Annotated in this window: 54 protein-coding genes; 31 read left to right on the top strand and 23 right to left on the bottom strand. The window is 73.5% G+C overall.

The genetic code is table 11. The annotated features are described in order from the left end of the window. Nucleotides 1-20: 20 nt before the first annotated feature. Complete coding sequence (locus ACFVXH_RS27810; RefSeq protein ID WP_387828247.1) at nt 21-938, bottom strand: NAD(P)-dependent oxidoreductase; 918 nt, start codon at nt 936-938, stop codon at nt 21-23. A 105-nt stretch (nt 939-1043) separates the two neighbouring features. Here ACFVXH_RS27810 and ACFVXH_RS27805 point away from each other — a divergent pair, with 105 nt between their 5' ends. Further along, nucleotides 1044-1391 carry a winged helix-turn-helix transcriptional regulator gene (locus ACFVXH_RS27805; protein ID WP_375877712.1) on the top strand — a complete coding sequence of 116 codons (348 nt, stop codon included), beginning with the start codon at nt 1044-1046 and terminating at the stop codon, nt 1389-1391. A gap of 40 nt (nt 1392-1431) precedes the next feature. Here ACFVXH_RS27805 and ACFVXH_RS27800 read toward each other — a convergent pair whose 3' ends face one another. Further along, the gene (locus ACFVXH_RS27800; RefSeq protein WP_074002038.1) at nt 1432-1854 is read right to left on the bottom strand and encodes a DUF350 domain-containing protein; all 423 of its coding nucleotides are present in this window, start codon (nt 1852-1854) and stop codon (nt 1432-1434) included. Between the two features lie 136 nt (nt 1855-1990). Continuing rightward, entirely contained in the window at nt 1991-2479 is a 489-nt protein-coding gene (locus tag ACFVXH_RS27795; RefSeq protein ID WP_387828244.1) for an LURP-one-related/scramblase family protein, read from the bottom strand. 128 nt (nt 2480-2607) lie between these two features. Between ACFVXH_RS27795 and ACFVXH_RS27790 the strand changes: the two genes are divergently transcribed. From ACFVXH_RS27790 to ACFVXH_RS27780, 3 genes are all read left to right on the top strand, one after another. Further along, the gene (locus ACFVXH_RS27790) at nt 2608-3120 is read left to right on the top strand and encodes a GNAT family N-acetyltransferase (RefSeq protein ID WP_387828241.1); all 513 of its coding nucleotides are present in this window, start codon (nt 2608-2610) and stop codon (nt 3118-3120) included. A 110-nt stretch (nt 3121-3230) separates the two neighbouring features. Further along, nucleotides 3231-4262, top strand: coding sequence for a Fic family protein (locus ACFVXH_RS27785; protein WP_380744201.1), 1032 nt, complete (start codon nt 3231-3233; stop codon nt 4260-4262). Between the two features lie 47 nt (nt 4263-4309). After that, nucleotides 4310-6139, top strand: a complete 1830-nt coding sequence (locus ACFVXH_RS27780) for an NHL domain-containing thioredoxin family protein (RefSeq protein ID WP_387828238.1) — start codon at nt 4310-4312, stop codon at nt 6137-6139. Between the two features lie 74 nt (nt 6140-6213). Here the strand turns inward: ACFVXH_RS27780 and ACFVXH_RS27775 are convergent, their stop codons facing one another. After that, nucleotides 6214-7521 (bottom strand): M18 family aminopeptidase, encoded by a 1308-nt coding sequence (locus ACFVXH_RS27775; RefSeq protein ID WP_074002034.1) that lies wholly within the window; start codon nt 7519-7521, stop codon nt 6214-6216. Between the two features lie 326 nt (nt 7522-7847). After that, nucleotides 7848-9677: an acyl-CoA dehydrogenase gene (locus ACFVXH_RS27770; protein ID WP_074002033.1), complete on the bottom strand. Its 1830-nt coding sequence runs from the start codon at nt 9675-9677 to the stop codon at nt 7848-7850. Between the two features lie 213 nt (nt 9678-9890). Here ACFVXH_RS27770 and ACFVXH_RS27765 point away from each other — a divergent pair, with 213 nt between their 5' ends. Next, on the top strand, nt 9891-10394 hold the full coding sequence (locus tag ACFVXH_RS27765; protein WP_049651062.1) for an SseB family protein: 504 nt from the start codon (nt 9891-9893) through the stop codon (nt 10392-10394). Nucleotides 10395-10518: 124 nt separating this feature from the next. After that, complete coding sequence (locus tag ACFVXH_RS27760; RefSeq protein ID WP_049651061.1) at nt 10519-11478, top strand: pirin family protein; 960 nt, start codon at nt 10519-10521, stop codon at nt 11476-11478. 59 nt (nt 11479-11537) lie between these two features. Here ACFVXH_RS27760 and ACFVXH_RS27755 read toward each other — a convergent pair whose 3' ends face one another. Continuing rightward, nucleotides 11538-12359 (bottom strand): protein phosphatase 2C domain-containing protein, encoded by an 822-nt coding sequence (locus ACFVXH_RS27755; protein ID WP_063780134.1) that lies wholly within the window; start codon nt 12357-12359, stop codon nt 11538-11540. Between the two features lie 203 nt (nt 12360-12562). Between ACFVXH_RS27755 and ACFVXH_RS27750 the strand changes: the two genes are divergently transcribed. Next, entirely contained in the window at nt 12563-12706 is a 144-nt protein-coding gene (locus tag ACFVXH_RS27750; RefSeq protein WP_158077691.1) for a hypothetical protein, read from the top strand. Between the two features lie 90 nt (nt 12707-12796). On the opposite strand, the gene ACFVXH_RS27745 is transcribed toward ACFVXH_RS27750, so the two are convergent. Both ACFVXH_RS27745 and ACFVXH_RS27740 read right to left on the bottom strand, forming a co-directional pair. Next, nucleotides 12797-13405 carry a TIGR03086 family metal-binding protein gene (locus tag ACFVXH_RS27745; protein WP_387828232.1) on the bottom strand — a complete coding sequence of 203 codons (609 nt, stop codon included), beginning with the start codon at nt 13403-13405 and terminating at the stop codon, nt 12797-12799. Next, a complete protein-coding gene (locus ACFVXH_RS27740) occupies nt 13402-14268 on the bottom strand; it encodes an alpha/beta hydrolase (protein WP_387828229.1) in 867 nt (288 codons plus the stop codon). The genes ACFVXH_RS27745 and ACFVXH_RS27740 overlap by 4 nt, the downstream gene beginning before the upstream one ends. A gap of 166 nt (nt 14269-14434) precedes the next feature. Here ACFVXH_RS27740 and ACFVXH_RS27735 point away from each other — a divergent pair, with 166 nt between their 5' ends. Beyond that, nucleotides 14435-15076, top strand: coding sequence for a TetR/AcrR family transcriptional regulator (locus tag ACFVXH_RS27735; protein WP_074002030.1), 642 nt, complete (start codon nt 14435-14437; stop codon nt 15074-15076). Here ACFVXH_RS27735 and ACFVXH_RS27730 read toward each other — a convergent pair. Further along, nucleotides 15073-16413: an amidase gene (locus ACFVXH_RS27730; protein WP_387828226.1), complete on the bottom strand. Its 1341-nt coding sequence runs from the start codon at nt 16411-16413 to the stop codon at nt 15073-15075. The two genes, ACFVXH_RS27735 and ACFVXH_RS27730, sit on opposite strands and share 4 nt — an antisense overlap. 20 nt (nt 16414-16433) lie before the next feature. Next, a complete protein-coding gene (locus tag ACFVXH_RS27725) occupies nt 16434-16664 on the bottom strand; it encodes a hypothetical protein (protein WP_049657159.1) in 231 nt (76 codons plus the stop codon). A 238-nt stretch (nt 16665-16902) separates the two neighbouring features. On the opposite strand from ACFVXH_RS27725, the gene ACFVXH_RS27720 reads away from it, so the two are divergent. From ACFVXH_RS27720 to ACFVXH_RS27690, 7 genes are all read left to right on the top strand, one after another. Next, nucleotides 16903-17127, top strand: coding sequence for a response regulator transcription factor (locus tag ACFVXH_RS27720; RefSeq protein ID WP_049657156.1), 225 nt, complete (start codon nt 16903-16905; stop codon nt 17125-17127). Nucleotides 17128-17211: 84 nt separating this feature from the next. Continuing rightward, nucleotides 17212-17550 carry a hypothetical protein gene (locus ACFVXH_RS27715; protein ID WP_074002028.1) on the top strand — a complete coding sequence of 113 codons (339 nt, stop codon included), beginning with the start codon at nt 17212-17214 and terminating at the stop codon, nt 17548-17550. A gap of 99 nt (nt 17551-17649) precedes the next feature. Continuing rightward, nucleotides 17650-18573 carry a hypothetical protein gene (locus tag ACFVXH_RS27710; protein WP_387828221.1) on the top strand — a complete coding sequence of 308 codons (924 nt, stop codon included), beginning with the start codon at nt 17650-17652 and terminating at the stop codon, nt 18571-18573. Continuing rightward, entirely contained in the window at nt 18570-19145 is a 576-nt protein-coding gene (locus tag ACFVXH_RS27705; protein ID WP_387828218.1) for a hypothetical protein, read from the top strand. The genes ACFVXH_RS27710 and ACFVXH_RS27705 overlap by 4 nt, the downstream gene beginning before the upstream one ends. A 39-nt stretch (nt 19146-19184) precedes the next feature. Then, nucleotides 19185-20723: a peptidoglycan-binding protein gene (locus tag ACFVXH_RS27700; RefSeq protein ID WP_387828215.1), complete on the top strand. Its 1539-nt coding sequence runs from the start codon at nt 19185-19187 to the stop codon at nt 20721-20723. After that, nucleotides 20720-21448 carry an ABC transporter ATP-binding protein gene (locus tag ACFVXH_RS27695; protein ID WP_387828212.1) on the top strand — a complete coding sequence of 243 codons (729 nt, stop codon included), beginning with the start codon at nt 20720-20722 and terminating at the stop codon, nt 21446-21448. Before ACFVXH_RS27700 ends, ACFVXH_RS27695 begins: the two co-directional genes overlap by 4 nt. Next, nucleotides 21445-22704, top strand: coding sequence for an ABC transporter permease (locus tag ACFVXH_RS27690; protein WP_049657145.1), 1260 nt, complete (start codon nt 21445-21447; stop codon nt 22702-22704). Before ACFVXH_RS27695 ends, ACFVXH_RS27690 begins: the two co-directional genes overlap by 4 nt. Before the next feature lie 127 nt (nt 22705-22831). On the opposite strand, the gene ACFVXH_RS27685 is transcribed toward ACFVXH_RS27690, so the two are convergent. Next, nucleotides 22832-23479, bottom strand: a complete 648-nt coding sequence (locus ACFVXH_RS27685; RefSeq protein ID WP_387828209.1) for an ATP-binding protein — start codon at nt 23477-23479, stop codon at nt 22832-22834. Between the two features lie 229 nt (nt 23480-23708). Here ACFVXH_RS27685 and ACFVXH_RS27680 point away from each other — a divergent pair, with 229 nt between their 5' ends. From ACFVXH_RS27680 to ACFVXH_RS27630, 11 genes are all read left to right on the top strand, one after another. Continuing rightward, nucleotides 23709-24533 (top strand): hypothetical protein, encoded by an 825-nt coding sequence (locus ACFVXH_RS27680; RefSeq protein WP_079272020.1) that lies wholly within the window; start codon nt 23709-23711, stop codon nt 24531-24533. 185 nt (nt 24534-24718) lie between these two features. After that, nucleotides 24719-25468 carry a YcnI family protein gene (locus tag ACFVXH_RS27675; protein ID WP_387828206.1) on the top strand — a complete coding sequence of 250 codons (750 nt, stop codon included), beginning with the start codon at nt 24719-24721 and terminating at the stop codon, nt 25466-25468. Between the two features lie 78 nt (nt 25469-25546). Continuing rightward, complete coding sequence (locus tag ACFVXH_RS27670) at nt 25547-26206, top strand: SCO family protein (RefSeq protein WP_049660017.1); 660 nt, start codon at nt 25547-25549, stop codon at nt 26204-26206. Then, on the top strand, nt 26203-26718 hold the full coding sequence (locus ACFVXH_RS27665) for a copper chaperone PCu(A)C (RefSeq protein ID WP_053112532.1): 516 nt from the start codon (nt 26203-26205) through the stop codon (nt 26716-26718). The genes ACFVXH_RS27670 and ACFVXH_RS27665 overlap by 4 nt, the downstream gene beginning before the upstream one ends. 13 nt (nt 26719-26731) lie before the next feature. Continuing rightward, nucleotides 26732-28768, top strand: coding sequence for a FixH family protein (locus ACFVXH_RS27660; protein WP_387828202.1), 2037 nt, complete (start codon nt 26732-26734; stop codon nt 28766-28768). A 14-nt stretch (nt 28769-28782) separates the two neighbouring features. After that, nucleotides 28783-30099: an iron uptake transporter deferrochelatase/peroxidase subunit gene (efeB, locus tag ACFVXH_RS27655; protein ID WP_387828199.1), complete on the top strand. Its 1317-nt coding sequence runs from the start codon at nt 28783-28785 to the stop codon at nt 30097-30099. Between the two features lie 160 nt (nt 30100-30259). After that, nucleotides 30260-31195, top strand: coding sequence for a prephenate dehydratase (gene pheA / locus ACFVXH_RS27650; protein WP_049652857.1), 936 nt, complete (start codon nt 30260-30262; stop codon nt 31193-31195). Nucleotides 31196-31702: 507 nt separating this feature from the next. Beyond that, entirely contained in the window at nt 31703-32977 is a 1275-nt protein-coding gene (serS, locus tag ACFVXH_RS27645) for a serine--tRNA ligase (RefSeq protein ID WP_380782550.1), read from the top strand. Between the two features lie 49 nt (nt 32978-33026). Then, on the top strand, nt 33027-33872 hold the full coding sequence (locus tag ACFVXH_RS27640; protein ID WP_387828194.1) for an HAD family hydrolase: 846 nt from the start codon (nt 33027-33029) through the stop codon (nt 33870-33872). Nucleotides 33873-34179: 307 nt separating this feature from the next. Beyond that, nucleotides 34180-34902, top strand: coding sequence for a FadR/GntR family transcriptional regulator (locus tag ACFVXH_RS27635; RefSeq protein WP_049652863.1), 723 nt, complete (start codon nt 34180-34182; stop codon nt 34900-34902). Between the two features lie 64 nt (nt 34903-34966). Further along, nucleotides 34967-36208: a CynX/NimT family MFS transporter gene (locus ACFVXH_RS27630; RefSeq protein WP_387828191.1), complete on the top strand. Its 1242-nt coding sequence runs from the start codon at nt 34967-34969 to the stop codon at nt 36206-36208. Between the two features lie 89 nt (nt 36209-36297). On the opposite strand, the gene ACFVXH_RS27625 is transcribed toward ACFVXH_RS27630, so the two are convergent. The 4 genes from ACFVXH_RS27625 to ACFVXH_RS27610 all read right to left on the bottom strand — a co-directional run bounded on the left by ACFVXH_RS27625 (nt 36298) and on the right by ACFVXH_RS27610 (nt 39878). Continuing rightward, nucleotides 36298-37014 (bottom strand): ABC transporter permease, encoded by a 717-nt coding sequence (locus ACFVXH_RS27625; protein ID WP_049652868.1) that lies wholly within the window; start codon nt 37012-37014, stop codon nt 36298-36300. Between the two features lie 76 nt (nt 37015-37090). Further along, on the bottom strand, nt 37091-38008 hold the full coding sequence (locus tag ACFVXH_RS27620; protein ID WP_049652871.1) for an ABC transporter ATP-binding protein: 918 nt from the start codon (nt 38006-38008) through the stop codon (nt 37091-37093). Nucleotides 38009-38017: 9 nt separating this feature from the next. After that, entirely contained in the window at nt 38018-38917 is a 900-nt protein-coding gene (locus ACFVXH_RS27615; RefSeq protein WP_049652874.1) for an ABC transporter permease, read from the bottom strand. Next, nucleotides 38901-39878: an ABC transporter ATP-binding protein gene (locus ACFVXH_RS27610; RefSeq protein WP_049652877.1), complete on the bottom strand. Its 978-nt coding sequence runs from the start codon at nt 39876-39878 to the stop codon at nt 38901-38903. Before ACFVXH_RS27610 ends, ACFVXH_RS27615 begins: the two co-directional genes overlap by 17 nt. A gap of 214 nt (nt 39879-40092) precedes the next feature. Between ACFVXH_RS27610 and ACFVXH_RS27605 the strand changes: the two genes are divergently transcribed. From ACFVXH_RS27605 to ACFVXH_RS27590, 4 genes are read left to right on the top strand one after another with little or no spacing between them, the layout of a single operon-like run. Then, nucleotides 40093-40533: a hypothetical protein gene (locus ACFVXH_RS27605; RefSeq protein ID WP_387828186.1), complete on the top strand. Its 441-nt coding sequence runs from the start codon at nt 40093-40095 to the stop codon at nt 40531-40533. A gap of 13 nt (nt 40534-40546) precedes the next feature. Continuing rightward, the gene (locus ACFVXH_RS27600; RefSeq protein WP_387828183.1) at nt 40547-42829 is read left to right on the top strand and encodes a hypothetical protein; all 2283 of its coding nucleotides are present in this window, start codon (nt 40547-40549) and stop codon (nt 42827-42829) included. Then, nucleotides 42826-43437 (top strand): hypothetical protein, encoded by a 612-nt coding sequence (locus ACFVXH_RS27595; protein WP_387828180.1) that lies wholly within the window; start codon nt 42826-42828, stop codon nt 43435-43437. Before ACFVXH_RS27600 ends, ACFVXH_RS27595 begins: the two co-directional genes overlap by 4 nt. Next, the gene (locus tag ACFVXH_RS27590; RefSeq protein WP_117488865.1) at nt 43434-43961 is read left to right on the top strand and encodes a hypothetical protein; all 528 of its coding nucleotides are present in this window, start codon (nt 43434-43436) and stop codon (nt 43959-43961) included. Before ACFVXH_RS27595 ends, ACFVXH_RS27590 begins: the two co-directional genes overlap by 4 nt. 47 nt (nt 43962-44008) lie before the next feature. Here ACFVXH_RS27590 and ACFVXH_RS27585 read toward each other — a convergent pair whose 3' ends face one another. Together ACFVXH_RS27585 and ACFVXH_RS27580 are read right to left on the bottom strand one after the other, a co-directional pair. After that, complete coding sequence (locus ACFVXH_RS27585) at nt 44009-44896, bottom strand: LLM class flavin-dependent oxidoreductase (protein ID WP_074002014.1); 888 nt, start codon at nt 44894-44896, stop codon at nt 44009-44011. A gap of 29 nt (nt 44897-44925) precedes the next feature. Continuing rightward, on the bottom strand, nt 44926-45132 hold the full coding sequence (locus tag ACFVXH_RS27580; protein WP_380780131.1) for a hypothetical protein: 207 nt from the start codon (nt 45130-45132) through the stop codon (nt 44926-44928). Nucleotides 45133-45293: 161 nt separating this feature from the next. On the opposite strand from ACFVXH_RS27580, the gene ACFVXH_RS27575 reads away from it, so the two are divergent. Then, nucleotides 45294-46139: an HAD family hydrolase gene (locus tag ACFVXH_RS27575; RefSeq protein WP_074002012.1), complete on the top strand. Its 846-nt coding sequence runs from the start codon at nt 45294-45296 to the stop codon at nt 46137-46139. Nucleotides 46140-46167: 28 nt separating this feature from the next. Here ACFVXH_RS27575 and ACFVXH_RS27570 read toward each other — a convergent pair whose 3' ends face one another. The 6 genes from ACFVXH_RS27570 to ACFVXH_RS27545 all read right to left on the bottom strand — a co-directional run bounded on the left by ACFVXH_RS27570 (nt 46168) and on the right by ACFVXH_RS27545 (nt 54965). Further along, nucleotides 46168-47094: a phosphate ABC transporter ATP-binding protein gene (locus tag ACFVXH_RS27570; protein WP_079272019.1), complete on the bottom strand. Its 927-nt coding sequence runs from the start codon at nt 47092-47094 to the stop codon at nt 46168-46170. Nucleotides 47095-47117: 23 nt separating this feature from the next. Further along, nucleotides 47118-48041 (bottom strand): sortase, encoded by a 924-nt coding sequence (locus tag ACFVXH_RS27565; RefSeq protein WP_380744332.1) that lies wholly within the window; start codon nt 48039-48041, stop codon nt 47118-47120. After that, a complete protein-coding gene (locus ACFVXH_RS27560) occupies nt 48038-49843 on the bottom strand; it encodes a phosphate ABC transporter substrate-binding protein PstS (RefSeq protein WP_380744330.1) in 1806 nt (601 codons plus the stop codon). Before ACFVXH_RS27560 ends, ACFVXH_RS27565 begins: the two co-directional genes overlap by 4 nt. 38 nt (nt 49844-49881) lie before the next feature. Next, entirely contained in the window at nt 49882-51129 is a 1248-nt protein-coding gene (gene pstA, locus ACFVXH_RS27555; RefSeq protein ID WP_387828173.1) for a phosphate ABC transporter permease PstA, read from the bottom strand. A 64-nt stretch (nt 51130-51193) separates the two neighbouring features. After that, nucleotides 51194-52225, bottom strand: a complete 1032-nt coding sequence (gene pstC, locus ACFVXH_RS27550) for a phosphate ABC transporter permease subunit PstC (protein ID WP_049661130.1) — start codon at nt 52223-52225, stop codon at nt 51194-51196. A 115-nt stretch (nt 52226-52340) separates the two neighbouring features. Then, complete coding sequence (locus ACFVXH_RS27545) at nt 52341-54965, bottom strand: hypothetical protein (protein ID WP_387828170.1); 2625 nt, start codon at nt 54963-54965, stop codon at nt 52341-52343. Nucleotides 54966-55255 lie beyond the last annotated feature (290 nt).

Here is a 55255-nt window from a genome sequence, read left to right as displayed (position 1 = left end):
GGTACGTTACCGGCCGGGCCTCACCGTCGCAGCAGGTCGACGACCCCGGTCAGGTCCTCCTCGCCACCGCCGATCTCCAGCCTGCGCTCCATCAACCGGAAGTACGGCTCCAGCAGTTCGGCGCTCACCCCCTGCTCCTCGGCGGTGCTCAGCAGCGTCTGCCGGCCGGCCACCTGCATCGCCAGGTTGGACACCACGCCCTGGGTGTAGTCGCCGCTCTCCAGCTGCTCCGCGGTCCTGGCCACCGAGCCGGACATCGCGGCGAGCCAGCCGCCCAGCAGCGGCGCCAGCTCGCTCGGTGCCACGGCCTCGCCGCGGACCAGTGCGAAGGCGTGCGCGATCCCGGCGAGCATCCCGTACATCCCGCTGAGCAGCGCCACGTCGTGCAGCGCCGCGTACCCGGCGTCCGCGCCCACGTACCGGGTGCCGGCCGGGACGGCGAGGGTGGCCCCGTGCTCCTCGAACAGCTCGGACGAGCCGCTGTAGAACACGTACGCCCCGGTCGCCGGGACGCCGATCATCGGCGGGACGGCCATGATCCCGCCGTCCAGGTAGCGGGCGCCGCGCTCCTCGGCCCAGGCGGCGCGGACGCGGGCCTGCGCGGGGGTGCTGGTGACCAGGTTGACCAGGTCCTTGCCGGTCAGGTCGACGCCGTCCAGCGCCTCCGGCACGGAGGCGTCGTCGAGCAGGCAGACGACGACCAGCCGGTTCGCGGCGACCGCCTCCGCGGCGGTGGCGGCGACGGCGGCACCGCGGGCGGCGAGCCCCTCGGCGCGGGCGGCGGTGCGGTTCCAGACGGTCAGCGGGTGCCCGGCGGCGAGCCAGGCCCCGGCCAGCGCGGTACCCATCGCGCCGAGGCCGAGCAGGGTGAGCGGGGTGGACGGGGAGAGTGGAGTGGAGGGGGTCTCGGACGCGTTCTCAACGGGGTTGGTTGCCATGGCAGTCAGCCTCCGCGCTGCCCCCGGAAACGATCAAGTACGCACTTCGGAGTGGGTGGTTACCCTGGGGTCAGTATCCAGGTCGGAGGTTCGGAAGGGGTGGGCATGGCGACCGTGCCGAGGCCGGGGGCGTACATCTGCGGGACGGACGCCGCGATGGACGTGATCGGCGGCAAGTGGAAGGTGTCGATCCTCTGGGCCCTGGGCGAGCGCCCGCGCTGCCGCTTCGGCGAGCTGCGCCGGCTGCTGCCGGGGATCACCGAGAAGGTGCTGGCCGCGCACCTGCGCGAGATGGAGGCGCACGGCATCGTGCACCGGGAGGCGTACGAGGAGGTGCCGCCGCGGGTCGAGTACGCGCTGACCGAGGCGGGGCACCGCCTCAACACGGCGCTGGGGCCGCTGGGCGCCTGGGGCCGGGAGCACCTCCTGGGCGGGGCGCCGTACCCGGCGTAGCGCGGCCGCACGGGGCGCCGCACCCAACGTGGCGCGGGCCCTACGCGATCGCGGCCGACACCACCGCCGCCACCGCGATGTTGCAGGAGGCGGACACCCACACCGCCGGGTGCGGCTCCGGCTCGACCAGGATCGCGCCGAGCTTTCCCGGCGTCAGCAGGTCCACCAGCCAGAACGCGACGGCCATCAGCACCAGCCCGAGCAGGCCGTAACAGGCCGTCGACAGCAGGCCCTTGGCGAAGTCGGCGTAGGTGTACATGATCGCGGTGAAGACGATGCCGCCGATGCCGAGCAGCGCGGAGCTGAGCAGGACGGCGGCGTTGCGGTTGCGCTCGACCCAGATCTGGTGGCCGAGCCTGCCGGGCGTCAGCAGGTCGACCAGGCCGATGCCGAGGAGCAGCAGCACCACGCCGAGGGCGCCGTAGGCCGCCGCCGCACCGAGCCCGTGCAGGATGTCGTTCATCGTGGTTCCAGCCCCCGGTCCGCTCACGCCAGCCCCCGACCGGCTGGTCAGGGCCCCCGACCGCCTTGGTCAAGGGTTGGCAAAAGATACCCCACCCGGGTGAGGGGCGGACCGGGATCCGGAAACCGGGGACGGGTCAGTCGTCCTCGTGCACCAGGTGGTCGACGCAGGCCGCGACGGCCAGCAGCAGGCCGGTGTCCGCGCCGTCGGCGATCTCCACCCCGTAGGTGTCCCGGATCCTGAACCACTTGCGGCTGATCCGGGCCAGGTCGTCGCCGTGCTGGTTCTCGATCCGGTAGTCCTTGTCGATCAGGTTGCCGTGGATCTTCAGCTCGCCGCCGGAGGCCAGCTCCACCAGGTACTTGTCCCGGAACGGGGTGAACAGCTTGTCCCGGACGGTGGCGACCACCTCGCCGTCGGCGTCCTCGATCTTCATCGCGTCGCGGACGGTGAGCATCTTCTCCTTCACCACCGCGACCACCCGCCCGTGCGCGTCCTTCAGCTCGAAGGTGTCCCGCAGCCGCAGCACCTTGCCGTCCACCAGGTACGCCTTGCGGCCCCGGTCGTCCTCGATCCAGTAGTCGTCGCCGACCGCGAACAGCTTCTCCCTGACCAGGTACCGCACGTGCGACCTCCTCGTGTTGACGTCCGCCCCATTCGACCCCGGACCCCCGGCCGCGGGAAAGCACCGCCACGGAACGGCCGACCGGAAACCCCGTCGCACAACGGCCCCCGATCCCCTTCAATACGGCCATGCACCCTGACCTCACCACCGCCGAGCTGCGCAGCGAGCGCCTCGACCTGCTGCCGATCGCCCCCGGGCACGCCGAGGAGCTGGCGGCCGCGCTCGCCGACCCGGCCCTGCACGCCTTCACCGGCGGCCGCCCGGCCACCGTCGAGGAGCTGCGCGCCCGCTGCGCCCGGCTCGCCGCCGGCTCCCCCGACCCGGCCGAGGCCTGGGGCAACTGGGTGCTGCGGCTGCGCGCCGACGGCGCCCTCACCGGCTACGTGCAGACCACCGTCCGCCCCGACGGGGCCGAACTCGCCTGGGTGGTCGGCACCCCCTGGCAGCGCCGCGGCCTGGCCACCGAGGCCGCCCGCACCCTGCTCGCCCACCTCACCGCCGCCGGCGTCACCACCGCCCTCGCCCACATCCACCCCGACCACCACGCCTCCGCCAGGATCGCCACCGCCCTCGGCCTGCGCCGCACCGCCCACACCCAGGACGGCGAGACCCGCTGGCAGGCCGACCTCACCCGGCCGTAACCCCTCGTGGCCCGCGCGGTCACCATGCACTGGTCAGATCCTTGCGGCCCTCAGAGTTGATAAGTTCAATTAGCCACTGATGGCATGTATCAACTCTGGGGAGAGCGACGTTGGCAGGACGAGGCAGGCCCAGCCGCAGTACCGTCTACAACCGACTCGCCGGCGCGCTGACCGAGCTGAACGAGCGCTTCGGCGGACTCCCCAGTCCCCGAGAAGCCCAGGAGATCTGGGACGACATCTGGCACCAGGAAGCACACCACTCCACCGCGCTTGAGGGCAACACCCTGGTCCTTCGCGAGGTGCAAGCACTCCTGGACCAGGGTCGAGCCGTCGGAGCGAAGCCGCTCAGCGAGTACAACGAGGTCCAGGGCTACGCTGACGCCGCCCGCTGGGTCTACGGCCAGGCACTGGAACCGGACGCTTGGCATGACGGCCGCCTCGTTACCCTCAGCGAGATCCGCCATATCCACCACGCGGCGATGACCCCGGTCTGGAACGTGGCACCTCACCCGGACGCGAGCGACCGTGAAGGCCCCGGCAACTTCCGCGAGCACGACATCGCCCCCTTCACCGAAGGCATGACGCCGCCACGCTGGCCGCTGGTGCCGGCACAGGTCGAGCAGTGGGTTACCGAGGTCTGTGCTCTTGGACGGCTGATCGAGGAGAGCACGGATCTCGACCGGCCCCTCCCCGAGGAACTGGCCAGGATCCACAACCAGTTCGAACGAGTCCACCCGTTCCTCGACGGGAACGGCCGAACCGGTCGACTCGTCATGAACCTTGTCCTCGTCCGCCTCGGGTATCCACCGATCATCATCCTCAAGCGACAGCGGGACGCGTACCTGACCGCACTACGCAGGGCGGACGCGGGAGACTACGGCACCCTCGGCGAGCTGATCGCCCGGGCGATGGAGGACAATCTCAACCGCTTCATCGTCCCCAACGTGGCCGGCCCCGCGAGGATGGTCCCGCTCGCCGCACTCGTCGATGAAGAGCTGTCTCTCGCAGCGCTCCGGCAAGCAGCCCAGCGCGGTCGCCTGAACGCCGTGCAGGGCCCTGACGGAGTCTGGCGCTCGTCACGCAAGTCCGTCGCGGCGTACAAGGCCGCCAAACACCAGCGCAGGCCCCGCTCCACGGCATGACGCCCCGCCCTGGAATGCGGGCAGCGGGCGTGCGGTTTGATTGACGCATGGCATCTCGTGCACGTGTACGCGCCCCCGAACTGGTCGGGGCAGGCGGTTGGCTGAACACCGGCGGCAAGGAGCTCACGCTCGCCGACTTCCGGGGCAAGATCACCATCCTGGACTTCTGGACCTTCTGCTGCATCAACTGCCTGCACGTCCTGGACGAGCTGCGGGAGCTGGAGGAGGCGCACCGCGACACCGTGGTGATCGTCGGGGTGCACTCGCCGAAGTTCGTGCACGAGGCCGACCACCAGGCCGTGGTCGACGCCGTCGCCCGCTACGAGGTGCACCACCCGGTGCTGGACGACCCGGCGCTGGCCACCTGGAAGCAGTACGCCGTCCGGGCCTGGCCGACGCTGGTGGTGATCGACCCGGAGGGCTACGTGGTCGCCCAGCACGCCGGCGAGGGGCATGCCCACGCGCTGGCCCGGCTGGTCGAGGAGTTGGAGGCCGAGCACGCCGCGAAGGGCACGCTGCGCCGCGGCGACGGCCCGTACGTGGCGCCGGAGCCGACCGCGGGGAGCCTGAAGTTCCCCGGCAAGGCGGTCCGGCTGCCGAACGGCCACTTCCTGGTCGCCGACTCCGGCCACCACTCGCTGGTCGAGCTGGCCGAGGACGGCGAGACGGTGGTGCGCCGGATCGGCGACGGGCAGCGCGGACTGGTGGACGGCGACGGCACGGACGGCGCCGGCCCGCGGTTCAGCGAGCCGCAGGGCCTCGCGCTGCTGCCGGAGGGCTCGGCGTACGACGTGGTCGTCGCCGACACCGTCAACCACGCCCTGCGCGGCGTGCGCCTCGCCGACGGCCTGGTGACCACCCTGGCCGGCACCGGCCGCCAGTGGTGGCAGGGCTCGGCCACCGAGGGCCCGGCCCGCGAGGTGGACCTCTCCTCGCCGTGGGACGTCGCCTGGTTCGACGGCCGGGTGTGGATCGCGATGGCCGGCGTGCACCAGCTGTGGTCGTTCGACCCGGCCGCCGACACGGTCGCGGTCGCGGCCGGCACCACCAACGAGGGCCTGGTGGACGGGCCCGCCGCCGAGGCCTGGTTCGCCCAGCCGTCCGGCCTCGCGGTCTCCGCGGACGGCGAGCGGCTCTGGGTCGCCGACTCCGAGACCTCCGCGCTGCGCTGGGTTTCACGTGAAACAGGGGCGGTCCGGACCGCCGTCGGCACCGGCCTGTTCGACTTCGGCCACCGCGACGGCGCGGCCGACCAGGCGCTGTTCCAGCACCCGCTGGGCGTCACCGTGCTGCCGGACGGCTCGGTGGCCGTCGCCGACACCTACAACCACGCGCTGCGCCGCTACGACCCGGCCAGCGGTGAGGTCAGCACGCTGGCCACCGACCTGCGCGAGCCCTCCGGGGCGGTGCTGGTGGACGGCGACATCGTGGTGGTCGAGTCGGCCCGGCACCGGCTGACCAGGCTGCGGCTGCCGGAGGAGGCGGTACGGGTCGAGTCGGTGGCGCACCGCACCCGCCGCGCGGCCACCGAGGTCGCCCCGGGCGCCTTCCGGCTGGACGTGGTCTTCGAGGCGCCGAACGGCCAGAAGCTGGACGAGCGCTACGGCCCGTCCACCCGGCTGCTGGTCAGCTCGACCCCGCCCGAGCTGCTGGTCTCCGGCGCGGGCGCGGACACCGACCTCTCCCGTGAGCTGGTGCTCTCCGCCGAGGTCGCCGAGGGCGTGCTGCACGTCTCGGCGATGGCCGCCTCCTGCGACGACGACCCGGAGATCGAGTACCCGGCCTGCCACGTGCACCAGCAGGACTGGGGCGTGCCGGTGAAGCTGGTCGCCGACGGCGCCCGCCGCCTCCCGCTGGTCCTGGCCGGGATGGAGTAACCCGGAACGACCCGCATCCGAACAACGCGGAAGGGGCCCGGCGGACGACCGCCGGGCCCCTTCCGCGTCCGCCGTCAGCCCTCCAGGAAGGCCTTGAGCGCGCTCGCCAGCAGGTACGGGTCCTCCGCGCCGCACAGCTCGCGCGCCGAGTGCATGGAGAGCGCCGCGATGCCGCAGTCCACCGTCTTGATGCCCAGCCGCGCCGCCGTGATCGGGCCGATCGTCGTACCGCAGGGCATGGCGTTGTTGGAGACGAAGGTCTGCCACGGCACGCCCGCCTTCTCGCAGGCGGCCGCGAACACCGCCCGCCCGACGCCGTCGGTCGCGTAGCGGTTGTTGACGTTGACCTTGAGGATCGGCCCGCCGTTCGGCATCGGGTGGTGGCCCGGCTCGTGCCGCTCGCTGTAGTTCGGGTGGACGGCGTGGCCCATGTCCGAGGAGAGGCAGACGGTGCCGGCGAGGGCCCGGGCGCGGTCCTCGGTGGTGCCGCCGCGCGCGTGGACCGTCCGGTCCAGCACGGTGCCGAGCAGCGGGCTCTGCGCGCCGGTGTCGGACTCGCTGCCGGTCTCCTCGTGGTCGAAGGCGGCCAGCACCGGGATGTACGGCAGGCTGGCGGCGCCCTCGGCGGTGGCGACGGCGGCGAGCGCGGCGGTGGCCGCGTGCACCGAGAGCAGGTTGTCCAGGCGCGGGGCGGCCAGCAGTTCGCGGTCGCGGCCCAGGTAGGAGGCGGGCTGGACGTCGTGGGTCATGAGGTCCCAGCCGGCCACGTCGGCGGCGTCCAGACCGGCCCGCTGGGCGACGTAGGAGATCAGCGCGCCCTCGTCGACCGGGCCGAGGCCCCAGATCGGGGTGAGGTGGCGCTGCTTGTCGAGCTTCATGCCCTCGTTGACCTGGCGGTCCAGGTGGATGGCGAGCTGCGGCACGCGCAGCAGCGGCTCGTCCAGCTGGACCAGCCGGGCGGTGCCGTCCTTGAGCGCGAGCCGGCCGGAGAGGCCGAGGTCGCGGTCCAGCCAGGTGTTCAGCGGGACGCCGCCGTAGATCTCCACGGCGACCTGCCGCCAGCCCTCCGAGCCGGTGTCCGGCACGGGCTTGACCCGCAGGTTGGGCGAGTCGGTGTGGGTACCGACGATCCGGAACGGCGTCTCGGGGCCCGCTCCCTCCGGCAGGTACCAGGCGATCAGCGCGCCCCCGCGGATCAGGTAGCGCCCGCCGGCCGCGTCGTCCCACGCGTCCGTCTCGGCGACCTGCCGGAAGCCCGCCTTCTCCAGCCGCTCCGCGGCGCTCGCCACCGCGTGGTACGGGGAGGGTGAGGTGCCGAGGAACGCGATCAGGTCGTCGCTGTGCGTCCGGTCGAAGAATGCCTGGCGGGCGGCGGTCGACATGCTGCTCCTGGGTCGAGTGAGGGCCGAAGCCGGATGGGGAGTCGGCTTCGCACCTGAGCATATGCCCGTACACGGACAGGGCATTCGGAACACCTGGTTCGGTGCACGACCCGGACACGACCGTGAACCGCCGCGCACGGTCGGAGCTTTCCGCCGCCGGACGCACGCCCGGACGCACACCCGGACCACGGCCCCGGACGCACGCCCCGACCACGGTCCCGGACGCACCGAAGGGCCCGGTGGCAGCCGGGCCCTTCGGTGCGAGGGTGTGTCAGGCGGTTCGAGGGGTGCGCGGGCCCGGACGGGCCCGGCGGTCCCGGACGGGCCTAGAAGGCCTCCTCCGCCAGGTCCATGATCTCGTTGTCGATGCCCTCGGCGATCAGGCGCTGCGGGGTGACGGTCGGCAGGACGTTCTTGGCGAAGAAGCGGGCCGCCGCGACCTTGCCCTGGTAGAACGGGACGTCCTTCTCGGAGGCGCCGGCCTCCAGCTTGGCCAGGGCCACCACGGCCTGGCGCAGCAGCAGCCAGCCGACCACGACGTCGCCGGAGACCATCAGCAGGCGGGTGGTGTTCAGGCCCACCTTGTACATGTTCTTGACGTCCTGCTCGACCGAGGTCAGGTCGGCGATCAGCTTGCCGACGATGGCCGCCAGGTCCTCGGCGGCCTTGCCGAGCAGCTTGCGCTCGGCGGCCAGGGCGTCGCCGCCGGCGGCCGAGTCGACGAACTTCTGGATCTGCTCGGACAGCGCGGTCAGCGCCTGGCCGCCGTCCTTGACGATCTTGCGGAAGAAGAAGTCCTGGCCCTGGATCGCCGTGGTGCCCTCGTACAGGGTGTCGATCTTGGCGTCCCGGATGTACTGCTCGATCGGGTACTCCTGGAGGTACCCGGAGCCGCCGAAGGTCTGCAGCGACTGGGCGAGCTGCTCGTAGGACTTCTCCGAGCCGTAGCCCTTGACGATCGGCAGCAGCAGGTCGTTGAGGCGCTCGGCGGCCTCGTCGTGCTCGCCGCGCAGCTTGGCGGCCATCATGTCGTCCTGGGTGGACGCGGTGAACAGCACCAGCGCGCGCATGCCCTCGGCGTAGGCCTTCTGGGTCAGCAGCGAGCGGCGCACGTCCGGGTGGTGGGTGATGGTGACGCGCGGGGCGGTCTTGTCCAGGAACTGCGAGATGTCGGCGCCCTGCACGCGCTCCTTGGCGTACTCCAGGGCGTTCAGGTAGCCGGTGGAGAGGGTGGCGATGGCCTTCGTGCCGACCATCATCCGGGCGAACTCGATGATCTTGAACATCTGGCGGATGCCGTCGACCTTGTCGCCGAGCAGCCAGCCCTTGGCCGGGTGCTTGGCGCCGAAGGTCATCTCGCAGGTGTTCGAGGCCTTGAGGCCCATCTTGTGCTCGACGTTGGTGGCGTAGACGCCGTTGCGCTCGCCCAGCTCGCCGGTCTCCCAGTCGAAGTCGAACTTGGGGACGATGAACAGGCCCAGGCCCTTGGTGCCCGGCTTGCCGCCCTCGGGGCGGGCCAGCACCATGTGGATGATGTTCTCGGACATGTCGTGCTCGCCCGAGGTGATGAAGCGCTTGACGCCCTCGATGTGCCAGGAGCCGTCCTCCTGCTGGATCGCCTTGGTGCGGCCGGCGCCCACGTCGGAGCCCGCGTCGGGCTCGGTGAGGACCATGGTGGAGCCCCACAGGCGGTCGGTCATCCGCTTGGCGACCTCGAGCTGCTCCTCGGTGCCCTCCTCGGCGATGACGCCGGCGAAGGCCGGGCCGGAGGAGTACATCCAGATGGCCGGGTTGGAGCCCAGGATCTGCTCGGCGAAGGCCCAGATCAGCGAGTTCGGGGTGACCTGGCCGCCGATCGACTCCGGGATGCCCAGGCGCCACCACTCGGCGTCCATGAAGGTCTGGTAGCTCTTCTTGAAGGTGGCCGGGATCGGCGCGGTGCTGGTCTCCGGGTCGAAGACCGGCGGGTTGCGGTCGGTGTCGGCGTAGGACGCCGCGAGGTCGTTCTCGGCGAGGCGCGCGATCTCGCTGAGGATGTTCTTCGCGGTCTCGACGTCCATGTCCGCGAACGGTCCGGTGCCGTACACCTGCTCGCGGCCGAACACCTCGAAGAGGTTGAACTCCACGTCCCGCAGGTTGGACTTGTAGTGACCCATGGCCGTTATCTCCGGTTCGTCGCTTCCGGGAGACCGCCGCGTTCCGGCGTCCCGTACCCACCAGTAGGCATCATGATGCTACCCAGCGGTAACTTGGGCAAGCCCCCGCCGGCGAATCCGCTATGAACGTGGTCACGTCCCACAGCCGACGCGGCCACTCCTTGTCAGGATCGGTGCCAGCGGAGAGGGGTGCGCTCCCGCTAGCCTGTCCGTGTGTACGGATATGACCAGAACACATACCCGGGCGACCCCTACCAGCAGCAGGCGGGACCGCAGCAGGGCATGAACGGCATGCCCGGACCCGACGCCTACGGCGGGCAGTCGCAGGCCCCCCAGCAGTCCCTGTACCCCGAACCCTCGCCGCCCTCACTCGCGGACGCCGTCCGGGCCTTCACCACCGGCTCGATGGCGGTCGAGGACTTCCAGGCGATCTTCATCACCTCGAAGGTGCACTGCCCCCGCGGCGACCGCCCCGGCTTCCTGGCGCTGCACAACACCCCGACGCCGGTGATCCCGATGTTCAGCTCGCTGAAGGAGCTGCGCCGCTACGCCGGCAAGGACTCCAAGCACTTCACCGTCACCGGCGCCGAGGTCCTGGACCTGCTGCCGACCGGCTACGGCTTCGCGCTGGACATGGAGGGCGAGCACCGGATGGTGTTCGACGCCAAGGCCGTCGAGCAGATGGTCGACTTCACGATGCGCCGGATGTACGGCTGAGCCATGCTGGACGAGGAGCCCTGCGCTCCTCCGTCACTACATAGTTCAACTTTCAACTTGCTTGTTGTTGAGGATTGAACTAATCTCATGGATGTAGGCCAGACACCCCCCGAAGGAGGCCGACATGCCCGCCGTGACCGTCGACAACCCGCTGACCCTCCCGCGCGTCACCACGCCGGACCCCGCCGTCACGAGCGCACGGCCGGTCCTCACCGTGGCGACCGCCCCCGAGGGCTACGAGGGCGAGGGCTTCCCCGTCCGCCGCGCCTTCGCCAGGATCAACCAGAAGTACCTCGACCCGTTCATCATGATGGACCAGATGGGCGAGGTGGACTACGCGGCCGGCGAGCCCAAGGGCACCCCCTGGCACCCGCACCGCGGCTTCGAGACCGTCACGTACATCATCGACGGAACGTTCATCCACCGGGACTCGCACGGCGGTGGCGGCACCATCACCGACGGCGACACCCAGTGGATGACGGCCGGCTCCGGCCTCCTGCACATCGAGACCCCGCCGGAGTCCCTGGTGCAGTCCGGCGGCCTCTTCCACGGCCTCCAGCTGTGGGTCAACCTGCCCGCCTCGGACAAGATGATCACCCCGAAGTACCAGGACATCCGCGGCGGCAGCGTCAAGCTGCTCAGCACCGAGGACGGCGGCGCGCTCCTGCGCGTCATCGCCGGCGAGCTGGACGGTCACCAGGGCCCGGGCACCACCTTCACCCCGATCACCATGATCCACGCCTCGATCAACCCCGGCGCCCAGATCACCCTGCCCTGGCGCGCCGACTTCAACGCCCTCGCCTACGGCCTCGCCGGCAACGGCTCGGCCGGCACCGAGCACCGCCCCTTCCACCGGGGCCAGGCCGTCGTCTTCGGCGACGGCGACTCGATCACCCTGCGCGCCGACGAGAAGCAGGACTCCCGCGACAACAACTTCGAGGTCGTCCTCCTCGGCGGCCTCCCGATCCGCGAACCCGTCGCCCACTACGGCCCGTTCGTGATGAACAGCCACCGCGAGCTCCAGCAGGCCATGGAGGACTTCCAGGCCGGCCGCCTCGGCACCATCCCCGCCGACGGCCACTGAGCCCGCCCGCTCGCGAGGGCCCGGACCGCACCCGGTCCGGGCCCTCGCGCGTCCACCGCCTACAGCAGCGCGTACAGGGCCGAGGCGTCGTCGTGCGTCTTGCCGCGCGGCCAGCGCTCGCAGCCGGCGTCCGCCCGCTCCACCGCCCGGACCTGGGCGATCAGCTCGCCCGGCCCGGACTCGGCGAGCAGCCGCAGCACGTCGCCCCAACTGCCCAGCCCGAAGCGCTCGGTGTAGCGCGAGGCGCCGTCGGTGAGGGCGGCCAGCGCGTGCAGCCGGTCCAGCCGGACGGAGCCGGTCTCGGCGTGCTCGGCCGCCCGAGGGCTGGCGGCGGCGATCCACGGTCCGTTGCCCCGGTTGCGGGCGGCGCGCACGGCCAGCACGTACTCCAGGTGCAGCGCGGCCCGCTCGGCCGAGCCGGGGACGGTCTCCCAGACCTGCCGGCGCAGCTCCTCGCCGCCGGGGAAGCGCTGGTTGTCCCCGATCACCTTCGGCGGGCCGTCCTTGAACTCCAGCACCAGCAGGGAGTCGCCGAGCACCAGGTACTCCAGCGCCTCGCCGTGCCGCCGGGCCGCGACGACCATCGCGGCGGGGGTGTTCGGGTGGGCCAGGTCGCAGCGGCCGCCGTGCAACGCGGCCGTCTCCACGATGGCGTCGGCCAGACAGTCGGCGATCGAGCGGTCCGCCCGGTCGGTGAGCCGGGCGAGCAGGTGCACGCCCAGCCGGCGCACGTACCAGGCCGTCCCGTGCCGGCATCCGGACTCCAGGCCGACCGGCGAGCTCGCGCCGTCCAGCAGGACCAGCGCCTCCGGCGAGGCCACCGCGAAGTCCTCGCTCTCGCGGTCGGGCCGCCGTGCTTCCCCTGCGAGCTGTAGCTGCATCCCGACAGTGTGGCCGCCGCCCCCGGCCCGCGCCCAGACCCGTGCGCCGGTGTGGCGCGGGCCGGGGGCCGGCGCCCGGTGGCAGCCGGGGTGATTCGGCCATACCGTCGGACAGTGACCGGACGATTCGGCCAATCGGAGCGGGTCGGGTTTGGGATCACCTTCGGGTGTCCGGGCGGCCCGCGACTGACGAGGAGCGGAAGATGTTCTGGGAGTTCATCGTGTTGCTGGCCGCCTCGCTCGGCTTCCCGACCGCCGCACTGCTCTTCCTGATCGGCGGCCCGCGCTTCCCCGACGAGCAGCGCGGCCCCGAGAGCCGGGGCGCCGGGGCCGCCCGCCGCCCGTAGGGCCTGCCCGACCGCGGACGCGGGCCGAAGGCAGGCCCCGGGGTTTCCGGAATCCCCTGTGTTCCGGAAACCCCGGGGCCACCACCGCCGTTACGGCTTCCAGGCCGGGTCGCGGCCGAGCAGTGCCAGGGCGCGGTCGAACCGGCCGGTGCCGCCGCCGGGTTCGAGCCCCGGGGCGAAGGCCCGGCCCGGCGCCCGGTGTTCCTCGGTGTTCGGGACGGCCTCGGTCACCGTCAGCAGCGCGGTGGCCAGCGCGTCGTCGCCGTCCACCGCGGCGACCAGCGCGTCCTGGGTGCCGAGCGCGGCGGCGACGTCCCAGCCGTGCACCAGGGTGTCCAGCAGGTGGAAGCCCACCGCCTGGGTGAGCGGGAAGGGGCCGCCGTCGCGGATCTCGGCCAGCCAGATCGGCCGGTCCGCGGTGGACGCCTCCCGGAAGGCCGCGGTGAGGTCGGTCCCGGTGCGCCGGAAGGCGCCCGCCGGGTCGGCGCCGAGCGGGGCGTCCGCGAACAGCGCCAGGTCCGGCCCGGCGCCGCGGGCGGCCGCGGCGAAGCCCTGGTGCTGGCCGACGCAGTGCTCCAGCAGCTTGCGCAGTGTCCACCCCGCGCAGGGGGTGGGCAGGTCGAGCTGGTCCGGCCGTAGGCCGTCCACCACCTGGACGGCCAACTCCATGGCCTGTGCGTGCAGTTCGACAATCCTCATACGACAGCGACCTCCCGGCCGGCAGAGATGAATCCGATCACCTGATCAACAACGGTCGGCTCCGCGATAATCCTGCTGTGGCCCAGGTCCTGAGTGATGGTCAGCTCCAGCCGCTCCCCGTACGCCTCGCGCAGCCGGTACGCCTCGCTCGGTGGGACGACGGTGTCGCCCTCGTCGTGCACGACCAGGACCGGCCCGTCGACCGCCTCGACCCGGCGGGCCGCGTCGAAGCGCTCCCAGCCCCCGGCGTCCCCGCCGAACAGCTCCCGCTCGATCCGCTCCCGCAGCGCCCGCTCGACCTCGGCGTCCAACCCGAGCCCGGCACAGAACGCGGCCGGGAAGAAGCCCACCCGGGACACCCCGGAGACGGCCGCCAGCCGGCCCGCCCGCAGGCCGTCGGCCAGCGCCCCGAAGGCCGCGCAGACGCCCAGCGAGTGCGCCAGCACGGCCTCGAACGGCCCGTACCGCTCCTGGAGGCTCAGCGCGAGCTCGCGGTACTCCGGCACGCCGGTGGTCCGGCCGCCGGAGTCGCCGTGGCCCGGCGCGTCGAAGGCGACGACGCTCAGCCCGAGCGCCCGCAGCCGGGGCACGTACGGGGCGAACCGGGAGGCCCGGGAGCGCCAGCCGTGCAGCAGCAGGACCGGCCGCTCGCCGCTGCCCCAGCGGTAGCCGACCACCGCCTTGCCGTTCACGGCGAGCCGCTCGGTGGCCGCCCGGCCGTGCACCTCCCGCTCCGACGCGCGCACCCGGCTGCGCCGGACCGGGTGCGTGAACAGCTCGAAGGCGGCCCGCCCGGCCAGGCCGGGGGCGATCCGGGCGGTGGGGTTGAGGGTCGTACGGATCAGTCCGCGGGTCGGGTCCATCGGGTCTCCCTGCTCTCGCGCTCCTTGTCCTGCCTCGTTCGCGGCGAGATATTAGCACGACCGTTCGTGCAGTTTTTAGGGCTTTCCGAGGCCGCCCCGGTGCACCCACTACCCTGGGCGGCACGCAGGGCGAGCGGAACAGACGAGCAGAACAGGGGCGCGGACGATGGCCGGAACGACCACGGACGGACGGGTCCTGCGCGGCGAGGAGACCCGCCGCGCGGTGCTGCGCCGCGCCGTCGGGATCGCCTCCGTCGAGGGCCTGGACGCGCTCTCCATCGGCCGCCTCGCCACCGACCTCGGGCTCAGCAAGAGCGGCGTCTTCGCCGGCTTCGGCTCCAAGGAGGAGCTGCAGCTGGCCACCGTCCGCGCCGCCCGCCGGATCTTCGCCGACGCCGTCGTCGCCCCGGTCGCCGACACCCCGCCCGGCCTCGCCAGGGCCCGTGCCCTCTGCGAGAGCTGGCTGGCCTACTCCCGCGCCCGGGTCTTCCCCGGCGGCTGCTTCTTCTACGAGGTCACCGCCGAGTTCGACGCCCGCCCCGGCGCCGTCCGGGACGCCCTGGCCGGCTGCGCCCGGGAGTGGTCCGACACCGTCGTCGAGACCCTCGCCGCCGCCCGGGCGGCCGGCGCCCTGCGCCCCGACACCGACCTCGGGGACCTCGCCTTCGCCCTGATCGCCGTCCTGGAGACGGCCAACTCCCAGGCCGTGCTGCACGACGAGGACACCCCGTACGAGCGGGCCGGCCGCCTGCTGCTGCGCCTGCTGCGCGCCGAGGCCGCCGACCCGGCCGACCCGGCGCTCGCCTAACGCTCCGTCAACACCCTTTCAACGAACGCCGCTTGGGCCAGCAGAAGCTCGTCCCCGCCGGGCGCGCCGACCACCTGGAGGCCCAGCGGCAGCCCGTCCCCGGTCCGCCCGGCCGGCAGGCTCAGCGCCGGGCGCCCGAGGAAGCTCCACGGCAGCGACATCACCGCGTCCCCCGTGCTGTGCAGGCCCTCCGGCGCCCCGCCGGTCGCCGAGGGCGCCAGCCACAGGTCCACCCCGGCCGCCGCGCCCGCCGCGGCCACCCGCTCGCGCAGCCGCTCCCGGAACCGCAGGGCGGCCTCCCGGTCCTCGGCCGCGACGCCCCGGCCGACCCGGATGCCCGCCGCCGTCTCCGGCCGGTAGAGCCCGCCGAAGCGGGCGAACCAGTCGGCGTGGCCGCGGGCCAGCTCGAAGCGGTTGACCGTCTGCAGCTGCCGGGCGACCTCGGCGAAGTCCGGGAACAGCTCGACCCGGCGCACCGTGAGCCCGGCCCGCGCCAGCCGGGCCAGCTGCTCCTCGAAGGCGCGCAGCGCGGCCGGCTCGGCGCACTCCAGGTACGTCCCGTCCGGCACCCCGAGCACGGGCGGCCGGACCTCCCCGGCGCCGATCCGGTCCGGGGAGGGAAGCCGGCCGTCGCCCCGCCAGTCGTCGCAGAGCAGCGGGGCCGCCAGGGCCGCGCCCGCCAGGTCGGCGGTGAAGGTCCCCAGGGTGTCGAGGCTCGGCGCGTTCGGGATCACCCCCGCGATCGGGATCCGCCCGTACGTCGGCCGGAAGCCCACCACCCCGCAGTACGCGGCCGGGCGGATCACCGAGCCGACCGTCTGGGTGCCGATCGCCAGCGGCACCAGCCCGGCCGCGACCGCCGCCGCCGAACCGCTGCTGGAGCCGCCCGGGGTGTGCCCCGGACGGTGCGGATTGCGGGTCGGACCGGGGGCGCTCGCGGCGAACTCGGCGGTCACCGTCTTGCCCGCGACCATCGCCCCCGCCGCCAGCAGCCGGTCCACCACCACGGCCTGCGGCCCGGCCAGCACCCCGGGCGGCAGCGCCGAACCGCCGTGCGTGGGCAGCCCGTCCACGTGCACGATGTCCTTGACGCCCACCGCCACCCCGTACAGCGGCGGCCGCCGGTCGGGCTCCGGGTACCGCACGGCCAGCTCGCGCGCCCGCGACCGCAGCCGGTCGTACCGCCCGGGCTCCGGCACGAACGCGTGGATCAGCGGGTGCACCCGCTCGACCAGCGCGCACAACCGGTCCACGTACTCGGGAAGTTCCGGCACACCGGCGCGCAGCCCGGCGGCCTCATCGGTCAACGGCGACGGCCGGACGAGGGATTCCTCCATGCCGAGCACGGTAGCGCCGTTTACGGGTGCTCGGCCGCCAGGTACGGCGCCTCGCGCAGGAAGTACGCCCCGCAGGTGTGGCAGCACAGCTCCGGGGTCTTCCCCCAGTCCACCGCCTCCCGCACCCGCGCGGCCGGGTCGAGCTCGCGGCCGCACATCGCCACACTCTCCTCGCCCCGGACCATGTGCCACAGCCGCACCCCGCCGGCCTCGCCGCCGGCGCCGTACTCGGCCCGCATCTGGTGCATCATGCCCCCATCGTCCGACCGCCGCGCACACCCGGCAACCGGAGCGGAACCGCCGGTCGGCGGCCCGTACGGCCCACCCCCGGCCGGCTCACCGCGGACATCCGGAGCATCTCTCTCCGTAACATCCACGTTGACTGGGCCTACCGCCCGGCCGAGACTTGTCGTGCGTACGCTCCACACTCGGCTACGGGGGGAACCGATGGGCGATGCACAGCTTTTGACGATCGATCATCTTTCGAGAATGCGCGCGGCGGCCGACCGGGTCAGGGGGCTCTCCCAGCGCCGCGCCCAAGTCCTCGAACTCATCGGAACCGACCTGTCCAACCAGGAGATCGCCGCCGAACTGCGGATCGAGGAGCGGACCGTCAAGGCGCACACCGCCGCCCTGTTCGAGCAGCTCGGCGTGTGCTCGCGCATCCAACTGGCCCAGGCAGCCCTGCTGTTCCGGCTGGAGGACTGTACCTGAGGACACTGGTGGACCGTCCGGCCCGGTGCTGAGATGTCCTGGCCCCACTCGGGGCATCGGCAACTACCCTCCGCACCAAGAGAGATGGGACTCACCATGCTCAAGAACCGGATGGGCCGCGTGGCCACCGTGGCGGCCGCCGCCGTCGCCGCGCTGACCCTCGGCACCGGGGCCGCCAACGCCCTCTACGTCAGCGACTACACCACCGCCGCCAACATCCGCAGCGGCCCGTACACCAACTCCTCCATCAACGGCATCGGCTACCCGGGCCACGGCACCAACGACTGGTGCTTCACCAACGGCTCGACCGTCAACGGCTGGTCCTACTGGGACAGCAACACCGACCGGAACACCGGCGTCTGGGGCTACACCCACGAGGACTACATCTCCGGAGCCCGCACGGGCCAGACGACTCGCTGCTGATCCGCCCCACCGCACCACGGCCCTCTTCGCCCCACCGCTAATGGGGCGAAGAGGGCTCCGCCCGAGACTACCGGCCCGCCCACCCGATGAGGTCCACTCGTGAGGTCCCACCGCCGCACCGCCCTGGTCGTCGCCGCCACCGGGCTCGCCCTGCTCACCGGCTGCTCCTCCGGCGGGAGCGCCGCCCCGACCACCGGCGGAACCGGCGGCCAGGCCGCCGCGCCCGCCCTGACCGCGACACCCACCCCGACGACCGTGGCCGACACCCAGCAGCTCCCGCTGCGGGCCTTCGCGGCGAGCCCCCAGGAACTGACCGGCATCGCGAAGGCGCAGGGCCTGCTCACCCAGGACTGCATGAAGCGGCTCGGCTTCGCCTCCTGGCAGCCGAACAACGCCGACCTCACCAAGGCCGGCAAGGACGACATGCCCACGCCGTACGGGTTCCTCAACGAGGCGCAGGCCGCCCAGTACGGGTTCCACCAGCCCGGCACCGCCGGAGGAGCCAAGGTCGGCAGCGGCAGTCCGATGAACCCCGCCGAGTTCACCGCGCTGTCCGGGCTGAAGTCCCCCACCGGCGGCGAGCCGGCCGACGGCAGCACCCCGCCCGGCGGCTGCACCGGCGAGGCCGACCGCAAGCTCAAGGGCGACAAGCCGCCCGCCGCCGACGTCTACGGGGACCTCACCGGCCAGTCGATGAACCGCACCAAGGCGGACGCCCGGGTGGTCGCCGCCACCACCGAATGGGCGTCCTGCATGAAGCAGCGGGGCTACGCCTACGGCAACCCCGAGAGCCTCAGCACCGAGTCCTGGGGCCCCACGGTGACCCAGCGGGAGATCGACACCGCCAAGGCCGACGTCGCCTGCACCCGGCAGACCAACCTCTCCGGCATCGCCTTCGGCGTCCAGAGCGCCATCCAGAAACAGCTGATCGAGCAGCACGACAACGAGCTGAAGGCCTACCGCGCCGCCATCCAGTCCCAGCTCGACCAGGCGGCGACGGTGCTGCGGGAGCACGGCCAGTGAGCCGCGCCCGGCCCGGCCGCCCGGCGCGGACGGCCGCCGCCGCCCTGGCCTGCGCCGCCGTCCTGGCCGCCGCGGGCTGCTCCGGCACCTCCTCGGCCGCCCCGGACCGCACCACCGCCACCGGCCCGAACGGCGAGCGGCTGACCGCGGTCGGGGACGACCTGCGGCAGCCGTACCTCGCCTACTGGGACGAGTGGACGAAGGTCGCCCGGGCCGGCGACGTCGCCGCCGCGCCGCTGGACGCCCACGCCGACGAGCCCAACCTCTCCATCCTTCGCGCCTCGGTGGACCAACTGCGCCAGGAGGGGCAGCACATGAGCGGCGAGGTGAAGCACCGGCTGCTCGGCGTGCGGACCGACGGGGAGGCCCGCCGGCTGTACGACTGCGTCGACCTGAACGCCTGGCGGATCGTGGACACGGGCACCGGCCACGAGATCAGCCAGGTCGGCCAACGCCCAGAACAGCTCAGCATCATGACGATGCGTCGGATCGACGGGGTGTGGAAGGTCACCGACATCCAGAACCCGCTGCCGTGCCCCGGGGGCACCGCCGCCGCGCCCCGCAGCAGCTGACCCCCGTCCGAGCGCGAAGCACCGGAAGACGTACCGGAAATGGAAGCCGTGGAAACACCCGAGCCCGAGGCCACCGCAGCGGAACCCGCCACCCCGGCCGGGTCCACCCCGCGTCGACGGCGGCGGCTGATCGTCGTGATCGCCCTGGTCGCGGCGGTCACCGCCGGGGGCGGGATGTGGGCCGCCACCCTGATCCGCTCGCCGGAGCAGGCCGCCGCCGACGCCAAGGCGCCGCCCGCCTCGGTGCTCACGGCACCGGTGGTGCAGCGGGTGCTCTCCAACACCACCGTCCTGCGCGGGGTGTTCACGGCCGGCCAGTCCTTCCCGGTGCAGCCGGGCGCGGTCTCGGCCAGCGCCGGCGGCCCGGGCGGCGGCACCCCGATCGTGACGGCGCTGAAGGTCAACAGCGGGGACGCGGTGGACTCCGGACAGGTGCTGGCCGAGGTGTCCGGACGGCCGGTGATCGCCCTGCCCGGCTCGACACCCGCCTACCGCGACATGGCACCGGGCGAGTCCGGCGGCGACATCGGCCAACTGCAGGACGTGCTCCGGGACATGGGGTACTACCCGGGCGGCGACGACAAGGGGTACTTCGGGGCCGCCACCAAGGCCGCCGTGGCCAGGCTCTACCAGAAGCTCGGCTACCCGGCGGCCACCACCGGCGACCAGACCGCCACCGCCGTCCGGACCGCCCAGCAGGCCGTGGACCAGGCCAAACAGGCCGTCCGGGACCTGGAGAGCCAGCCCGCCCGCGGCGGCGGCGAGCCGACCGCGGCGGCCACTCCGGCCGCCACGGCCCCGGCGGCCGGCAAGAACGGCGCGCCGGCCCCGGGAGCCACCGGGACCGGCGCACCCGCCGGGGGTACCACTGGAGGTGCCGCCGCGCTCGCCCGGGCCCGCGCCGATCTCACCGCCAAGCAGCAGGACCTGGCCCGCGCCCAGGCCAAGGACGGCCCCCAACTGCCCGCCGCCGAGGTGGTCTTCCTGCCGGCGCTGCCGGCCCGGGTGGGTGCCGTCGGCGCCAGGGTCGGCGACAAGGTGACGGCCCCGGTCCTCACCCTCACCGCCGGCGGCCTCAACCTGACCGGCCACCTGCTCCCCGGCGACGCCCCGCTGGTCAAGCCCGGCATGGACGTCACCGTGCTGTCCGAGACCACGGGCGTCCAACTCACCGCCAAGGTCGGCTCGGTGGGCGCGCTCGTCACCCCGGGAAGCCCCGGTGGCGGCGGGGGTGGGGGCGGCGCCGCCAGCGCGGCACCGGCGGCCCCGGGCGCCGGCACCGACCCCTACGTCCCGCTCGTCGTCACCCCCGACGCCCCCTGGGACCCGGCCCTGGAGGGCCAGGACGTCCGGATCACCGTGGTCGCCGCCTCCACCCAGGGCGAGGTGCTCGCCGTGCCCTCCTCCGCCATCAGCTCGGGCGTCGACGGCCGGACCTCGGTGTCCGTCGCGGGCACCGACGGCACCCGGCGCACCGTGGAGGTGACGGCGGGCGTCGCCGCGGACGGCTTCGTCGAGGTCAAGCCCGCCGCCGGAGCCGAACTCAAGCCCGGCGAGCAGGTCGTGGTCGGCCGGTGAGCGGGGCCGGGACAGACCGCGCCGGAGCCGACCGCGACACCCCGGTGATCCGGCTGCGCGGGGCGTTCCGCACCTTCCCCGGACCACCGCCGGTCACCGCCCTGCACCCCCTCGACCTGGAGGTCGCCCGCGGCGAGTACGCCGCCGTGATCGGCCCCTCGGGGTCCGGCAAGTCGACCTTCCTCAACCTGCTCGGCCTGCTCGACCGGCCCAGCGGCGGCACGTACGAACTCGACGGCATCGACACCGGCGCGCTCTCCGAGGCCCGCCGCACCGCGCTCCGCGGCCGCCGGATCGGCTTCGTCTTCCAGTCCTTCCACCTGCTGCCGTACCGGACCGCACTGGAGAACGTGATGCTCGCCCAGGTCTACAACGGATCGGCCAGGGCGGGCCGGGCCGACGCCGCCCGACGGGTCCTGGACCAGGTCGGCCTCGGCCACCGCGCCGAGGCCCTGCCCTCCAGGATGTCCGGAGGTGAACGCCAACGCGTCGCAGTGGCAAGGGCGTTGGTGAACCGGCCGTCGCTCCTGCTGTGCGACGAACCGACCGGGAACCTCGACTCGGCGACGGCCCTGCGGGTCATGGAGCTGTTCGAGGAACTGCACGGGAGCGGCCTGACCCTGCTGGTCATCACCCATGACCGCGAGGTCGCCGAACGGGCCCGGCGGACCATCACCATCCGGGACGGCCGGCTGAGCGCGGCCGGGGCGGCGGTCGAACGGTGAGGAGGCGCGCCACGTCCACCGAAGTCCCGCTCTCCCGGCTCGGGTTGACCGACCTGCTGAGCGAGGCGCTGTCCGGCATGGTGCAGCGGCCCGGCCGGTCGGTGCTCACCCTGCTGGGCACCGTCCTCGGCGTCGGCGCCTTCGTCGCCGTCCTCGGGCTCACCTCCAGCGCCACCGGCCAGATCGGCAAGCGCTTCTCGGCCCTGCAGAACACCACGGTCACCCTGGTCGGCCGCGGAGCGGAGGTGGTCCTCGGCAACGGCCAGCACCGCGCCGCCATGGACTTCCCCGAGGACGCCGACCGCCGGGTGGGCCGGCTCAACGGCGCGGTCGCGGCCGGGGTCTACTGGAGCGCGCCGCTGACCGAGCCGAAGATCTCCACCTCCCCGGTGCCCGGCACCGGCTCCGGCGCCGGGCTCAACGTCCTGGCGCTCTCCCCCGGCGGCTTCGACGCGATCGAGGCCCGGGTCTCCGCCGGCACCGTCTACAACGCCTTCCACAGCGAACGCGGCCTGCGCGTCGCGGTCCTGGGCTCGGCCGCCGCCGGACGGCTCGGCATCAGCCGCCTCGACGCCCACCCCGCGGTGTTCGTCAACGGCGTCGGCTTCACCGTCATCGGCATCATCGACGGCAGCGCCCGGCTGCCCGAGACCGCGCTCGACGTCATGGTGCCCACCACCACCGCGCGGACGCTCTGGGGCAACCCGCCGCCCGGGGAGAACGGCCGGGCCCGGATGGTGGTCCGCACCCGGACCGGCGCGGCCGCCCTGGTCGCCTCCCAGGCCCCGACCGCCCTGCGCCCGGAGGCCCCCCAGGACTTCGAGGCCCTCGCCCCGCCCGACCCGCACACCCTGCGGGACTCCGTCTCCACCGACCTCACCGGGCTGTTCCTGCTGCTGGCCGCCATCTGCCTGGTGATCGGCGCGGTCGGCATCGCCAACACCACGCTGGTCGCCGTCCTGGAGCGCACCGGCGAGATCGGCCTGCGGCGCGCCCTGGGCGCCCGGCCCCGGCACATCGCGGCCCAGTTCCTCACCGAGTCCACCGTGCTCGGCACCCTCGGCGGGCTGATCGGCACCGCGATCGGCGTGGCCGTCGTGGTGCTGGTCGCGCTGGCCCGCGACTGGACCGCCCTGCTCCAGCCCTGGACGGTCCTGCCCGCACCCCTGGCCGGCAGCCTGGTGGGCCTGCTGGCCGGCCTCTACCCGGCCCTCCGGGCCGCCGCCGTCGAACCGGCCGAAGCCCTGCGCCACTGACCGACCCCGGCTCCCCCGCCGTCCCCTACAACTACGAAGCCGCCCGCAGCAGCGCGTCGTCCTGCCACTTGAGGATCCTGTCGAAGCCCACGACCGCCCCCCGCCGTCCCCTACAACGAAGCCCGCCCTACGAAGCCGCCCGCAGCAGCGCGTCGTCCTGCCACTTGAGGATCTTGTCGAAGCTGACGATCGCCCCGCGCAGCGGGTGATTGCGCAGCTGGACGTGGTCGGTGAGGGCGTGGATGAGGAAGAGGCCGCGGCCGGACTCGGCGGTGAGGTCGGGGAGGGTGTCCAGGTCGACCGGGCGCAGGGTGGGGACGCTGGGGCGACAGGGCAGGACGTGGGTGTCGTACGGGTGGCCGTCACGGCGGGGGCCGTACGCGGCGAGGACGCGGGCCGGGACGGTCGCGCGGCCGCGGCGGGTGCGGCGGGGCGCCCGGCCGGCCACCGCCGGACGGGCCTGGTCCGGCGCGGGGGTGCGGCGGACGGCGGCGGCCCCGGCGGGGGCGGGGGCCGGCAGGCCGGGGCCCGAGTCGGTGACCTCGATCCGCAGCCGGTCGCCGCAGATCGAGGCGGTGACCTGGAAGCCGTCGTCGGGCCGCCCGGTGGCGCCGTGCTCGACGGCGTTGGCGCAGGCCTCGGTGAGGGCGACGCCGAGGTCGTCCGCGATCTGCGGGTCGACGCCCGCGGTCGCCATCGCACCGAGCAGGATGCGCCGGGCCAGCGGAACGCTGGCCGGGTCGCGCTTGAGGTGCAGAGTCCACCAGATGTCCACGGGAGGTCCCTCCTGGCTGCGGCTCCACATACAACTAGGTATCTCCGGGCGATTCCCCGGCGAACCGTGCCCGGGGGCCGCTACCGCCCGTTCGGCGGATGGACCGGGGGCCGGGGTCTGTGCCGGGCGACGCGTACGCCCCCTCGCACGCGCCGCCGAAAGGGGCATTCGTAGGGATTTCCCACCCTGCCCGTGTCGGCGGCGTACGCAATGAGAGGATGGCCCGGCCATGACTGCCCTCGCCGCCGCCCCGCTCCCGGGCGCCCCCGGACCGGCCCAGCCGGTGGGGTCCGCCGCCTGGGACCTGCGGCTTGCCCGGGCGGTCCCGTTCGCGCTGGTGTGCACCCTGATAGCCGCCGCCGGGCACGCCCTGGCGGGTGGCGGGAACGTGCCGCCGACCGCGCTGGCGCTGGGCTTCGCCGCGGTGCTGGCGTTCGCGGTGGTCTGCGGCGGGCGGGAGCGTTCGCTGGCGGCCATCGCCGGGGCGCTCGGTGCCGGGCAGCTCGGACTGCACTGCCTCTTCCACGGTTTCAACGGTTTCGGCGGCTCCATGGCCGGTATGCACCACGGCGGCTCCGGTCCGCTGACGGTGCCGCAGGTGGCCGGCCGGTTGATCTGCAACGAGGCCCGACCTGGCACGCTGCTCGGCCTGCCGGGCAGCCCGTCCCCGGAGCAGCTGGTCTCCTCCGCGGGCCTGGACCCGCACGCGTTCGCCGCCGCGCCCTGGTGGCAGGCCGGGGTCTTCGGCATGACGCCGTCGATGCTGGCCGGGCACCTCGGCGCCGCGCTGGTCGCGGGCTGGTGGCTGCGGCGCGGCGAGGCGGCCCTGTGGCAGCTGCTGCGGGTGGCCGCCACGGCCGCCCGGGAGCACTGGGCGGCGCCGCTGCGTACGGCGTTCGCGCTGGTGGCCGCGTTGCTGCGCGGTCTGTTCGGGACGGCCGGCCCGGCCCGCCGGTTCGGTGCCCGGGGCGGGGAGAGCCCGCTCCCGGCGGGTGCCGTGCTGCGGCACAGCGTGGTGCGGCGCGGCCCGCCGTGCGGGGCCCTCGCGTACTGACCGGCGTTTCCTGGCGGCCCTCGGCCGTCCCGGGTGCCCGGCGTGCGTACCGTCCGGCCGTTCCCCCGACCACCGGGGCGGCCCGAGGCTCCACCCCCGCGTCCCCACCCCCGCGGCCCCCGCGGCACGGCTCCCGTCCGTCGCCGGTTCCGGCTGCCGCCGAGCTCCGATCGGAGACCCGCATCATGCGTTCCCTTCCCGCCCGCCGTCTCGCCGCCGTCGCCCTCACCGCCGCCGCGTCCGTGGTGGCGCTGGCCGGCCCCGCCTTCGCGCACGTCACCGTGAACCCGGGTGCGGCCGCCCAGGGCGGCTACACGGCCGTCGACTTCCGGGTGCCGAACGAGAGCGACACGGCGGGCACGGTGAAGCTGGAGGTCAACCTCCCGCTGGACCACCCGCTGGCCTCGGTCCGGACCCTGCCGCTGCCGGGCTGGACCGCCGCGGTCGAGAAGGCCAAGCTCGACAAGCCGATCAAGGTGCACGGCAACGACGTCACCGAGGCCGTCTCCAAGATCACCTGGACCGCCGACGCCGGCACCAAGATCGCCCCCGGCCAGTTCCAGGAGTTCCGGGTCTCGCTCGGCCCGCTGCCGACCGACACCGACAACCTGGTCTTCAAGACCCTCCAGACCTACGACAACGGCGACATCGCCCGCTGGATCGACGAGACCAAGGACGGCCAGCCCGAGCCGGCCAAGCCCGCGCCCGTCCTGAAGCTCACCAAGGCCGCCGAGGGTGACGGCCACGGCGTCACCGCCTCCCCGGCCGCGGGCGCCCACGGGGGCAGCTCCGACCAGGCCGCCGCCGCCGGCGACGCCAAGTCCAGCGACTCCACCGCCCGCACCCTGGGCGTGGTCGGCATCGTCGTCGGTGTGATCGGCACCGCCGTCGGTGTGCTCGGCCTGCGCCGCAAGAGCGGCAACACCGCCTCCTGACCCCACGCCGGTGGGGCCCGTACCCGGACCACGGGTACGGGCCCCACCGGTGGCCCACCCCGCACGATCGGAACTCCCATGCCCCGCACCACCCGCCTGGCCGGCGCGGCCGCCCTCGCGCTGGCCGCCGCCCTGACCCTCTCCGCCTGCGGCTCCTCCGGCGGCGGCTCCACCGCCGCCAAGGTCACCCGGCAGAAGGAGGACACCCCGTACCAGGGCACCAAGCTCGCCAAGAACTTCGAGAAGCCGGACCTCCAGCTGACCGACACCGCCGGCCAGCCCTTCGACCTGCGCCAGCAGACCAACGGCAAGGCCACCCTGCTGTTCTTCGGGTACACCAGCTGCCCGGACGTCTGCCCGACCACCATGGGCGACATCGGCGTCGCGATGAAGGCGCTCCCCGCGGAGGAGCGGCAGAAGGTCAACGTCGTCTTCGTCTCCACCGACCCGCAGCGCGACACCCCCCAGGTGCTGCGCACCTGGCTGGACTCGATGGGCAGCGACTTCATAGGCCTCACCGGGGACCTGGCCAAGGTGAAGACCGCCGCCAGGTCGCTCGGCATCATGATCGAGGACCCGGTCGTCAACGCGGACGGCACGGTCACCTCCACCCACGGCGCGCAGGTGCTGGCCTTCCTCCCCTCGGACGACAAGGCGCACGTGCTCTACATGAGCGGCACCGAGGAGAAGACCTACGAGCACGACCTGCCGCTGCTCGCCAAGGGGGTCGCGGCGTGACCCCGGCACAGACCGGGACCGGCCGCTTCCGCCGCAGCGCCCTGCTCGGCGCCGTCGTCGCCACGGCCCTGGGCGGCGGCGCCATCCTGGCCGCCTGCGGGACGGGCGGCGGCGCGGGCGGCCAGGACGGTGCCGCCGCCGGGCCGGCCCGGCTCAGCGTCGCCGACTCCTACATCCCGCTCCCCCCGGCCGGCGGCATGGCGGCCGGCTACCTGACCGTCCGCAACGACGGCGGGCAGGACCAGCTGCTCAAGGTGAGCAGCCCGGCCGCCGAGTCGGTCACCATGCACCGCTCGAGCGCGTCGACCATGGAGCAGGTGGACAGCCTCGACGTCCCCGCGCACGGCGCGCTGCAGCTCGCCCGGGGCGGCAACCACCTCATGATCATGGGATGGCAGAAGGCCCCGGTCCTCGGCGACGAGCTGGAGCTGGACCTCACCTTCGCCAAGTCCGGCACCATCTCGGTCAAGGTGCCGGTCAAGGAGCTCACCTACCGCCCCGGCCAGAGTTAAGGGGACCGCCACCATGCAGTCGGCCGGCCTGGAGAAGGCCACCCACCGCCGGATCGCCGGGGTGCTCGGAGTGCTCGGCGCGTTGCTCGCGCTGATGCTCGCGGGCGCCGGGCTGGCCTCCGCGCACGCCACCCTGGATTCCACCGACCCCCGGCAGAACTCGGTGGTCGCCACCGCCCCGCAGGCGGTGACGCTGACCTTCAGCGAGTCCGTCTCGCTCTCCGGCGACTCCGTCCGGGTGCTCGACCCGGCCGGCAAGGCCGTGGACACCGGCAACCCGGCGCACGCCGACGGCAAGGGCAACACCGCCCGGGTCGGGCTGCGCGACGGACTCGCCAACGGCACCTACACGGTGGCCTGGCGGGCCGTCTCGGACGACTCCCACCCGGTCGGAGGGGCGTTCACCTTCTCCATCGGCGCGCCCTCGGACACCTCGGTGTCGGCCACCGCGCTCCAGGGCGCCGAGGCCGACGGCCTGGTCGCCGCCCTGTACGGCACCGGGCGCACCGTCGCGTACGCCGCCTTCGCGCTGCTGGTCGGCGTCGCCGCCTTCGTGCTGCTCTGCTGGCCGGCCGGCACCGCCCGGCGCCGGGTGCAGCGACTGCTGATGACCAGCTGGACGGCGCTGCTGGTCTCCACCGTCGCGGTGCTGATGCTGCGCGGCCCGTACGAGCGCGGCTCCGGGATCGGGCAGGCCTTCGACCTGTCGCTGGTGCGCGCCACGCTGGACGAGCGGATCGGCACCGCGCTGGCCGCCCGGCTGCTGCTGCTCGCGGCGGGCGGGGTGTTCCTGTCGCTGCTGGTCGGGCAGCTGGGGCAGCCGCCGCGGCCGGTCGTGCCGAAGCCGCGGGACGAGGAGGAGGCCGGCACCGACGACCTCGCGCGCGGCGCGGCCGCCGAGGACGACGCCGAGGCCGCCGAGCTGCGCGAGCTGGAGCGGCGGGCCGCCGAACGGCCGCAGCGCGAGGCCCGGCTCGGCCTCGGCGTGGCCGGACTGGTGCTGGCCGTCGCCCTCTCGGCGACCTGGGTCGGCGCCGACCACGCCTCGGTGGGCATCCAGGTCTGGCTGGCGCTGCCGCTCGGCATCCTGCACCTGATCGCGATGGCGCTCTGGCTGGGCGGGCTGGCCGCGCTGCTGGTCGCGCTGCGCGAGGGCGTCGGCGCCGAGGTGGTGGACCGCTTCTCGAAGATCGCCTTCGGCTCGGTGGCCGTCCTGGCCGGGACCGGGATCTACCAGTCCTGGCGGGGCCTGGGCAGCTGGGGCGCGCTGACCGGCACCGAGTACGGGCGGCTGCTGCTGGTGAAGAGCGGCTGCGTGGCCGCGATGCTCGGCGTCGCCTGGATCTCCCGCTCCTGGCTGGCCAGGCTGCGCTCGGCCCCGGCCGAGGCGGTCGAGGTCGCACCGGCCGAGCTGCCGGAGCCGGTCGCCGTGGCGGCGCACAGCGAGGACCCGGCCCGGCAGGCGCAGCTGGAGCGTCAGCGGGCCGCGCTGCGGAGCGCCGGACGCGACCGCGGGCTGACCCCGACCCGGGCCGGGCTGCGCCGCTCGGTGCTGGTCGAGGCGCTGGTCGCGGTGGCGGTGCTGGTGGTCACCACGATGCTCACCAACTCCCCGCCCGGGCGGGTGGCGGGCGAGGTCAAGGCCGGGGCGGCCGCCGCTCCGGCCGCCGGCGGGGCCGCGGCGGCGCCGCAGACCGAACCGGGCCGCACCGTCGACCTCAAGCTCCCGTACGACACCAAGGGCCGGACGCCGAACGCCAAGGGCACCGCGACCGTCACCCTCAACCCGGCCCGGACCGGGCCGAACGAGGTGAAGCTCGCGCTGGACGGCGCGGACGGGCAGCCGGTGGACGTCCCCGAGGTGGAGCTCGCCTTCACCCTGCCGGACCGCGACCTCGGCCCGCTGCCGGTCGCGCTCACCCCGGAGGGCACCGGCCGCTGGAGCGGCACCGCGCAGCTGCCGCTGGCGGGCACCTGGGTGGTGTCGGTGCAGATCCGCTCCTCCGACATCGACCAGACCACCCCGACCCAGCAGTTCAAGATCGGGTGAGCGGGGTGACCGACATGTCGACGGACCACGCTTCGACGGGCCGCAACCCGGCGGGCCACGGCCCGGCGGACCACGCTTCGGCGGGGCCCGCGGGCTTCACCCGGCGGGCGCTGCTCGGCACCGCCGGGGCCGGGCTGCTGGTCGGGGCCGGCGCGGGCGTCGCCGGGGCGGTCGCCTACGACCGTCCCGACCGGAGCGGCCGGGCCGCGGCCGGCCCGGGCGGCGCGCTGGGCGCGGCCCGGGTGCCGTTCCGCGGCGAGCACCAGGCCGGGATCACCGACCCGCCGCAGGCCAGGGTCCAGCTGGCCGCCTTCGACCTGGCCGAGGGCGTCGGCCGGGACGGGCTGCGCACCCTGCTCCAGCGCTGGACGACGGCGGCCGACCGGCTGACCGCCGGGGAGCCGTCCGAGGAGTTCGACAACCAGGTCGCGCTGGACGCCGGCCCCTGCTCGCTCACCGTCACGGTCGGCTTCGGCGCCACGCTGTTCGACAAGGCCGGGCTGGCCGACCGCCGCCCGCCCGGGCTCGCACCGCTGCCCGCCTTCCCCGGCGACGCGCTCGACCCGGCCCGCGGCGACGGCGACCTGTTCGTCCAGATCGGCGCGGACGACGCCCTGGTCGCGGTGCACGCCCTGCGGGTGCTCCAGCGGCTGGCGGCCGGTACGGCGGCGCTGCGCTGGCAGTCGGCCGGCTTCGCCCGCACCCCCGGCGCCGCCGCCCAGCCGGTGACCGGGCGCAACCTGATGGGCCAGATCGACGGCACCAACAACCCCCGGCCGGACGAGGACGGCTTCGCCGCCAAGGTGTTCTGCGCCGCCGGTGGCGACCAGCCGGCCTGGCTGGCCGGCGGCTCGTACCTGGTGTTCCGGCGGATCCGGATGCTGCTGGACAACTGGGAGGCGCTGCCGGTGGACCGGCAGGAGCGGGTGATCGGGCGGCGCAAGTCGGACGGCGCCCCGCTCGGCGCGCCCGCCGGGGCCGGCGAGCGCTCCCCGGTCGACCTCACCGCGCAGGGCTCGGACGGCACCCTGGCGATCCCCGCCGACGCGCACATCCGGGTCGCCGCCCCGGCGGCCAACGGCGGGGCGGCGATGCTGCGGCGCGGCTTCTCGTACCACGACGGGCTGCTGCCGGACGGCTCACCGGACGCCGGGCTACTCTTCCTCGCCTTCCAGAACGACCCGGGCAAGGGCTTCACCCCGGTGCAGCGCAAGCTCTCCCGTGGCGACGGCCTCTCCCGCTTCCTGCGGCACGAGGCGAGCGGCCTGTACGCGCTGCCGCCGGGCGCGCCGCCCGGCGGCTACCTCGGCCGGCAGCTGCTGGAGGGGTAGTTCCCCGGACGGTTCCCCGGGGGTCCGACCACGGACCCCCGGGATCCACCGCCGCGGTCCCGGCCACTGGAACGCTTGGCCGCCGGGGCCGTTGAATCGTTAGGGTGACTGCTTCGGCACACCCTGCCCGCGCAGTACCCCGGAACCCCACGGAGGCGTCATGTCGGCCACCCGCTACACCTACCTCGGACCGGCCGGCACGTTCACCGAGGCGGCCCTGCACACCCTGCCCGAGGCGGCGACCCGGGAGCTGGTGCCGCTCTCCTCGGTGGCGCTGGCGCTGGACGCGGTGCGCGGCGGGGAGGCGGCCGGGGCGTTCGTCCCGATCGAGAACTCGGTGGAGGGCGCGGTCACCGCGACCAACGACGAACTCGCCTCCGGCACACCGCTGATGATCTACCGTGAGGTGCTGCTGCCGATCACCTTCGCGCTGCTGGTGCGGCCGGGCACCGAGCTGTCCGGGATCAAGACGGTGACCAGCCACCCGGTGGCCCAGCCGCAGGTGCGGCGCTGGCTGGCGGCCAACCTGCCGGAGGCGGACTGGGAGTCGGCGGCCTCCAACGCGGACGGCGCCCGGCTGGTCGCCGAGGGCCGCTACGACGGCGCGTTCGCGGGCGAGTTCGCGGCGCCGATCTACGGGCTGGAGCCGCTGGTCAAGGAGATCGCGGACGCGAAGAGCGCGGCCACCCGGTTCGTCCTGGTCGGCCGCCCGGGGCGGGTCTCCTCGCCGACCGGCGCGGACAAGACCTCGATGGTGGTCTGGCTGCCGGACGACCACCCGGGCGCGCTGCTGGAGCTGCTCCAGGAGTTCGCGGTGCGCGGGGTCAACCTGATGCGGATCGAGTCCCGCCCGACCGGCGAGGGCATGGGCAGCTACTGCTTCCTGATCGACTGCGAGGGGCACCTGTCCGAGCGCCGGGTCGGCGAGGCGATGATGGGGCTCAAGCGGATCTGCCCGCAGGTGCGGTACCTCGGCTCCTATCCGCGCGCCGACCGGCAGGAGTCCACCCACCGCCGGCCGGGGACCTCGGACGGGGATTTCACCTCGGCGGCGGACTGGCTCTCCCGCGCGCTCGACGGCCGCGGGGACATCTGAGCTTCTCCTCGAGTCCTTCCGGACTTTTCCGACTGTTTTCGCCCGGCCCGGGCGGCCCGGGCGGGTGACCGCACCGTCGTCCACAGGGGCCGTCGGGGCCGGAGACCGCTGTCCACAGGGCTCCCCGCTGTCCACAGCCCGGAGTTATCCACAGGCCTGGGGACGAGTCGACAAACCGGTATAGCCATTGCCCAGACCCGGTCGGACCATCGGTTTGCGTCGCAGAGATGACCAATCGGACCAGAGTCACCCGGTTGCCAGCAAATCACCCGTCCGAGTGCTTCAATTCCCTCACCCGAGAAGGTTGATTGAGGTTTGAAACCTCAATTCCCTGGTTCGTTCACGCGGAAGGCAATCCTCCCCTTTGATCCACAGGCCCGGGGCCCGGCCTGTGGATAACCCGGCGACGGGAAGTTCCCCACAGGAGTTATCCACAGGCGCGGACGAGTTATCCCCAGGGAAAAAGCCGTACCGGTGGAGGAACGGTCTCCCGGTACGCTTGGGCCTGTGATTGACCTTCGCCTGCTCCGTGAGGACCCTGACCGAGTGCGCGCCTCGCAGCGCGTCCGTGGCGAGGACGTCGACCTGGTCGACGCCCTCCTCTCCGCCGATGAGCGGCGCCGGTCCTCGGGCAGCCGCTTCGACGAACTGCGCAGCGAGCAGCGGGTGCTCGGCAAGCAGGTCGCCCAGGCCAAGGGCGACGAGAAGGCCGCCCTGCTCCAGCGCACCAAGGACCTGGCCGCCGAGGTCAAGGCCGCCGACGCCGAGCAGGGAGCGGCCAAGGAGGAGGCCGACCGCCTGCTCCGCTCCCTGGCGAACCTCATCGACCCGGCCGCCCCGGTCGGCGGCGAGGAGGACTTCGTCACCCTCGAGGAGATCGGCACCCCGCGCGACTTCGCCGCCGAGGGCTTCGAGCCCCGCGACCACGTCGAGCTCGGCCAGATCCTCGGCGCGATCGACACCGAGCGCGGCGCCAAGGTCGCCGGTGCCCGCTCCTACTACCTGACCGGCGTCGGCGCGCTGCTGGAGCTCGCCCTGGTCAACATGGCGATCGCCCAGGCCACCGCGGCCGGCTTCATCCCGATGATCACCCCGACCCTGGTCCGCCCGGCCGCCATGGACGGCACCGGCTTCCTCGGCCAGGCCGCCGAGAACGTGTACCACCTCGCCGAGGACGACCGGTACCTGGTCGGCACCAGCGAGGTCCCGCTCGCGGCGTACCACATGGACGAGATCCTCGACGCCGACAAGCTGCCGCTGCGCTACGCCGGCTACTCGTCCTGCTTCCGCCGCGAGGCCGGCACCTACGGCAAGGACACCCGCGGCATCATCCGCGTCCACCAGTTCGAGAAGGTGGAGATGTTCGTCTACACCACTCCCGAGGACGCGGAGAACGAGCACCGGCGCCTGCTCCAGTGGGAGAAGGACTTCCTCAACGCGCTGGAGCTGCCGTACCGGGTGATCGACGTCGCCTCCGGCGACCTCGGCGCCTCGGCCGCGCGCAAGTTCGACATCGAGGCGTGGATCCCCACCCAGGGCAAGTACCGCGAGGTCACCTCGACCTCCAACACCACCGAGTACCAGGCCCGCCGGCTGTCGATCCGGATGCGCGAGGACGGCAAGACCCGCCCGCTCGCCACCCTGAACGGCACCCTGGTCGCCGTCCCGCGCACCATCGTGGCGATCCTGGAGAACCACCAGCAGGCCGACGGCTCGGTCGTCGTGCCCGAGGCGCTGCGGCCGTACCTCGGCGGACGGACCGTCCTCGAGCCGGTCAAGTAAGCCGGCCCGCCCAGCACCACCTGCGACACTCCCGGGAGACGTACGGCCCATGAGCACCACCAGCCCCAGCCCCGTCTCCCCCGACGGTGGCGACCTGCCCTACCGGCTGGTCGCCACCGACCTCGACGGCACCCTGCTCACCAGCGGGGAGACCGTCTCCGAGCGCACCCGCGCCGCCCTGGCCGCGGCCACCGGCGCGGGCGCGCTGCACATCATCGTCACCGGGCGCTCCGCGGTCTGGGCCCGCCCGGTCTTCGACGAGATCGGCTACACCGGGATAGCGGTCTGCGGCCAGGGCGCCCAGGTGTACGACGCCGGCGCGCACAAGCTGCTCACCTCGCTCACCCTGGACCGGCGGCTCGCCGCGCTCGCGATCGAGAAGATCGAGGCCGAGACCGGCCCGCTGGCCATCGCCGCCAACCAGGACGGCCTCGACGGTCAGGTGCTGGCCGGCCCCGGCTACGAGCTGCTGATCGGCTCCGACCTGCCGGTCGTCCGGGTCGACCGCGGCGGGCTGTACGACTCCCCGCTCAGCAAGCTGTACATCCAGCACCACGCCCTCACCGACGACGCCCTCGCCGAGGCCGCCCGCCGCGCCGCCGGCGACCTGGTCGGCGTGGTGATGGCCGGCGCCGGCGTGGTCGAGCTGCTCCCGCTCGGCCTGTCCAAGGCCACCGGCCTGGCCGTCGCCGCCCGCCGCCTGGGCGTCCGCGCCGCCGACACCATCGCCTTCGGCGACATGCCCAACGACGTCCCGATGTTCGGCTGGGCCGCCCACGGCGTCGCCATGGCCAACGCCCACGAGGAACTCCTCGCCGTCGCCGACACCGTCACCTCCAGCAACGACGAGGACGGCGTCGCCGCGGTCCTGGAGCACCTCTACCCGCAGCGCTGACGCCTCCGGCGCGGCCCTTGTGCGCTGTGCCCCGGGCTCGCACACCCCGCAGCCCCACCCGAAGCCGGAGAACCGCCGGCAATCGGGCCATCCGCTGCGGCCTTCCGCCCCGCGCAGTTCCCCGCGCCCCTGCTGGGGCGCGGGGAACTGCTGTCTGGGGAGGAGACGCACCCCCGGCGCCGGGTGGGGTGAGGCCGATCGGGGGGTTCAGGGGCTGGTCAGGGATGGGTTGTAGGATGACCGGGCAAGCGGTTGTAGGATGACCGACGACTGGTTTCGGCGTGTGCGGTGGGAAGGGAGGTCCGGCATGAGCGGCGGTCTGCAGGCGGCCGGGCGGCGTTCCCTGGTCGACACCGCGATCGAGCAGTTGCGGGAGCAGCTGGCCGGTGGGGCGTGGCCGGTGGGGTCGCGGATTCCCACCGAGCACGAGCTGGCCGAGCAGCTGCGCGTCGGGCGGAACACCGTGCGGGAGGCGATCCGGGTGCTGGTGCACGCCGGGATGCTGGTCTCCCGGCAGGGCGAGGGGACGTTCGTCCGCTCCACCAGCGACCCGGCGTCCGTGCTGCGCGGCGTCCAGCGCTCCGGCATCCGGGACGTCCTGGAGGTCCGTGCGGCGCTGGAGACCGAGGGCGCCCGGCTGGCCGCGCTGCGGCACACCCCCGAGGACGTCCGGCGGATGCGCGCCGCCCTGGCCCGTGAGGCCGAGGTGTTCGCGGCGCACCCCGAGCGGGCGAGCCGCGAGGCCACCGTCGAGCACGACCTGGAGTTCCACACCGCCGTCGTCGAGGCCGCGCACAACCCCGCGCTGGCCGAGGTGTACCGCTACTTCGGTGCCTCCGTCCGCGAGGCGATGACCTCCGCCTTCGGCGACCACGACATGCCCGAGGCGGTCGTGGCCACCCACGAGGCGCTGGTCGACGCGATCGAGAGCGGTGACCCGGACCGGGCCGAGGCGGCGTGTCGTGCGCTGCTCGCCGGCCCGACCGCGGCCGTCGAGCAGCTGCTCGCGGCCATCGCGGCCCGGAAGTAGGACGGCGCGAGCCTCCCTTCCGCCGTCCGCTTCCCCCGCACATTCACGAAAGAACAGCACACCCATGGCCGTCACCCGTGCCCAGCAGCCGGTTGTCACCGCTCCTGCCCCGCTCCCCGGCCGCGTCCGGCTGGCCCATCCGCTGCTGCTGCTGACCGGCATCGTGCTGGTCGCGCTGAACATGCGCGCCTGTCTGGCCGCGGTCTCCCCGATGGTCGGCGAGATCCAGCGGACCTTCGGCCTCTCCGCCACCGCGAGCGGTCTGATCACCACCGTCCCGGTGCTGTTCCAGGGCGTCGGCGCCCCGCTCACCCCCCGGCTGACCCGCCGTTTCGGCGCCGAGCGGGTGGTGCTCGGCGCGGTGCTGGTGCTGGGTGCGGGCGTGCTGCTGCGGGTGCTGCCCTCGGTGGCGGCCCTGTACGCGGGCTGCGTGGTGATCGGCGTGGCGATCGCGGTGCTGAACGTGTCGATGCCGGGCCTGGTCAAGCGCGAGTTCCCGGACCGCGCGGCCACCATGACCGGCGTCTACTCGACCACCATGCTGGTCGGCGCCACGCTCGCGGCCGGCACCTCCGTCCCGCTGGAGCACGCGCTCGGCGGCGGCTGGCGGGCCTCGCTCGGCGCCTGGTCGCTGCTCGCGCTGGTCGCGGCGGTGGCCTGGCTGCCGCAGGTGCTGCGCTCCCGCCAGGAGCGGCAGGGGGCGGTGGCCGCGGCCGCAGCGCCGGCCAAGCCGATCGAGGGCATCTGGAAGTCCGCGCTGGCCTGGCAGATCAGCCTCTTCATGGGCATCTCGTCGCTGCTGGTCTACACCCTGGTCGCCTGGATGCCGACGATCCTGGCCGAGCACGGCATGGACCGCGGCCAGGCCGGTCTGGTCTTCGCCTTCTCCAACCTGGTGCAGGTGGCGGGCGCCTTCCTGGTGCCGCTGATGGCCGGCCGGATGACCAGCCAGCGCGCGCTGGCGGTGGTCATGGTCGCCCTGAACGGGCTGGGCATCGCGATGCTGCTGGTCGCGCCGGTCTCCGCCGCGTGGGTGTCGGCGACGATCCTGGGTGTGGCCCAGGGCGGTTCGCTGGGCCTGGGCCTGGCGTTCATCGTGCTGCGCACCGACACCGCGGCCGGTGCCGCCCAGCTGGGCGGGATGTCGCAGGCGATCGGCTACCTGGTCGCGGCGGCCGGCCCGGTCGGCGCGGGTGCGCTGCGCCAGCTGACCGGCGGCTGGGAGACCCCCCTGGTGCTGATGCTGGTGCTGGTCCTGGTGGTCGGCGCGGCCGGCTGGGGCGCGGGCCGCAACCGCACCCTCTGAGCCGAGCGCGCGCACTACAGCTCCGGACGGCGGTGAGCCCCGGACACCCTCACAGGTGTCCGGGGCTCACCGCTTGTGCCGTACGGGGCTCACTCCTCGCCGGCGAGGGTCATCCCGGCCAGCTTCACCGAGGCGAGCACCGTCGCCGCGACGGTGACCACCAGCAGCAGCGGCACGGCCGCCCCGAGCGAGACGTCCGAGCTGATCGCGTTCTGTCCCGCGACCGCCTCGGCCACCGAGCGGCCCCACTGCTGGATGCTCAGCGTCCGGGCGCCCTCGACGAAGTTGCCGACCGTCGACTCCCAGATCAGGGCGTACGCCAGACCGGCCACGACCGCGTGCCGGGTGACCACGCCGAGCAGCAGGAACAGCGCGCTGTACGCGGCCCCGGCGACCAGCACGGCCACGGTGTAGCCGAGCGCCACGCCGTCCTGGGTGCCGACCAGCAGCAGCCCGGCCAGCAGCGTCGGGACGACCGAGAACAGCCAGGTGACGCCGATCGCGACGACCAGCTTGGTGGTCACGATCCGCCACCGGGGCAGCGGCTTGGCGAGCAGGTAGACGATCGAGCCGTCGTCGATCTCGTTGGCGATCACCCCGGTGCCGACCACCAGTCCGAGGATCGGGATCAGGGTGCCGAGGCCGAGGGCGCCGAGGATGTTGTTGGCCATGTCGTGCGGGTCGGCGCTGGACACGCTCGCGACGGCCGCGACGACCAGCAGCAGGGCGGGGGCCACCAGCAGCAGCAGGCCGCGGCGGCGCCCCAGCAGCCCGCGCAGGGTCAGCCTGGCGACGGTGGGGTTCATGGTCGGTCGGCCCCTTCCTGGGCAACAACGGTCCTGGCGGCAGCGGTCCCGCCGACAGTGGTCCTGCCGACGGCGCTCACGCGGAGACCAGGTAGGAGAAGACGCTCTCCAGCGATTCGTCCGCCGGGGAGACGGTGTACAGCCGGATGCCGGCCTCCCGGGCGACCCTGGGCAGCAGGGTGGTGAAGCCCTGGAAGTTCACCGCTTCGATCCGCAGCGCCCGCTCCCGTTCGTCCACCTCGATGCCGCTGGTCGAGCCGTCGGCGATCAGCGCGGCGGCGAGCCGGCGGTCGTCGCTGGAGCGGACCAGGTAGCGGTGCGGGCGGTCGGTCATCAGTCGGCGGATCTTGCGGAAGTCGCCCGAGGCGGCGTGCCGTCCGGCGACCACCACCTCGATGTGCCGGGCCAGCTGCTCGACCTCCTCCAGGATGTGGGAGGAGAACAGCACCGTCCGGCCGTCGGCGCCGAAGCGGCGCAGCAGGTCCATCAGCTGGAGCCGCTGGCGCGGGTCCATGCCGTTGAAGGGCTCGTCGAGCAGCAGGACGGACGGGTCGTGGACCAGCGCCGAGGCCATCTTGACCCGCTGCTTCATGCCCTTGGAGTAGGTGCCGGTGCGGCGGTCCTTGGCGTAGTCCATCTCCACCAGGTCCAGCGCCCGGCGGGCGGCGGCGCCCGGCTGGGGCAGGCCGTGCAGTTCGGCGTTGGCGAGGACGAACTCCCAGCCGGTCAGGTAGTCGTACATCGACTCCCGCTCGGGCACCAGGCCGATCTGCTTGTACACCTGCTGGTTGCGCCAGATCGGCGCGCCGTCCAGGGTCACGGAGCCGCTGGAGGGGGCCAGGAAGCCGCTCATCATGTGGATGAGGGTGGACTTGCCCGCCCCGTTGGGACCGAGCAGGCCGGTGATGCCGGGGCCGATGGTCATGGTGATGTCGTTGACCGCGACCACGTTCCCGAACCAGCGGGAGACCTTGTCGATGCTGATGGTGGCCATGCCGCCCTCTCAGACGTTCCGATAGCGGCGCAGCAGCAGCCGGTACGAGCCGACCACCATGGCCACCGCGACGAGCGCGAACACCGCCAGACCGAGGCCGCCCGGGGCGTGCCGGCGGTCGAAGCCGTCGCCGAGCCCGAACAGCTCGTTGACCAGGGACTCCACCAGGTCGGTGGGCGAGATCAGCGACATCCACTGCGGGGCGTCGGAGCCGGTCGTGCTGCGGTTGCTGATCCCGACCGCGGCCGCTCCCAGCGCGGCGCTGACCGCCAGGTAGCCCATGATGGCGGCCACGCCGAAGCCGCGGCGCGGGGTGGCGGCCGCGATCACCACGGCCACCGAGGTCGGCACCAGGGCGTACAGCACGGCCGCGACCAGGCCGTACAGGAAGTGCGCGGTGTTGTGCCCGAAGTCCATCCCGGCGAGCAGCGCGCCGATGTACAGCACCAGCAACGGGGATGCCATCAGCAGCAGTTGGGCGCAGACCATGGCGCCGAACTTGGCCCGGACGTAGTCGGTGCGGGTGATCGGGCGGGAGAAGTACAGCGGGACGGTCTGGTAGCGCAGGTCCCGGGAGAGCAGGACCGGCGCCTGGGAGGCGAGGAAGACCGAGATCACCAGGCTGAAGATGGAGAGGTAGCCCGCGTACTCGACCGGCAGCTCGTCGCGCTTCATCACGACCGAGACCGCCACGAAGATCAGCGCGGGCACGGTGATCACGCCCAGCACCAGCATCGGCAGCACCTTGGACTTGCCGGAGCGGCCGAGGCCGTACGCGGCGCGCAGGCTCTGGGTGAAGAGCGCGCGGGTGGCGTAGGTGCGGCCGAGCCGGGGGCCGGTGTAGCCGCGGTAGCCGATGTCGTGGATGACGCCGGTGTCGGCGGACCTGGTCTCAGGAGGCAGCGGCATCGTTCGTCCCTCCCTTGCTCTGCTCGGTGTCCTGGGCGTCGGTGAAGAGCTCGGCGACCCGGTGCCGGCGCTGCTCCAGCCGGACCAGGCCGAGGCCGAGTCCGGCGACGGCGTCGCGGATGGTGTCGTACGTCGACTCGTCGGCCAGCCGGACCAGCAGCAGGTGCGAGCCCTCGGGCTGGACGGACAGTCCGGCCGCGGCGAGCCGCTCGCGGACCGCCGGACCCGGCTCGCGGCCGTGGTCCTCCGGGAAGTCGCCGACCTCGACCGCGAGGACGGCCGTCGCCTCGGTGAAGGAGGCGGTGGAGGAGGAGCGCAGCAGCTTGCCGCCGTCGATCACGACCAGGTGGTCGCAGGTCCGCTCCAGCTCGCCGAGCAGGTGGGTGGTGACCAGCACCGAGATGCCGAAGTCGGTGTGCACCCGGCGGATCAGCGCCAGCATCTCGTCCCGGCCGGCCGGGTCGAGGCCGTTGGTCGGCTCGTCCAGCAGCACCAGTTTCGGGTCGTGCACCAGCGCCTGGGCGAGTTTGACCCGCTGCTTCATGCCGGTCGAGTAGCCGCCCATCGGGCGGTACCGCTCCTCGTACAGGCCGACGTGCCGCAGGGTGTCCGCGGTGCGCTCACGGGCGGCGGTGGCGGGCAGGCCCGCCATCCGCGCCATGTGCACCACGAACTCCGTCGCGGAGACGTCCGGTGGCAGGCAGTCGTGCTCGGGCATGTAGCCGACCTGCGCGCGGATCTCGGAGCCCTGGGTGGCGACGTCCAGGCCGAGGACCTCGCCGCGGCCGGAGGTCGCCGGGGCGAGCCCGAGCAGGATCTTGATGAGAGTGGACTTGCCCGCGCCGTTGGCCCCGACCAGACCGACCACACCCGGCCGCACCTCGACGGTGAGCTGGTCGAGCGCGGTGACACGGGGATACCTCTTGGTGAGGCCGTCCGTCTTGATGACAGCTGTGGACACGGGACCAAACGTAACGGCCTTGTGCGGTACGGGTCATGAGCTGGAATGACGAGGCCGTCTGCTGCTGCGGTATGACGTCGGAGCCCCTCACCCCTAGGGGTTAGAAAAAGCGGAATCCACCTGTACCCTTTGTCGAATCTCTTTACACACTTGCCTGACTCTTTGCCAACGGGGGTGCCGGAGCAGCGCCCCGGCACGGAGGGGGACGATCGACATGTCTGATCGGGCGACCGCGTTCGACCGGATGATGAACCCTTGGGCCTACGACGCGGACGGGAACCTGACCGGCTCGGCCCGCGCCCGGGAAGCGGCCCGCACCCAGCTCAACTCGGCCTCGGCGTCCGGCGGCGGAGGCGGGGGCGGGGGCGGCTTCAGCGCCGATACCAACGCGCTCACCACCGCGGGGAACAACTCCGACCAGATCCACGCCCGCCTCAACACCGAGGGCCGGGGCGCCGACGAGGCCACCGCCAAGGTGTCCACCTCGCTGGCCAATTGGAGCACCGGCAAGGCCGCGGCGGGCGCCGCCGGCACCTGGGACCAGTGCGTCGCCGCCCTCGGCGGCACCATCGGGCAGACCACCCAGGCGCTGCGCGCCACCGCCGCCAACTACCGGCAGAACGAGTCGGCCGTCCAGCACGACCTCGGCAACTGAGAGGACCACCGAGATGGTCGACTTCCACGAGCTCAGCACCGCCGACTTCGGCGTCCTGGACACCGCCGCCACCGCCTGGACCACCGTCGCCCAGAAGCTCCACGCGATGGACGGCGACTGGGACACCACGGTGATCGCCCAGGTCGACTCCGCCTGCTGGAGCGGCCCCGCCGCCGACCAGGCCCGCCCCGGCCTCCAGCGCACCAACGAGCAGCTGACCGCCGCCGTCACCGAGGCCAACGCCTTCGCCTCGATCTTCACCGAGGCGTCCACCGAGTTCAAGGCCGCGAAGACCAAGCTGGACAAGGCGGTCGCCGACGCCCGGACGGCCGGGCTGACCGTCACCGAGAACGGCACCGTGAGCTGGCCCCCGGCCGACAACGCCACCCGGCACGACTACGAGGCCCTCCGGGACTACCAGAAGGAGTGGGGCGACAAGGCGGAGGCCGCCCGCAAGGCGATCGACTCCGCCGTCGCCGAGGCCACCGCCGCCGACGAGCGGATCGCCTGGGCGCTGCGCGCCGACAGCATGACGGACGGTCAGAAGTCCTTCAACGGCAAGGCCATCGGCGGCGGCCCGGAGGCCGACGGCCGGCGCGCCGCCCAGCTCGCGGCCCGGGGCGGGGACATCACCGAGCCCGAACTCACCGAGCTGAACTCGCTGTTGGCCTCGCACGGCAACGACCCGAAGTTCGCCACCACGTTCTACCAGGACCTCGGCCCGGACGGCCTGATCAAGTCCTGGAACAGCATGGTCGGCGACCCGGCGCACCCCCGCGACGACAAGGACCCGCGCTGGAAGGCCTACCAGGACCTCCAGAAGAACCTCGGACTCGGCCTGGCCACCGCCACCCGCACCACCAACGAGCCGCACCTGTCCGACGAGTGGGCCGCCGCGCTGCGCAAGGCCGGCTCCCAGCCGGTCTGGGACAAGCCGTACCGGGCCTCCGGCCTGGACTACGTGCCGTACGGCTACCAGGTGCTCTCCGGCATCCTGATGAACGGGAACTACGACGCCCACTTCATCGACCCGATCGCCGAGCACGTCACCCAGCTCGACACCCAGGACCGGTACTGGCCGGCCCCGATGCCCGGCTCCAGGATCCAGGGCTTCAACCTGACCGGCGGCGACGAGGCGGGCGCCGGCTTCCGCCCCACCACGGCGATCCTGGAGGCGCTCGCGCACAGCCCGGACGCGGCCAACAGGTTCTTCACCGAGCAGCCGACCGCCTACAACCAGGACGGCACGGTCAACCAGGGCGGCAAGCCGAAGCCCTCGGACTACTTCTCCTACTACTCCCACGACAAGGACTGGATCCCGGACACCACCTCCCGGGACTCCAAGGTGTGGGACGCGAGCAAGCAGGCCGGTCCGGCCGCCTTCGGCCGCGCCCTGGAGGCCGCCACCACCGGCCACCCGTACGACGAGCCGGGCCCCGTCCCCCCGGACCGGCACACCACCGAGCAGGCCGACCTGATGAAGCGGGTCGTGGACACCTTCGGCCGGCACGGCGACGACGGGGCGCTGGACGACATCAAGGGCGACGGCAAGCTCGCCGCCATGCGGGGCAGCCTCGGGCACATGACCGCCGAGTACATCGGCGACGTGCAGAACTCGCTCTCCCACGGCACCGACCTGCCGGTCAACGGCTCCCCGGCCTCCCTCGACGCCTCCTCCGTGGCCGGGCTGCTCGACGCCCTCGGCCGCGACCCGGACGCCTACGGCGCGGTGACCAACGCCAACCAGGCGTACACCACCGCCCTCATCCGCGGCCACCTGGACAGCGGGCAGACCGACTTCGCCCGGCTGGAGTCGGACATCAAGCACAACGCCGAGTCCGGCGGCGTCGTCAGCGGCTACCTCAACCAGGCCCGCATCGACGAGGTGCACAACGAACACGCCGCCTCCGACAAGGAGTTCAACGACGCGCTGGAGAAGAACGTCGGCTACGGCAAGGACGCCTTCAACGCCGTCATCGGCAGCGTGACCGAGAAGATCCCGCTCGGCGGCGAGATCGCGGACCAGATCGTCGACTCGATCGCCGACAGCGTCATCGAGGCCAACAAGAAGGACACCACCGAGGACGGGCGCCAGGAGAGCCGCAACCACACCGCCGAGGCCGAGGGCCGGGTGGCGAGGGGGGCCGACCAGGCGGTCCGGGACGCCGGCAGCGGCACCGGGATCGCCCGCCAGGACATCGACCGGCTCGCCAACAGCGCCCGCGACAGCGCGCTCCAGGGCATGTCGCGCGGGACGGCGAACAACTCGTCCACCAACGCGAAGGGCGACGCGTGAGCGGGTCCGGCGCCGGGCCCGCGGCTCGCTGGGCCCGGCTCCTCGCGGACCGCTGGGCCGGGCGCCTGCACGACCCGCTGCTGCTGCCCGCCGTGCTGGTCGTGGCGGTGGCCGCCGCCGGGTTCGTCGGCTACCGGGACTGGCGGGGCCACCGCCCGTCCGAGCCCCCCGGCCGGTCCGCCCACCTCTGCCGCCTGCCCACCGGCGCCGACACCCCGCTCGGACGGCTGCTGCCGCCCGGTGACCAGGACTCCGAGGAGCGGACCAGCTCCGGCGTCCGCGACACCGACCAGCAGAGCTGCGCCGTCCGGATCGACGGCCGCGCCGTGCTCACCCTCACCGCCGTCCGGCGCGAGGGGGAACTCGCCCTGGCCGCCGCGGAGGCCACCCGCCCGGACGCCCGCCCGCTCGACCTGCCCGGCCTGTCCGCGGCCTGGCCGGGCGGCGCCGCCGCGGCCCAGTACTGCGTGACCGGGCCCAGCGGCTACGTCGAGGTGCGGGTCACCGCCGGGGAGGCGGCCCGCGCCGACGGGGCGGACGGCCGACAGGCGCTCGAAGAGGTCACCCGCGCCGCGCTGGCGGCGAAGACGAAGGAGCTCTGCCGGTGAAGCACCCCCGGGCCCTGATCGCGGGCGGTTCCGCGCTGCTGCTCGGCGGCGGCCTGCTCGGCTGGCACCTCTACCTCGACCACACCGCCTACCGGCCGCCGGCCGTCGCCCTGTCGCACGGCGAGTGCCGCGGCCTGCTCGACGACCCGGCCGTCACCGGGCTGCTCGGCGGCGCCCCCCGGGTCTTCGTGGAGACGGCCTACCGGGCGGCGACCCCCGACGCCCCGGCCTCCGTGCGCTGCTCGGTCAACGGCGGGGACGGACGGCTGCTGACCGCCGAGGCGTCGTTCGGCGGCGTGCTCTCCGGCGGCGACAGCCTCGGCGCGGTGGGCTTCGAGTGCACCGTGGACGGCCGGCGCACCGGCTACCGCGCCGTCCTCAGGCTCACCGGCAAGGACGGGAAGCTCCTCCCGGACGGGCCCGGCCGCAAGCGGATGGGCGAGGCCGCCCGCGGCTTCGCCGAGCGCGCCGCCGGGCAGCAGCTCGGCTGCGCGGGCGGCGCTGAGCGGCTCGACGTGGTGTGAGCCGCCCGGCGCCGCTTCCGGCTCGTCGTCAGTCGTCGGATCCCGGTTCAGCCCAGCTGGGCGAGGCCCTCGGTGGCGATCCGTTCGAACACGGTGAGGTCGTTCTCGAAGATCGAGTCCGGGATCGGCCAGTGGATCACCAGCTCGGTGATGCCCACCTCCCGGTAGGTGCCCGCCCAGTCGACGAAGGCGTCCACCGACTGCAGCGGCTTCTCCGCCGTCGACCCCTGGAGCAGCACCTTCTCCAGCGTCCCGGCGTCCCGCCCGACGGCCTCGCAGGCCGCCGTCAGCTTCCCGATCTGCGCGGCGACCACGCCGGGCGCCTCCGCCACCGGCACGTCCGCCGGGCCCTTCGGGTCGCCGTACGTCACCCAGCCCTGCCCGTGCTCGGCGGCCAGCCGCATCCCGCGCGGGCCGGCGGCGGCCACGTAGAACGGCACCCGCGGGGTCTGCACGCAGCCCGGGATGTTCCGCGCCTCGACCGCCGAGTAGTACGTCCCCTCACGGGTCGTGGCGTCGTTGGTCAGCAGCTCGTCCAGCAGCGGCACGAACTCCCCGAACCGGTCCGCCCGCTCCTTCGGCGACCACGCCTCCTGGCCCAGCGCCGTCGCGTCGAAGCCCGTCCCGCCGGCCCCGATGCCCAGCGTGACCCGCCCGCCGGACACGTCGTCCAGCGTGATCAGCTCCTTCGCCAGCGTCACCGGGTGCCGGAAGTTCGGCGAGGTGACCAGCGTGCCGAGGCGCAGCCGCTCGGTGGCGCAGGCGGCCGCCGTCAGCGTCGGCAGCGAGCCGAACCAGGGCTCGTCCTGGAAGGACCGCCAGGAGAGGTGGTCGTAGGTGTACGCGGTGTGGAAGCCGAGTTCCTCGGCCCGCCGCCAGGTCTTCTGCCCCTCGCTCCACCGGTGGACGGGGAGGATCACGGTGCTCAGTCGCATGCCCCCGACCCTACGTCCGCGCGGCGCGGTCACGGGTGCGGGCGGGTGCGCTGGGCGGGGAGGGACGGGGCGGAGGTGCGGCGGGCGAGGTCGGCGAGGGTGTGGAAGAGGACGTCGCCGAGCAGGACCGGGTCGCGCGAGGCTTCGGGTGCCCGCGGCGCTTCGGTGGCCTGCGGGTCGCGGGTGTCGGGGCGGGCGGTCGGGGGCGGCTGGTCACGGAGCTGGCGTGTGGGCATGGCTCTTCCTGCCGACGGGGTTGCCGTGGGCAGTCATGCCCGCCGTGGTCGGCCGAACACCCCGGGTACGGGCGGATCGGCCGGAAACGGCGCATGAAGGGCTTGATCACTGCGGGGGCGTCCGGAGGCCGCGGACCCGGGCCGGTGCCCCGGCCGCGCCGATGGGCGAAGATGGACCGGTGACCGAATCCCGCACCGCGCCCCGCCTCATCGCCACCGACCTGGACGGCACCCTGCTCTGCTCCGGCGGCACCGTCACCGACCGCACCGCCGCGGCGCTGGCGGCGGCCGAGGCGGCCGGGGTGCGGGTGGTGTTCGTGACCGGGCGGCCGCCGCGCTGGATGCGGCAGGTGAGCCCGCACATCGGCGGCCACGGGGTGGCGATCTGCTCCAACGGCGGCGCGGTGGTGGACGTGCGGCGCGGCGAGCTGCTGGAGACCTTCCCGCTGCCGGTGGAGACCACCCTGGCGGTGGTCGAGACGCTGCGGGCCGCGCTGCCCGGCACCGCGTTCGCCTTCGAGTACCCGGGCGGCTGGGCCCGCGAGGCCGGCTACGCGGTGCCGATGTGGGGCGACGAGATGGAGCACGAGGTCGGCCCGGCGGAGGAGCTGCTGGGGGCCGGCGGGTCGGTCCGGGGCCTGTTCAAGCTGCTGGCCAAGCACCCGGACCTCGACCCGGACAAGTTCCTCGCCGAGGCCAGGGCGGCGGCCGGGCACCTGGCCGAGATCACCCGCTCCGCGTCGATCCCGCTGCTGGAGATCAGCGCGCCCGGCGTCACCAAGGCCAGCACGCTGGCCCGCTGGTGCGCCGGGCACGGGATCGACCGGAGCGAGGTGGTGGCCTTCGGCGACATGCCGAACGACCTGGAGATGCTGGCCTGGGCCGGCACCGCGTACGCCGTCGCCAACGCGCACCCGCAGGTGCTGGCGGCGGTGCCGCTGCACACCGTGAGCAACGAGCAGGACGGCGTCGCGGCGGTGCTGGAGGAGCTGCTCGGGCTCGGCTGAACCCGGGGCTCCTCCAGCCGGTCGGTGCTCAGCCGAAGCGGCCGTTGACGTAGTCCGAGGTCCGCTGGTCGCGCGGGCTGCCGAAGATCTGCCCGGTCGGCCCGGCCTCGACGATCCGCCCCGGGGTGTCGTGGGTGGCCAGGAAGAACGCGCAGGTCTGCGAGACGCGCTGGGCCTGCTGCATGTTGTGGGTGACGATCACGATGGTGAGCCGCCCGCGCAGTTCGGCGATGGTCTCCTCGACCCGGCGGGTGGAGGTCGGGTCGAGCGCGGAGCACGGCTCGTCCATCAGCAGGATGTCCGGCGAGACGGCCAACGACCGTGCGATGCACAGGCGTTGCTGCTGGCCGCCGGAGAGCGCCCCGCCCGGGGTGTGCAGCCGGGTGGACACCTCGTCCCAGAGCCCGGCCCGGCGCAGGCTGGTCTCCACCAGGTGCTGGCGCTCCTCCTTGGAGACCTTGATCCCGGCCAGCTTGAGCCCGCTGGAGACGTTGTCCTGGATGGACATCGCCGGGAACGGGTTGGGCCGCTGGAACACCATGCCGATCCGGCGCCGCACCTCGGCGGGCCGGCGGCCGGGCCGGTAGACGTCGTCGCCGTCCAGCAGCACCTCGCCGGCGAGGGCGGCGCCGCGCACCATCTCGTGCATCCGGTTGAGGATCCGCAGGTAGGTGGACTTGCCGCAGCCGGACGGGCCGATCAGCGCGGTGACCTCGCCGGCCGGCATCGCCAGCGAGACCCGCTCCAGCACCTTGCGGCTGCCGAACCAGGCGGAGACCTCCCGGGTCTCCAGCCCGGCGAGCGGCCCGCCGTCGGGGTGGCCGTCCGCGTCCTGCCCGTACGGCTGGTCCGCGTACGGGTCGGGGGCGACCGGGGGGAGGGTGATGGTGTCGGCGACCGGGTCGGTCGGTGAGAACTCGGCCTGCGGGGTGTCGGTCAGTGGTGCGTCGGTCATCGGAACGGTCCTCCGGGCGCGCGTCAGTAGAGGTTGGGCAGCAGGGCGGCGGCGTTCTCGTAGACCGCCCAGAGCAGCGCGCCGACCACCGGCGCGAGGCTCAGGTAGGCGGCCGAGCGCCGCCAGTACCGGGCCAGCACCAGGGCGCCGGCCACCGCGCCGAGCAGGCCGAGCGACCAGAGCTGGAGGGTGGCCAGCGCGCCCTTGTCCGCGGCCAGCGCCTTGTCGTACGGGACGGTGGCGGGCCGGCGGCCGGGGTTCTGCTCCGGGTCGCCGTCCAGCCGGGCGCCGATCAGCACGGTGGAGCCGGGGATCCAGTCGGAGTCGCCGGTGACCAGCACCATCCGGTTGCCGGCCGCCGGGTCGACGATCGGGTGGTCGCCGTCGCCGTACACGTTGACGGTGTAGCTGAACTTGCCCTGGCCGGTGGTGGTCTCGATCTTGTCGCCGACCCGCAGCTTGGACAGGTCGGCGAACGGCGCGCCGAAGGTGGCGCCGCGGCCGAAGAGCACGGTGACCCCGCGCTGGCCGGGCAGCGCGGTGTCCCGGCGGTGGCCGGGGCCGCGCATCAGGTCCCGGCCGGTGGTGCCCTCGACCACCACGGCCTGGTGCAGGCCGATCGCCGGGATGTCCAGCAGCGCCACCGGGGCGCCGTCGGCGGCCGCGCCGGTCGGGGCGACCGCCCGGGCCAGCTGGTCGCGGAAGGTCTTGTACCCGGTGGACTGGTAGTGCCGCTGCTGGACGTGCGACAGCGTGAACAGGTACCCGACGAAGCCGAGCACCAGCGCGGCCGCCAGGCTGACCGCCCAGGCGCCCTGGAGGAACCGCCGCCGCCCGGGGGAGACGGCGGGCCGGACCGGGGCGTCGGACGCGGCGGGGGCGGCGGGGGCGGCCGGCTGCGCCGGGGCGCTCCGCTCGACCGGCTTCTCCAGCACCGGGGCCGTCACGAGGTGCCGCCCGAGCCGTTGCGGCGGCGCAGCAGACGGCGGCCGAGCAGCGGCGGGACGAGCACCACGGCGAGCAGTTCCAGCGCGGTGAGGGAGGACAGCATCCAGTCCTCGGGCTTGCCGCTGATCTCGACCACGTTGGCGGCCACCTCGGTGGCGGCGCCGCCGCGGCCGCGGGCGACCACCTGGCCGGTCTGCGGGTCGATCACGTCCTCGGTGCCGTCACCGGCGCCGGGCGCGTTCGGGTCGCCGCCGGCCGCTCCGGCGGCGTTCGGGTCGCCGGCACCGCCGGCCGTACCCGCGCCGCCGGTGCCGCCCGCCGCACCGCCGGTACCGGTGCCCCCGGTGCCACCGGACCCGCCGGTGCCGCCGGAGCCGCCCGCCGCACCGCCGGAGCCGCCGGCCGCGCCGCCGGAACCGCCCGAGCCGGAGCCGGTCTTGACGGGCTGGCCGTCCTTCACGGTGCAGTCCAGCGGGCTGCCCGCCTTGTCGCAGGGGCTCGGCATCGGGGCGTTCTTGAGGACGGTCAGCTCCCCGGCCGAGTTGAAGGTCGGGTTGGCGCAGTTGGCGAGGGTGTCGGGGTCGACCGGGCTGGCGTTGCCGGGGATGTTCCTGGTCTGCAGCAGACCGCCCTTGACCAGGCCGCGCGGGATCGGCGAGTAGCCGAGGTCGTCCGCCTTGCCCTGGCCCTCGCACAGCACGTAGGAGAGGAAGCGGCTGAGCGCGGAGCCCTTGTCGTTGTTGAAGCGCGGCGGCGGGGGTGCCGAGGCTCCGGCGCGCGGCACGATCAGGTAGCTGTAGCTGGAGATCGGGTAGGCGCGCGGGTCGTCCATGGTGTAGACGCCGTCGAGGTTCTGCTGCAGGTAGTTCGGGTCGTTCGCGGGGGTGCCGTCGTCCACGCCGCGGATCTTGGCGGCGGTGAGCGCGACGGCGACGTTGGAGGCGGTCGGCAGCGAGTAGTAGCCGGCCTGGTTGAGCACCTTCACGACCGGCCAGTTGCTGCGCTTGGCGAAGGCGTACTCGTCGTAGCCGATGGTGCCGACATTGGTCGGGGACTTGATGTAGCCGGCCACCACGTCGGAGCCGTTCTGCGCGGTCATCCGGCCGGAGGGCGGGAAGAACTCGGTGTAGTCACCGCAGCTCACGCCGTTGACGGACTTGCAGTAGGCGTCCCACTGGTCCTTGTGGGTGTGCTCCATCCAGCGGGTGAACTGCGCGGTGGCGCCGGAGCCGTCGGAGCGGACCACCGGGGTGATCGGCAGGCTGGGCAGCGGCTTGCCGTAGTCGTTGGTGATCTTCGGGTCGTTCCAGTTGGTGATCTTGTTGGTGAAGATGTCCACGACGGTCTGCGGGGAGAGCCGCAGGTCGCGGACCTGCTTGCCGCCGACCACCAGGTTGTACATGAAGGTGGTGCCGCCCGCGGTGATCGGGACGTAGGAGAAGCCCCAGGTCGGCTTCTCCGCGCTTCCGGTCCCGGACGCCTGGCCGCCCTGCCCCACCCCGCTGTCCTGCCCCGAGCGGAACGGCACGTCCGAGGCCGTGAAGTCGTCCTGCCCGTTCGACCAGGCGGTGCGGCCGGCCGCGGAGCCGACCGGGCTGAAGTTGATCTGGATGCCCTGCGGGGAGACGTCCTGCCGCCACTGGTCGATGGCAGGACCGGCCCAACTGGAGCCGTCCGCGCTCAGCGAGACGGAGGCCGCGAACGCCGGGGACTGCCCCAGCAGCGGGGAGGCCGCCGCGAGCATCAGGGACATCGTCCCCGCCAGCAGCCGGGCCACGGAGCGACTGAGGCCCCTGGACATGTGAACTCCTCTGGTACGGAGGGTGGTTGGTCTGGACATCAGTGCTTCGCCTGCGAGTGGAGGGCGTACGGACGGGCGATGCCCCCGAGGGCGGCCGCCTCCTGGCGGCGGGCCTCCCGGTTGATCCGGCGCTTCTGGGCCCGGGTCAGCTGCCCGGGACGGCGGCCGCCGAGCATGCGCGCGGTGACGAAGAGGATCAGCACCACGGCCATCAGGGTCAGGCCGGCCGCGAAGCCGCGCGCGATCATCCCGTCGTACGGCTGCTTGACGTAGTTCCAGATGTACAGCGGCAGCGACACCTGCTGCGCGTCGAACGGGCTGGCGTTGAACCGCGGGGTGAAGCCGGAGGTGAGCAGCACCGGCGAGGTCTCGCCGACGCCGCGCGCCATGCCGAGCACCACCGCGGTCACCAGACCGGGCCGGGCGGTCGGCAGCACCACGTTCCACACCGTGCGCCACTGGCTGCCGCCGAGCGCGTAGGAGGCCTCTCGCAGGGTGCCGGGCACCAGCCGGATGACCACCTCGGCGGCCCGGGTGACGATCGGCATCATCATCACGGTGAGCGCGAGCGAGGCCGCGAAGCCGCTCTTCTCGAAGCCGAAGGTGAGGATCACGATGCCGTAGACGAACAGGCCGGCCACGATGGACGGCAGCGCCGTCATCGCCTCGACCAGGGTGCGCACCGGGCGGGCCGCCCGGCCGCCGACCTCGGACATGAAGACGGCCGCGGCGATGCCCAGCGGAACGGCGAACAGGGAGGCCAGGCCCAGCTGTTCGAGCGAACCGACGATCGCGTTGAGCGCGCCGCCGGAGGTGAGCGGGTCGAGCGGGCCGGTGCGCTCCATCGACTCGGTGAAGAAGTTGAGGTGCTGGGCCGCCTCCCAGCCCCGGCTGGCGACGTAGCCGATCTGGTCGGCGGTCAGCGCGACCACCAGCAGCCCGGAGCTCCAGGCGACCACGGCGACCAGCCGGTCCCGCACCATCATCGGGTTCCACTGGAGCCGGCCGAGCAGGTAGTAGCCGGCCAGGAAGAGCAGGTACCAGCAGAGCAGGAAGCCGAAGGCGCCGCTGAACGGCAGCACCCGCTCGTAGAGCACCCAGTCCAGCGCGAGCGAGCCGACCGCCGCACCCGCCACGGTGAGGACGTCGTCGCGGGTGACGCCGCCGATCCGCAGCTTCTTCTCGGGGCCCGGGGTCCCGGCCCCGGCGGGCCCGGGGGGCCCGGGGGGCGAGGGCTCGCCGGCGGGCCCGGACGCCGCGACCGGCGGCAGGTCGAGCGTGGTCATCGGATGGTCCCTTCACGGTGCGGACGGCTGCGTGCCCTGTGGGCGGACTGACGGTCGGTCATGCTCAGTCCGCCGTCGCGGCGCCGGAGCGCGAGCGGTTGATGACGATCCCGGCCAGCACGTTGACCAGCAGGGTGAGCGCGAACAGCACCAGGCCGGCGGCCATCAGCGCGGAGAGCGACAGCGCGTCCGACTCGCCGAAGCGCAGCGCGATCAGCGCGGAGATCGAGTTGGCGCCGTTCTCCAGGATGTGGGTGATGGCCTTGAAGTTCGGCGAGATGATCAGCGCGACGGCGATCGTCTCGCCCATCGCCCGGCCGAAGCCCAGCATCACCGCGCCGATGACCCCGCCCTTGCCGAACGGCAGGACGACCGCGCGGACCATCCCCCACCGGGTCGAGCCGAGCGCGTACGCGCCCTCCCGCTCGCCCTGCGGGGCCTGGGAGAACACCTCCCGGCTGAGCGAGGTCACGATCGGGATGATCATCAGGGAGACCACCACGCCGGCGATGAAGGTCGACGAGGTGTACGAGGTGCCGATGTCGCCGGTCCGCACCTTGAGGAAGGGGATGTACTCCCCCAGGTGGTTGGCCAGCCAGCGGACGAAGCCGATGATCCGCGGCTGCAGGAAGAACAGGCCCCACAGGCCGTAGACGATGCTGGGGATGGCCGCCATCAGGTCGATCAGCGAGACCAGGGCGGCCCGCAGCCGCACCGGGGCGTACTCGGAGATGAAGATCGCGGTGCCGATCGCCACCGGGACGGCGATGACCAGCGCGATCACCGCGATCAGCAGACCGTTGGGCAGGACGGCGGCGATGCCGAAGTTGTGGGCGGCGGTCTGCCACTTCTGCTCGGTCAGGAAGGACAGGCCGACGGCGCGCAGCGCGTCGGAGCCGCGCAGGATCAGGAAGAAGGCGATCAGTCCCATGATCGCGAAGACCGAGAAGCCGGCCAGCCGCAGCACGCCGCGGAACACCCGGTCGCCCGGGGTCGCGGGGGAGGTGATCGTGCGGGGCACGTCCTGGTCGGGCCCGTGGTCGGGTTGGCGTGGTGCCCCGGCGTACGGTGCCGCGGGCTCGGCGGCGGATGTCATGGTGTGCTCTCCGTGCTCGGGAACGGGCGTGCTCGGTGAGGGACCGGGGCGCTGCCTCGGCGGGAGGGAAAGCGCTCGGCGGGGCCGGAACGGCGGCCCCGCCGAGCGCGGGTTCCTACTTGCGGCGCAGTCGCGACCACTGGGCGCGGGCGCCGGTCAGCACCTTCGCCCCGGCCGGGGTACCGCCCAGGACCAGCGCGGCCGGTCCTCCGACCAGCAGCACCAGGCCGGCGATCAGCGCGACGGGCAGCAGCAGGCGGGCGGTGCCGGGACGGTCGGGCACCGGGGTGCCGACCGGGGCCGCGGCGATCGCGTTGCCGGAGGGCGCGGCGCCCGCGCCGGGCTTGGCGCCGCCGGCCGCGCCGGGAGCCGCGGCACCGCCGGCCGTGCCGGTCCCGGTGGAGCCGGTGCCGGAGAGGCCGCCGCCGGACAGGCCGTCGGAGGAGCCGAAGCCGGTGCCGCCGGAGTTGCCGTCGGCGGTGGTGCCGCCGGTGCCGGAGCTGCTCACCGGGGTGGTGCCGTCGCCCGTGCCGCCGGAGCCGGAGGAACCGTTGCCGCTCTCCGGAGTGCCCGGCTCGCCGCCGGGCGGAGGGGCGGTCTGGTTGCCGGGCAGCTTGCCGTCCTGGGCCGCGACGTGCTGCACGGCCTCCTGGGCCTGCTGCCGCTGGGCGCCGGTCAGCGCGAGGTAGCCCTGGGCGAGCTGCCCCGGCGCGAGGCCGTAGGTCTGGCCGTCGGTGGTCACGGTCTTGAGGAACTGCGAGATCGACGCGGCCTTCTCGGCGGGCACGCCGCCGGTCGGCACCATCGCGTACTGCACCGCGGTCAGCGGGTACGCCCGCTGGTCACGCGAGAACGCGGTGTCCGGCGTGCCGTAGGGCAGCTGCTGGACCCCGGTGGCGGCGTCGGTCGGCATGTCGCCGACGGCGGCCTGGAAGCCGGCCGTGCCGGGCGACACGAAGGAGCCGGCCGGGTTGAGCAGCGAGGCCTCGGGGAGCGAGAACGCCTTGGCCTGGCCGGTGTCCATGATGGCGAGCAGCGACCGCTGGCCGGGGATCTGCGTGGCACAGGCCTTGTGGCTGCCGTCCGACTCGGTGTTCGGCTGCTGGCAGTTCGGCTGGTACTGCATCAGGTTGCGCGCGACCCGCCCGAGACCGTCGAGCGAGGGGTTCCACTCGTACTGCTTCCAGTGCTTGAAGTCGACTCCGGCACTGCCCTGCGCGGGCCCGGAGTAGTCCTGGACCTGGAACGCCTCCGCCGGGTAGCCGGCGAACTTCGGCTTCAGGTAGAAGCTGTCGACGCGCATGCCCCACTGGTCCGGCTCACCGTCGAGGAAGCGGCTCGCGTCCGGATCTGCGGCGAACCACGAGGTCAGCTGGTAGGTGAAGTCGGTGGTGCCGCCGGGGACACCGGGGTAGATCGTCAGGGTGCCGCCGCAACTCGTCGGCCAGTGGATCCCGTTGGCCGCCGTCTCCGGGTTCAGCTGCTTGAACTCGGGGTCGGTGAACAGGCAGTTCGGGTTGCCGGCCACCGAGGGGATGCTCGTCCCCGGCGAGGCGTAGGACTGGGTGAGCAGCTTGGCGACCAGCCGGGCGTTCAGCTTCATGTCGCGGATCTGCCGCCCGGTCTTCGGGTCGTCGATCAGGTACGTGACCGAGATGCCGGTCGTCGCGAGCGGGGCGTAGACGTACGGACGGGTGGGCGGCGAGCGGTCGGGCCGCGCCGTCAGCGCGACCTCCGTGCTGCTGCTGCCCCCCAGGAACGCGGCACGGGCCTGCGGCTCACCACCGGAGGGGACGTAGCCCACGGTCATCGGCGAGTCGCCCAGGCACAGGCCGGCCCGCCACTGCTGCATGGCCCGGTTGGCCATCTCCAGACCGGCGGCACCGAAGGCCTGGTTGCTCACCGTGCAGGAGTCCGCCGTGGGCGCGAAGGACAGCGGGACCACCGTCCGGTGCTGCCAGGCGCACTGCTCGCTGGTCCGGTTGCCCGTCTTCCAGTTCTGGTTGCCGGGGGTCATGATCCCGTCGGCGGCGGTGTAGGCGTCCGGGTCGGCGTCCAGGTCGTGGAACTCGCAGTCGGCCTTGCCGTCGAGGACCTGGAAGAGGTCCAGCGGGTCGCCGCCGTAGTTCGGCTCGACCACCAGGGAACAGGGGTGGGTCGCGTCACAGCCGAGCGTGGAGCTCTCCTTCGCGCTCCACACCTCGATCGAGGCGGCGCCCGAGCCGTCCGGACCGGTGGAGGCGATCACCTGGTTGGTGGGCCACTCCGGCACCTCCGTGCGCGTCGGCCGGGGCGGCTGCTCGAAGCCCTTCGTCCGGTCGCCGCCGTAGAGGGTGCTGCCGTAACAGTCCGTCACTGCCGGGTCGGTGCCCCGGCACTGGTAGATCCGCACCGCGTAGAGGATGTGGGTCGACAGCGACTGTGCCGTCGGCGCGGGATCGTTGGACCCCAGGTAGACCGTCGGGGTGAAGCCGCTCCAGGACACCTGGAGGACCTGGTTGGTCAGGTTGGCCGTCTGGGAGACGGTCACGCTTCCCGGCTGGCCGTACTGCTTGGTGGCCGGAAGCCAGACCTTCGGGCCCGGGACGGTCACCGCCGAGTCGGCGTGCGCCTGTGGCGCCGCGCCCAACCCGATCGGAATGACGGCGAGCGCCGCCACCACGGCCTTGGCGAGGACCAGGGCCGGTAGTCGACGGCGCCACCTCCCTGGGCCTCTCGGGTCGGGTACGCGGTTTCTCATGGCGAGGCCTCCGGGAGATGCGGGCCGCCGGGGGAGGCGGCACGAGGGCGTCGATCGCGCTGGGGACGGACGGTTCCGTGCGTACTATTCGGCCAGTCGGACATGGCGGGATCCGGTCGACCAGATGTACGAGACCACAACGCGACGACTCCGTACCGGAGTTGGGAACTCCGCAAGCGGCGGGGGCCCCCCCCGGGGCGGGGGCCCCCCCCCGGGGGGGGGTAACCGGGGGGCGGGTACGGGGGGGTGGGTTGGGCCGGGGGTGTGGCACCCCCGGGGAGGCGAGGTTT

Origin of the sequence: Kitasatospora sp. NPDC058184 (assembly GCF_042883725.1) — a bacterium.
In the GTDB taxonomy this organism is placed as follows: Bacteria; Actinomycetota; Actinomycetes; order Streptomycetales; family Streptomycetaceae; genus Kitasatospora.
The sequence above is the reverse complement of the archived record's forward strand: the minus strand, read 5'-3'. Positions and strand labels throughout refer to the sequence as shown.

What these genes read in the sequence shown, in the direction of transcription:
- ACFVXH_RS27810 (WP_387828247.1), bottom strand. Translation starts at nt 938, where the DNA reads ATGGCAACCAACCCCGTTGAGAACGCGTCCGAGACCCCCTCCACTCCA.
- ACFVXH_RS27805 (WP_375877712.1), top strand. Translation starts at nt 1,044, where the DNA reads ATGGCGACCGTGCCGAGGCCGGGGGCGTACATCTGCGGGACGGACGCC.
- ACFVXH_RS27800 (WP_074002038.1), bottom strand. Translation starts at nt 1,854, where the DNA reads ATGAACGACATCCTGCACGGGCTCGGTGCGGCGGCGGCCTACGGCGCC.
- ACFVXH_RS27790 (WP_387828241.1), top strand. Translation starts at nt 2,608, where the DNA reads ATGCACCCTGACCTCACCACCGCCGAGCTGCGCAGCGAGCGCCTCGAC.
- ACFVXH_RS27780 (WP_387828238.1), top strand. Translation starts at nt 4,310, where the DNA reads ATGGCATCTCGTGCACGTGTACGCGCCCCCGAACTGGTCGGGGCAGGC.
- ACFVXH_RS27775 (WP_074002034.1), bottom strand. Translation starts at nt 7,521, where the DNA reads ATGTCGACCGCCGCCCGCCAGGCATTCTTCGACCGGACGCACAGCGAC.
- ACFVXH_RS27770 (WP_074002033.1), bottom strand. Translation starts at nt 9,677, where the DNA reads ATGGGTCACTACAAGTCCAACCTGCGGGACGTGGAGTTCAACCTCTTC.
- ACFVXH_RS27760 (WP_049651061.1), top strand. Translation starts at nt 10,519, where the DNA reads ATGCCCGCCGTGACCGTCGACAACCCGCTGACCCTCCCGCGCGTCACC.
- ACFVXH_RS27755 (WP_063780134.1), bottom strand. Translation starts at nt 12,359, where the DNA reads ATGCAGCTACAGCTCGCAGGGGAAGCACGGCGGCCCGACCGCGAGAGC.
- ACFVXH_RS27750 (WP_158077691.1), top strand. Translation starts at nt 12,563, where the DNA reads ATGTTCTGGGAGTTCATCGTGTTGCTGGCCGCCTCGCTCGGCTTCCCG.
- ACFVXH_RS27745 (WP_387828232.1), bottom strand. Translation starts at nt 13,405, where the DNA reads ATGAGGATTGTCGAACTGCACGCACAGGCCATGGAGTTGGCCGTCCAG.
- ACFVXH_RS27740 (WP_387828229.1), bottom strand. Translation starts at nt 14,268, where the DNA reads ATGGACCCGACCCGCGGACTGATCCGTACGACCCTCAACCCCACCGCC.
- ACFVXH_RS27735 (WP_074002030.1), top strand. Translation starts at nt 14,435, where the DNA reads ATGGCCGGAACGACCACGGACGGACGGGTCCTGCGCGGCGAGGAGACC.
- ACFVXH_RS27730 (WP_387828226.1), bottom strand. Translation starts at nt 16,413, where the DNA reads ATGGAGGAATCCCTCGTCCGGCCGTCGCCGTTGACCGATGAGGCCGCC.
- ACFVXH_RS27725 (WP_049657159.1), bottom strand. Translation starts at nt 16,664, where the DNA reads ATGATGCACCAGATGCGGGCCGAGTACGGCGCCGGCGGCGAGGCCGGC.
- ACFVXH_RS27720 (WP_049657156.1), top strand. Translation starts at nt 16,903, where the DNA reads ATGCGCGCGGCGGCCGACCGGGTCAGGGGGCTCTCCCAGCGCCGCGCC.
- ACFVXH_RS27715 (WP_074002028.1), top strand. Translation starts at nt 17,212, where the DNA reads ATGGGACTCACCATGCTCAAGAACCGGATGGGCCGCGTGGCCACCGTG.
- ACFVXH_RS27700 (WP_387828215.1), top strand. Translation starts at nt 19,185, where the DNA reads ATGGAAGCCGTGGAAACACCCGAGCCCGAGGCCACCGCAGCGGAACCC.
- ACFVXH_RS27680 (WP_079272020.1), top strand. Translation starts at nt 23,709, where the DNA reads ATGACTGCCCTCGCCGCCGCCCCGCTCCCGGGCGCCCCCGGACCGGCC.
- ACFVXH_RS27675 (WP_387828206.1), top strand. Translation starts at nt 24,719, where the DNA reads ATGCGTTCCCTTCCCGCCCGCCGTCTCGCCGCCGTCGCCCTCACCGCC.
- ACFVXH_RS27670 (WP_049660017.1), top strand. Translation starts at nt 25,547, where the DNA reads ATGCCCCGCACCACCCGCCTGGCCGGCGCGGCCGCCCTCGCGCTGGCC.
- ACFVXH_RS27660 (WP_387828202.1), top strand. Translation starts at nt 26,732, where the DNA reads ATGCAGTCGGCCGGCCTGGAGAAGGCCACCCACCGCCGGATCGCCGGG.
- efeB (WP_387828199.1), top strand. Translation starts at nt 28,783, where the DNA reads ATGTCGACGGACCACGCTTCGACGGGCCGCAACCCGGCGGGCCACGGC.
- pheA (WP_049652857.1), top strand. Translation starts at nt 30,260, where the DNA reads ATGTCGGCCACCCGCTACACCTACCTCGGACCGGCCGGCACGTTCACC.
- ACFVXH_RS27640 (WP_387828194.1), top strand. Translation starts at nt 33,027, where the DNA reads ATGAGCACCACCAGCCCCAGCCCCGTCTCCCCCGACGGTGGCGACCTG.
- ACFVXH_RS27635 (WP_049652863.1), top strand. Translation starts at nt 34,180, where the DNA reads ATGAGCGGCGGTCTGCAGGCGGCCGGGCGGCGTTCCCTGGTCGACACC.
- ACFVXH_RS27630 (WP_387828191.1), top strand. Translation starts at nt 34,967, where the DNA reads ATGGCCGTCACCCGTGCCCAGCAGCCGGTTGTCACCGCTCCTGCCCCG.
- ACFVXH_RS27625 (WP_049652868.1), bottom strand. Translation starts at nt 37,014, where the DNA reads ATGAACCCCACCGTCGCCAGGCTGACCCTGCGCGGGCTGCTGGGGCGC.
- ACFVXH_RS27620 (WP_049652871.1), bottom strand. Translation starts at nt 38,008, where the DNA reads ATGGCCACCATCAGCATCGACAAGGTCTCCCGCTGGTTCGGGAACGTG.
- ACFVXH_RS27615 (WP_049652874.1), bottom strand. Translation starts at nt 38,917, where the DNA reads ATGCCGCTGCCTCCTGAGACCAGGTCCGCCGACACCGGCGTCATCCAC.
- ACFVXH_RS27605 (WP_387828186.1), top strand. Translation starts at nt 40,093, where the DNA reads ATGTCTGATCGGGCGACCGCGTTCGACCGGATGATGAACCCTTGGGCC.
- ACFVXH_RS27600 (WP_387828183.1), top strand. Translation starts at nt 40,547, where the DNA reads ATGGTCGACTTCCACGAGCTCAGCACCGCCGACTTCGGCGTCCTGGAC.
- ACFVXH_RS27585 (WP_074002014.1), bottom strand. Translation starts at nt 44,896, where the DNA reads ATGCGACTGAGCACCGTGATCCTCCCCGTCCACCGGTGGAGCGAGGGG.
- ACFVXH_RS27580 (WP_380780131.1), bottom strand. Translation starts at nt 45,132, where the DNA reads ATGCCCACACGCCAGCTCCGTGACCAGCCGCCCCCGACCGCCCGCCCC.
- ACFVXH_RS27575 (WP_074002012.1), top strand. Translation starts at nt 45,294, where the DNA reads ATGGGCGAAGATGGACCGGTGACCGAATCCCGCACCGCGCCCCGCCTC.
- ACFVXH_RS27570 (WP_079272019.1), bottom strand. Translation starts at nt 47,094, where the DNA reads ATGACCGACGCACCACTGACCGACACCCCGCAGGCCGAGTTCTCACCG.
- ACFVXH_RS27560 (WP_380744330.1), bottom strand. Translation starts at nt 49,843, where the DNA reads ATGTCCAGGGGCCTCAGTCGCTCCGTGGCCCGGCTGCTGGCGGGGACG.
- pstA (WP_387828173.1), bottom strand. Translation starts at nt 51,129, where the DNA reads ATGACCACGCTCGACCTGCCGCCGGTCGCGGCGTCCGGGCCCGCCGGC.
- pstC (WP_049661130.1), bottom strand. Translation starts at nt 52,225, where the DNA reads ATGACATCCGCCGCCGAGCCCGCGGCACCGTACGCCGGGGCACCACGC.
- ACFVXH_RS27545 (WP_387828170.1), bottom strand. Translation starts at nt 54,965, where the DNA reads ATGAGAAACCGCGTACCCGACCCGAGAGGCCCAGGGAGGTGGCGCCGT.